The sequence below is a fragment of the Myroides sp. WP-1 genome (genome assembly GCF_014145635.1).
Classification (GTDB): Bacteria; Bacteroidota; Bacteroidia; order Flavobacteriales; family Flavobacteriaceae; genus Flavobacterium.
In genome coordinates this window covers 57,672-115,342 of the sequence record NZ_JACHTC010000010.1, presented here as the reverse complement: position 1 = coordinate 115,342, position 57,671 = coordinate 57,672, and the positions used below count along the sequence as shown (strand labels likewise).

The 57,671-nt window shown below is 36.5% G+C and carries 49 protein-coding genes (2 of these 49 cut by a window edge); 23 read left to right on the top strand and 26 right to left on the bottom strand.

Annotated features, from left to right (window positions below; translation table 11 throughout):
• The 6 genes from H4K33_RS10715 to H4K33_RS10690 all read left to right on the top strand — a co-directional run.
• Window positions 1–856: the final stretch of an LTA synthase family protein gene (locus H4K33_RS10715; RefSeq protein WP_182648754.1), read on the top strand. The gene continues 1,016 nt to the left of window position 1, outside the view; 856 of the gene's 1,872 nt are visible here — the last part of the coding sequence; the start codon falls outside the window, past its left edge; it ends in the stop codon at window positions 854–856.
• Between the two features lie 61 nt (window positions 857–917).
• The gene (locus H4K33_RS10710) at window positions 918–1,667 is read left to right on the top strand and encodes a glycosyltransferase family 2 protein (RefSeq protein ID WP_182648752.1); all 750 of its coding nucleotides are present in this window, start codon (window positions 918–920) and stop codon (window positions 1,665–1,667) included.
• Window positions 1,668–1,703: 36 nt separating this feature from the next.
• A complete protein-coding gene (locus tag H4K33_RS10705) occupies window positions 1,704–2,468 on the top strand; it encodes a glycosyltransferase family 2 protein (RefSeq protein ID WP_182648750.1) in 765 nt (254 codons plus the stop codon).
• 55 nt (window positions 2,469–2,523) lie between these two features.
• On the top strand, window positions 2,524–4,008 hold the full coding sequence (locus tag H4K33_RS10700) for a right-handed parallel beta-helix repeat-containing protein (RefSeq protein WP_182648748.1): 1,485 nt from the start codon (window positions 2,524–2,526) through the stop codon (window positions 4,006–4,008).
• 67 nt (window positions 4,009–4,075) lie between these two features.
• A complete protein-coding gene (gene purL, locus H4K33_RS10695) occupies window positions 4,076–7,744 on the top strand; it encodes a phosphoribosylformylglycinamidine synthase (RefSeq protein ID WP_182648746.1) in 3,669 nt (1,222 codons plus the stop codon).
• 161 nt (window positions 7,745–7,905) lie between these two features.
• Entirely contained in the window at window positions 7,906–8,130 is a 225-nt protein-coding gene (locus tag H4K33_RS10690) for a hypothetical protein (RefSeq protein ID WP_182648744.1), read from the top strand.
• Between the two features lie 34 nt (window positions 8,131–8,164).
• Here H4K33_RS10690 and H4K33_RS10685 read toward each other — a convergent pair whose 3' ends face one another.
• The 12 genes from H4K33_RS10685 to H4K33_RS10630 form a co-directional block, all read right to left on the bottom strand.
• On the bottom strand, window positions 8,165–8,485 hold the full coding sequence (locus H4K33_RS10685) for a rhodanese-like domain-containing protein (protein WP_182648742.1): 321 nt from the start codon (window positions 8,483–8,485) through the stop codon (window positions 8,165–8,167).
• A 75-nt stretch (window positions 8,486–8,560) separates the two neighbouring features.
• Window positions 8,561–9,577 carry a hypothetical protein gene (locus H4K33_RS10680; protein WP_182648740.1) on the bottom strand — a complete coding sequence of 339 codons (1,017 nt, stop codon included), beginning with the start codon at window positions 9,575–9,577 and terminating at the stop codon, window positions 8,561–8,563.
• Window positions 9,578–9,581: 4 nt separating this feature from the next.
• Window positions 9,582–10,217: a hypothetical protein gene (locus H4K33_RS10675; RefSeq protein WP_182648738.1), complete on the bottom strand. Its 636-nt coding sequence runs from the start codon at window positions 10,215–10,217 to the stop codon at window positions 9,582–9,584.
• Window positions 10,218–10,224: 7 nt separating this feature from the next.
• A complete protein-coding gene (locus tag H4K33_RS10670) occupies window positions 10,225–10,641 on the bottom strand; it encodes a hypothetical protein (RefSeq protein ID WP_182648736.1) in 417 nt (138 codons plus the stop codon).
• Window positions 10,642–10,873: 232 nt separating this feature from the next.
• Window positions 10,874–11,494, bottom strand: a complete 621-nt coding sequence (locus H4K33_RS10665; RefSeq protein WP_182648734.1) for a hypothetical protein — start codon at window positions 11,492–11,494, stop codon at window positions 10,874–10,876.
• 238 nt (window positions 11,495–11,732) lie between these two features.
• Entirely contained in the window at window positions 11,733–11,984 is a 252-nt protein-coding gene (locus H4K33_RS10660; RefSeq protein WP_182648732.1) for a hypothetical protein, read from the bottom strand.
• A gap of 325 nt (window positions 11,985–12,309) precedes the next feature.
• Window positions 12,310–12,864 (bottom strand): hypothetical protein, encoded by a 555-nt coding sequence (locus tag H4K33_RS10655; RefSeq protein ID WP_182648730.1) that lies wholly within the window; start codon window positions 12,862–12,864, stop codon window positions 12,310–12,312.
• Entirely contained in the window at window positions 12,861–13,574 is a 714-nt protein-coding gene (locus tag H4K33_RS10650; protein ID WP_182648728.1) for a hypothetical protein, read from the bottom strand. Before H4K33_RS10650 ends, H4K33_RS10655 begins: the two co-directional genes overlap by 4 nt.
• A gap of 1,002 nt (window positions 13,575–14,576) precedes the next feature.
• Entirely contained in the window at window positions 14,577–15,047 is a 471-nt protein-coding gene (locus H4K33_RS10645; protein WP_182648726.1) for a hypothetical protein, read from the bottom strand.
• A gap of 2 nt (window positions 15,048–15,049) precedes the next feature.
• Window positions 15,050–15,724: a hypothetical protein gene (locus H4K33_RS16565; RefSeq protein WP_370576677.1), complete on the bottom strand. Its 675-nt coding sequence runs from the start codon at window positions 15,722–15,724 to the stop codon at window positions 15,050–15,052.
• A gap of 369 nt (window positions 15,725–16,093) precedes the next feature.
• Window positions 16,094–16,810, bottom strand: coding sequence for a hypothetical protein (locus H4K33_RS10635; protein ID WP_220485314.1), 717 nt, complete (start codon window positions 16,808–16,810; stop codon window positions 16,094–16,096).
• Between the two features lie 297 nt (window positions 16,811–17,107).
• Window positions 17,108–21,526: a translocation/assembly module TamB domain-containing protein gene (locus tag H4K33_RS10630; RefSeq protein ID WP_220485313.1), complete on the bottom strand. Its 4,419-nt coding sequence runs from the start codon at window positions 21,524–21,526 to the stop codon at window positions 17,108–17,110.
• 210 nt (window positions 21,527–21,736) lie between these two features.
• On the opposite strand from H4K33_RS10630, the gene tsaD reads away from it, so the two are divergent.
• From tsaD to H4K33_RS10610, 4 genes are read left to right on the top strand one after another with little or no spacing between them, the layout of a single operon-like run.
• On the top strand, window positions 21,737–22,759 hold the full coding sequence (gene tsaD, locus H4K33_RS10625; RefSeq protein WP_182648722.1) for a tRNA (adenosine(37)-N6)-threonylcarbamoyltransferase complex transferase subunit TsaD: 1,023 nt from the start codon (window positions 21,737–21,739) through the stop codon (window positions 22,757–22,759).
• A 12-nt stretch (window positions 22,760–22,771) separates the two neighbouring features.
• Window positions 22,772–23,479, top strand: a complete 708-nt coding sequence (locus H4K33_RS10620) for a 16S rRNA (uracil(1498)-N(3))-methyltransferase (protein WP_182648720.1) — start codon at window positions 22,772–22,774, stop codon at window positions 23,477–23,479.
• A gap of 8 nt (window positions 23,480–23,487) precedes the next feature.
• Entirely contained in the window at window positions 23,488–24,579 is a 1,092-nt protein-coding gene (locus H4K33_RS10615; RefSeq protein ID WP_182648718.1) for an AI-2E family transporter, read from the top strand.
• A complete protein-coding gene (locus tag H4K33_RS10610) occupies window positions 24,580–25,758 on the top strand; it encodes a class I SAM-dependent methyltransferase (RefSeq protein WP_182648716.1) in 1,179 nt (392 codons plus the stop codon).
• 11 nt (window positions 25,759–25,769) lie between these two features.
• Here H4K33_RS10610 and H4K33_RS10605 read toward each other — a convergent pair whose 3' ends face one another.
• Window positions 25,770–26,333, bottom strand: a complete 564-nt coding sequence (locus H4K33_RS10605; protein WP_255493657.1) for a hypothetical protein — start codon at window positions 26,331–26,333, stop codon at window positions 25,770–25,772.
• A 487-nt stretch (window positions 26,334–26,820) separates the two neighbouring features.
• Here H4K33_RS10605 and H4K33_RS10600 point away from each other — a divergent pair, with 487 nt between their 5' ends.
• From H4K33_RS10600 to H4K33_RS10590, 3 genes are all read left to right on the top strand, one after another.
• A complete protein-coding gene (locus H4K33_RS10600) occupies window positions 26,821–27,414 on the top strand; it encodes a thioredoxin family protein (RefSeq protein WP_182648714.1) in 594 nt (197 codons plus the stop codon).
• Window positions 27,415–27,480: 66 nt separating this feature from the next.
• Window positions 27,481–28,116, top strand: coding sequence for a Type 1 glutamine amidotransferase-like domain-containing protein (locus H4K33_RS10595; RefSeq protein WP_182648712.1), 636 nt, complete (start codon window positions 27,481–27,483; stop codon window positions 28,114–28,116).
• 307 nt (window positions 28,117–28,423) lie between these two features.
• Complete coding sequence (locus H4K33_RS10590; RefSeq protein WP_182648710.1) at window positions 28,424–28,660, top strand: twin-arginine translocase TatA/TatE family subunit; 237 nt, start codon at window positions 28,424–28,426, stop codon at window positions 28,658–28,660.
• Between the two features lie 72 nt (window positions 28,661–28,732).
• Here the strand turns inward: H4K33_RS10590 and H4K33_RS10585 are convergent, their stop codons facing one another.
• Together H4K33_RS10585 and H4K33_RS10580 are read right to left on the bottom strand one after the other, a co-directional pair.
• Window positions 28,733–28,999 carry a nuclear transport factor 2 family protein gene (locus H4K33_RS10585; protein WP_255493655.1) on the bottom strand — a complete coding sequence of 89 codons (267 nt, stop codon included), beginning with the start codon at window positions 28,997–28,999 and terminating at the stop codon, window positions 28,733–28,735.
• Window positions 29,000–29,184: 185 nt separating this feature from the next.
• Window positions 29,185–29,718, bottom strand: coding sequence for a Crp/Fnr family transcriptional regulator (locus H4K33_RS10580; protein WP_182648708.1), 534 nt, complete (start codon window positions 29,716–29,718; stop codon window positions 29,185–29,187).
• Window positions 29,719–29,851: 133 nt separating this feature from the next.
• Between H4K33_RS10580 and H4K33_RS10575 the strand changes: the two genes are divergently transcribed.
• Entirely contained in the window at window positions 29,852–31,255 is a 1,404-nt protein-coding gene (locus H4K33_RS10575) for a PLP-dependent aminotransferase family protein (RefSeq protein ID WP_182648706.1), read from the top strand.
• Between the two features lie 85 nt (window positions 31,256–31,340).
• Window positions 31,341–31,856, top strand: coding sequence for a hypothetical protein (locus H4K33_RS10570; protein ID WP_182648704.1), 516 nt, complete (start codon window positions 31,341–31,343; stop codon window positions 31,854–31,856).
• Between the two features lie 75 nt (window positions 31,857–31,931).
• Here H4K33_RS10570 and H4K33_RS10565 read toward each other — a convergent pair whose 3' ends face one another.
• The gene (locus H4K33_RS10565) at window positions 31,932–32,483 is read right to left on the bottom strand and encodes a DNA-3-methyladenine glycosylase I (protein ID WP_182648702.1); all 552 of its coding nucleotides are present in this window, start codon (window positions 32,481–32,483) and stop codon (window positions 31,932–31,934) included.
• A gap of 189 nt (window positions 32,484–32,672) precedes the next feature.
• Between H4K33_RS10565 and H4K33_RS10560 the strand changes: the two genes are divergently transcribed.
• The 3 genes from H4K33_RS10560 to H4K33_RS10550 all read left to right on the top strand — a co-directional run bounded on the left by H4K33_RS10560 (window position 32,673) and on the right by H4K33_RS10550 (window position 37,482).
• Window positions 32,673–34,241 (top strand): NAD(P)/FAD-dependent oxidoreductase, encoded by a 1,569-nt coding sequence (locus H4K33_RS10560; RefSeq protein WP_182648700.1) that lies wholly within the window; start codon window positions 32,673–32,675, stop codon window positions 34,239–34,241.
• Between the two features lie 481 nt (window positions 34,242–34,722).
• Complete coding sequence (locus H4K33_RS10555; protein ID WP_182648698.1) at window positions 34,723–36,255, top strand: hypothetical protein; 1,533 nt, start codon at window positions 34,723–34,725, stop codon at window positions 36,253–36,255.
• A gap of 144 nt (window positions 36,256–36,399) precedes the next feature.
• A complete protein-coding gene (locus H4K33_RS10550) occupies window positions 36,400–37,482 on the top strand; it encodes a nitronate monooxygenase family protein (RefSeq protein ID WP_182648696.1) in 1,083 nt (360 codons plus the stop codon).
• A gap of 43 nt (window positions 37,483–37,525) precedes the next feature.
• Here the strand turns inward: H4K33_RS10550 and msrB are convergent, their stop codons facing one another.
• A complete protein-coding gene (gene msrB, locus H4K33_RS10545; RefSeq protein ID WP_182648694.1) occupies window positions 37,526–38,629 on the bottom strand; it encodes a peptide-methionine (R)-S-oxide reductase MsrB in 1,104 nt (367 codons plus the stop codon).
• A gap of 274 nt (window positions 38,630–38,903) precedes the next feature.
• Here msrB and H4K33_RS10540 point away from each other — a divergent pair, with 274 nt between their 5' ends.
• Window positions 38,904–39,539 carry a LysE family translocator gene (locus tag H4K33_RS10540; protein ID WP_182648692.1) on the top strand — a complete coding sequence of 212 codons (636 nt, stop codon included), beginning with the start codon at window positions 38,904–38,906 and terminating at the stop codon, window positions 39,537–39,539.
• A gap of 42 nt (window positions 39,540–39,581) precedes the next feature.
• Here H4K33_RS10540 and H4K33_RS10535 read toward each other — a convergent pair whose 3' ends face one another.
• The 8 genes from H4K33_RS10535 to H4K33_RS10500 form a co-directional block, all read right to left on the bottom strand.
• Window positions 39,582–39,974 carry a RidA family protein gene (locus H4K33_RS10535; RefSeq protein ID WP_182648690.1) on the bottom strand — a complete coding sequence of 131 codons (393 nt, stop codon included), beginning with the start codon at window positions 39,972–39,974 and terminating at the stop codon, window positions 39,582–39,584.
• A 79-nt stretch (window positions 39,975–40,053) separates the two neighbouring features.
• Complete coding sequence (locus tag H4K33_RS10530; RefSeq protein ID WP_182648688.1) at window positions 40,054–40,860, bottom strand: helix-turn-helix domain-containing protein; 807 nt, start codon at window positions 40,858–40,860, stop codon at window positions 40,054–40,056.
• A gap of 873 nt (window positions 40,861–41,733) precedes the next feature.
• A complete protein-coding gene (locus H4K33_RS10525) occupies window positions 41,734–42,972 on the bottom strand; it encodes an MFS transporter (RefSeq protein ID WP_182648686.1) in 1,239 nt (412 codons plus the stop codon).
• A 28-nt stretch (window positions 42,973–43,000) separates the two neighbouring features.
• Window positions 43,001–43,321: a rhodanese-like domain-containing protein gene (locus H4K33_RS10520; RefSeq protein ID WP_182648685.1), complete on the bottom strand. Its 321-nt coding sequence runs from the start codon at window positions 43,319–43,321 to the stop codon at window positions 43,001–43,003.
• A gap of 171 nt (window positions 43,322–43,492) precedes the next feature.
• Complete coding sequence (locus tag H4K33_RS16670; RefSeq protein ID WP_182648683.1) at window positions 43,493–44,155, bottom strand: metalloregulator ArsR/SmtB family transcription factor; 663 nt, start codon at window positions 44,153–44,155, stop codon at window positions 43,493–43,495.
• A 238-nt stretch (window positions 44,156–44,393) separates the two neighbouring features.
• The gene (locus H4K33_RS10510) at window positions 44,394–46,862 is read right to left on the bottom strand and encodes a phosphocholine-specific phospholipase C (RefSeq protein WP_182648681.1); all 2,469 of its coding nucleotides are present in this window, start codon (window positions 46,860–46,862) and stop codon (window positions 44,394–44,396) included.
• 5 nt (window positions 46,863–46,867) lie between these two features.
• The gene (locus H4K33_RS10505; RefSeq protein WP_182648679.1) at window positions 46,868–48,340 is read right to left on the bottom strand and encodes a SusD/RagB family nutrient-binding outer membrane lipoprotein; all 1,473 of its coding nucleotides are present in this window, start codon (window positions 48,338–48,340) and stop codon (window positions 46,868–46,870) included.
• 17 nt (window positions 48,341–48,357) lie between these two features.
• Complete coding sequence (locus H4K33_RS10500) at window positions 48,358–51,525, bottom strand: SusC/RagA family TonB-linked outer membrane protein (protein ID WP_182648677.1); 3,168 nt, start codon at window positions 51,523–51,525, stop codon at window positions 48,358–48,360.
• A 339-nt stretch (window positions 51,526–51,864) separates the two neighbouring features.
• Between H4K33_RS10500 and H4K33_RS10495 the strand changes: the two genes are divergently transcribed.
• The 4 genes from H4K33_RS10495 to H4K33_RS10480 all read left to right on the top strand — a co-directional run bounded on the left by H4K33_RS10495 (window position 51,865) and on the right by H4K33_RS10480 (window position 57,390).
• On the top strand, window positions 51,865–52,212 hold the full coding sequence (locus tag H4K33_RS10495) for a CidA/LrgA family protein (protein ID WP_182648675.1): 348 nt from the start codon (window positions 51,865–51,867) through the stop codon (window positions 52,210–52,212).
• Complete coding sequence (locus tag H4K33_RS10490) at window positions 52,209–52,910, top strand: LrgB family protein (protein WP_182648673.1); 702 nt, start codon at window positions 52,209–52,211, stop codon at window positions 52,908–52,910. The genes H4K33_RS10495 and H4K33_RS10490 overlap by 4 nt, the downstream gene beginning before the upstream one ends.
• A 207-nt stretch (window positions 52,911–53,117) precedes the next feature.
• A complete protein-coding gene (locus H4K33_RS10485) occupies window positions 53,118–55,397 on the top strand; it encodes an FUSC family membrane protein (RefSeq protein WP_182648671.1) in 2,280 nt (759 codons plus the stop codon).
• 217 nt (window positions 55,398–55,614) lie between these two features.
• Complete coding sequence (locus tag H4K33_RS10480; protein WP_182648669.1) at window positions 55,615–57,390, top strand: long-chain fatty acid--CoA ligase; 1,776 nt, start codon at window positions 55,615–55,617, stop codon at window positions 57,388–57,390.
• 66 nt (window positions 57,391–57,456) lie between these two features.
• On the opposite strand, the gene H4K33_RS10475 is transcribed toward H4K33_RS10480, so the two are convergent.
• On the bottom strand, window positions 57,457–57,671 hold the 3' end of the coding sequence (locus H4K33_RS10475; RefSeq protein ID WP_182648667.1) for a bifunctional 2-polyprenyl-6-hydroxyphenol methylase/3-demethylubiquinol 3-O-methyltransferase UbiG. It continues 589 nt past the right edge of the window; the window shows 215 of its 804 coding nt (coding positions 590–804); the start codon falls outside the window, past its right edge — the gene reads right to left on this strand; it ends in the stop codon at window positions 57,457–57,459.

Sequence of the window (57,671 nt, the reverse complement as noted above, 5' to 3'; positions counted from 1 at the left end):
TGACAATGGATACCACACCGCTTTCTTTCACGGTGCATTCAATGGCAGTCAAAACTTTGATCAATATGCCAATGTCGCAGGTTTTAAGGAATATTACGGTAAAAATGAATACGAAGGGCCAGAAGCTTTTGATGGTTCATGGGGAATCTTTGATGAAGAATTCCTGCAGTTTTTCGCCAAAAAACTAGATCAATTCTCAACGCCATTCTTCACAACGTTGTTTACCATTTCTTCCCACAACCCTTATACCATTCCTGAAAAACACAAAGGAAAGTTCCCTAAAGGAACGGCTGATATACACGAGTCTATTGCCTATGCAGATTATGCACTGCGCCAGTTTTTCGAAACAGCAAAGACCAAATCGTGGTACAACAATACTATTTTTATTGTCGTTGCCGATCACACCTCTTCAGAACCTCAGGAAGAACAATGGAAAACCAATGTTGGAAAATTCAGAATTCCCATTCTCTTTTTTGCACCTGGAGATCCCTCCTTGCCTGTCACTAAAAATGAACGCAACTTTCAACAAATAGACATTTTACCTAGTTTAATGGACTATTTGCAAATCAATACACAAGTTGTTTCTTTCGGTAAATCTTATCGATCTACCCAAGATTTTGCAATTAGTTACCTCAATACCATTTACAATTACGAAGAAGGAGATTATTATCTTGCCTTTGATGGGACAAAGAGTTTAGGCCTTTACAACTGGAAAAAGGATCCAGAATTAAAAGACAACATATTGACTAAAGAACCTGAAAAAGTGAAAGAAATGGAAAGATTTTTAAAAGCTTATATCCAAACATTTAATTCACGTGTAAAAAACAATCAATTAGTAGTAAAGAAGAATCTATAATTTTTAGCATCTTTACAACAGATTTTAACCGATTTAAAAGACCCTTTTAAAACAATATACCATGGCAATCAGTGGACTCGTAATTACATTTAATGAAGAAAAGAATATTGGGAAATGTATTGATGCTTTATTTCAATACTGTGATGAAGTGATCATCATTGACTCCAATAGCAAAGACAATACAGTCGAAATTGCAAAGAGCAAAGGAGCACAAGTATATCTTCAAGCTTTTTTAGGCGATGGACCCCAACGTTCACACGGTTTGCAATACTGCAAAAACGATTGGATTATGAATTTAGATGCAGATGAATTCCTTGATACAGATGCCTTGGCATTCATCAAACAAAAATCTTACGAGAATAGTCCTTATGATGGATTTAAATTTAGAGTAAAAAACTTTTTAGGAGATAAGCTCATTAATTTCTCTGGTTGGTATCCCGATTCTAAAGTTCGTTTTTTCAATAAAAAAACAGCACATCCTTCGGCAGATATTACCCATCAGTATATCGTAACAACCCATGAAAAAAGTGTTAATGTACACATCTTACATTATGGCTGGCAAAATTACAAACAAGTGATTGACAAAAAGAATCAATATTCCACTTGGGCCGCACATCAACTCTTTGAAAAGGGAAAAAAAGTATCTTCATTTAAGCCTGTTCTCAATGGTTTAGTTGCCTTTATAAGATGTTATTTTTTTAAGAAAGGAGTGTTAAATGGAATTGATGGCTTAGCTTTTGCAATAATTCAGTCGTTCTTTTCGTTCATGAAATATGTAAAGTTAATTCGATTACATAAATCTGCGAAGTAGAAAATTCTTATAAATTAAATTGCTTTACTCCTATTTATGAAAAAAACGATCACTCTTTTAATTCCTACAAAGAACGAAGAGTCTAATATTAGAGACTGCATTTTATCTGCTAAACACATTGTAGACGATATATACATCGTCGATTCGTTTAGTACAGATAGAACCGTTGATCTTGCCCAAGAGTTAGGGGCACATGTTTTATCGCGTCAGTTTGACAACTATTCAGATCAGAAGAATTGGGCTATAGAACAAGTACCGAGTGACTGGATTCTCCTGTTAGATGCAGATGAAAAGCTAACACCTGAATTGGCTGATGAAATTACCATGCTACTTAAGCAAAACACGCTGAATCAATACGATGCCTATTGGGTATACCGAAAAAACTTTTTTTTCAACCGTGAAATTAAATATTCAGGGTATCAAAAAGACAAGGTTATTCGCTTATTTAAAAAGGATTCATCTCGATACGCCAATCGCGTACACGAGTGTTTACACGTCGATGGACCTGTTGGTTATTTGGCGGCAAGATTGCATCACAATACGTATCGTGGATTTGATTTTCACCTTGCTAAACTCAGTCGATATGCTAGTCTTCAAGCCGAAGATTACGACCAAAAAACGGGAAAACTAACAGGGTTTCACTTTATTATCAAACCGGGAATGCGTTTCTTTAAGCACTATGTTATCAAACAGGGATTTAGAGATGGAATACCCGGATTAATACTCTCGTCACTCAATGCCTATGCCACTTTTTTGCGCTATGTAAAACTTTGGATGTTGAGAAACAAAATCGAAAACTAGTTAAGAAACAGACGGTTATTGTTATTTTTCTTACTTTTACATCTAAACGCATCTTATGAACACACTACGGATCTTATTTTTATTTTTTATCCTACTCAGTTTGGGTAGCTGCCGAACGGATATGGACTTTGACCCCGTGTCTCATCCCTTGCGTTTTTCTGCCGATACGGTTTACTTAGATCCTGTTTTTTCAGAAACAGCATCGAGTTCCTATTTGGTAAAAATCTACAATTCGAGTAATAAAAACATCAAAATTCCACAACTAAGTTTAGGAAAAGGCGAACAGTCTTATTTCAATTTGTTAATTGAAGGAGTGTCAGGAAAGAGGTTTACCAATGTAGAATTATTAGCAAAAGACAGCTTGTATGTATTCGTTCATACCTTGGGAAAAGCAGATCCTTTAAATAAAGATTTTATCTACAGCGATCAAATTCAAATACAGGGGCATTCCCAGCCCCAACACATTGAATTGGTTACTTTAATCAAAGATGCCTATTTTCTGCACCCTGGTAAAGTGGAGAAACAAGTTTTACACCGTGTACAGTTAGAGGATCAGACCATTATTGAAGGTTTCTATTTAGGAGATCCAGATGTTCACGCTAAAAACACGTTAAGGTTAGACAACCAAAAGCCTTATGTGGTGTATGGTTACGCAATGATTCCTGAAAACCAGACCCTCTATCTCGAGGCAGGTATCCAAATGTACTTTCATGAAAATTCGGGTATTATTGGACTTAAGGGAAGTGCTATACAAGCGGCAGGAACCTTAGAGAATCCCATTGTTTTATCACATGATCGCCTAGAAGAAGCTTATGCTTATACCGCTGGGCAATGGTCTGGTGTCCGTATGCAAAACCCAAGATCAAGTACATTGAACCACGTTGTGATTGAAAATGCAAAAATTGGTTTATACCTTGAAAATGCGAGCCATTTCACCTTGCGTAACATCCAATTATTCAATCATTCCTATACTGCATTAGAAGCGGTAAACTCAACCATTGTTGGTCAAAATATCGTGGCAGCCAATACGCAAAATGCAACTGTCGTTTTGCGCAATGGAGGTAACTATCTCTTTCAACATTGTACCTTTAGCAATGCAGGATTCCGACCAGATCAAACAGCGCTACGCATCGAAAACAACACCGGAAATCCTTTCGATCGTCTTCTTGTTCAAAATAGTCTTTTGCACAGTGCTATTGCGCAAAGCTTTGTTCTTGCTGTGGACTATCCCGTCAATATTCGCTTTGAATCTACCGCATTAAAAGATACAAGTAAGAGAAATTTAAGTGCATCCGTTTACGACTACAGCAATCAAATGTTGTACTCCAATACCATTCTCCTCGATACTCCCGCGTTGGGAACCATTGATTTTCAAGATCCGAAAAAAAATCAATTTTACTATTCGAGCCTAATGGCGCACTTAATTGACAAAGGAGATCACACAATTGCACGTGACATTCCAATAGATCTAAGCGGAAAAACGCGAACAAATGCACCCGATTTAGGGGCTTATCAGCATATTGAAACTACGAAAGAATAATTTTTTAATTGTCTTTTTTTAGTATATTTTTGCATCTTACAACAACAACTAAAATAATCTTATCGCAATGATTTATTTCTTCGAAAACCCTTCGAAAAAGTTCTACGCTGTTCAGGTGGAGAACGCTTTATCTATTGAAGATATTCAAAAACTAAATTGGCTTTTTGGCAATGCTACGCACCTCGATCAAGAAGTAATCAACAACAAATTTATTGGTCCGCGTGCAACGATGATTACACCTTGGAGCACCAATGCAGTTGAGATTACACAAAATATGGGCATTAGTGGAATTGTTCGTATTGAAGAATTTTTCGAAGCAAACCAACAAGAATTCGACCCGATGTTGTCTCAAGTATTTGAAACGTTGAATCAAGATATCTTCGCGATTCACATTCAACCTGAGCCTATCATCTACATCGAGGATATTGCGAAATACAACCAACAAGAAGGTCTTGCACTTAACGAGGAAGAAATTACTTACTTGGAAGAATTAGCTCAGAAAATAGGACGAAAACTAACAGATTCAGAGGTATTTGGTTTTTCACAAGTAAACTCAGAACACTGTCGTCACAAGATATTCAACGGAACATTTGTAATAGACGGAGAAGAAAAACCGACTTCTCTATTCAAATTGATCAAGAAAACATCAGAAACAAATCCAAATGACATTGTTTCTGCCTATAAAGATAACGTTGCGTTTGTAAAAGGACCACGTGTAACACAATTCGCCCCTTTATCAGCGGATAAACCAGACTTTTACGCGGAGAAAGAATTTGATTCTGTTATCTCATTAAAAGCAGAAACACACAACTTCCCTACTACGGTAGAGCCATTTAACGGAGCTGCAACGGGTTCGGGAGGAGAGATTCGCGACCGTTTAGCAGGAGGACAAGGATCTTTACCTCTAGCGGGAACGGCGATTTACATGACTTCTTACTCGCGTTTAGAAGAGAATCGTCCTTGGGAAAAAGCAATGGACGAAAGAGCTTGGTTATACCAAACGCCAATTGATATTTTAATCAAAGCTTCAAATGGAGCTTCTGATTTTGGAAATAAATTCGGACAACCGTTGATTACGGGATCGATCTTAACATTCGAACACGAAGAAGACGCTCGCAAGCTTGGTTTTGACAAGGTTATTATGCAAGCGGGTGGAATTGGATATGGAAAATTAGATCAAGCGAAAAAGCACAAGCCAGAACAAGGAGATCAAGTTGTGATCTTGGGTGGTGAAAACTATCGTATTGGTATGGGAGGAGCTGCGGTTTCTTCTGCAAACACGGGTGCTTTTGGATCAGGTATTGAGTTAAATGCCATCCAACGTTCAAATCCTGAGATGCAAAAACGTGCGGCTAATGCGATTCGCGGTTTAGTTGAGGCAGACCACAACCCTATTGTATCGATTCACGATCACGGAGCAGGTGGACACTTAAACTGTTTATCAGAATTAGTAGAAGAAACAGGTGGGCACATCAATTTAGATCAGCTTCCTGTTGGAGATCCAACACTTTCTGCTAAAGAAACGATCGGAAACGAATCACAAGAGAGAATGGGATTAGTTATTGGTAAAAAAGACATGGATACCTTAGAGCGCATTGCAGAAAGAGAGCGTGCACCGATGTATGCGGTTGGTGAGATTACTAATGATCACCGTTTTACGATTGAATCAGCTAAAACAGGTGCAAAACCGATGGATTTTGCTATCGAAGAAATGTTTGGAAGTTCTCCAAAAACAATCATGGCAGATCAAACGATTGCGCGTATTTATGCAGATTTAGATTATTCTGTTGAAAAAGTAAACGATTATTTAAACCAAGTATTACAACTAGAGGCAGTAGCTTCTAAAGATTGGTTAACCAATAAAGTAGACCGTTGTGTTGGAGGTCGCGTAGCGAAACAACAATGTACAGGTCCATTGCAATTGCCTTTAAACAACTTAGGGGCTATGGCATTAGATTACAAAGGAAAAGAAGGAATTGCAACTACAGTAGGACACGCTCCTGTTGTAGCACTAGTTAATCCGACTGCAGGAAGTAGAAATGCAATTGCAGAAGCTTTGTCTAATATCGTATGGGCGCCATTAAAAGACCAAATGAAAGGGATTTCCTTATCGGCAAACTGGATGTGGGCATGTAACAACCCAGGAGAAGATGCTCGTTTATACGAAGCGGTACAAGCATGTTCTGATTTCGCTATCGAATTGGGAATCAACATTCCAACTGGAAAAGATTCACTTTCTATGAAGCAAAAATACCCGAATGACGAGGTAATTGCTCCAGGAACAGTAATCATTTCTGCAGCGGCAAACTGTACAGATATTACAAAAATTGTTGAACCTACTTTAAAGAAAAGTGCAGGTTCTATCTACTATATTCGCTTATCACAAGATAGCTTCAAATTAGGTGGTTCATCCTTTGCTCAGATTTTAAATAAAGTTGGACAAGACGTTCCTACAATTCAAGATGCAGCTTACTTCAAAAAGGCATTTAATGCAGTACAAGCATTGGTAGAAAACAATCAAATTGCTGCAGGTCATGATATTGGAAGTGGAGGTTTAATCACTACGCTTTTAGAGATGACATTTGCTGATGTAAACTTAGGAGCGCGTTATGATTTAACGGCTTTAAATGAAAAAGACACGGTAAAAGTTCTTTTCAATGAAAACATTGGTTTAGTGATTCAAGCGCAAAACGACGATACTTTTGAAAAGGCATTAAGCGCTGCAGGTGTTGAAGCTACTAAGATTGGTACTGTTCTTACAGAAGAAACAGTATCTTTCCAAAACGGAAGCGATCACTTTAGCTACAGTGTTCCAGCGATTCGCGATACATGGTACAAAACCTCGTATTTATTGGATCAGAAACAAACAAAAAACAACAAAGCGACCGATCGCTTTAACAATTATAAAAAGCAACCGCTACAATTTGCATTCCCTGCACAATTTGACGGAAAAAAACCAGCTATTGATGCGTCTAAACCACGTCCAAAAGCAGCGATTATCCGCGAAAAGGGAAGTAACTCAGAAAGAGAAGTTGCCAACGCCATGTTCTTAGCTGGATTTGACGTAAAAGATGTTCACATGACCGATTTAATTTCTGGTAGAGAAACATTAGAAGACATCCAATTCATTGGTGCTGTTGGAGGTTTCTCAAACTCAGACGTTTTAGGATCGGCAAAAGGATGGGCAGGTGCCTTCATGTACAATGAAAAAGCAAACACTGCGTTGAAGAATTTCTTTGCACGTAAAGACACGTTATCTGTTGGTATTTGTAATGGTTGTCAGTTGTTTATGGAATTGGAGTTGATCAATCCGGAACATGCTGTTCACGGAAAGATGTTGCACAATGATTCTCAAAAACACGAGAGTAATTTTACTTCAGTTACAATCCAAGAGAACAACTCTATTATGTTATCTACTTTAGCTGGTAGTACACTAGGGGTTTGGATTTCACATGGTGAGGGTAAATTCAACTTACCAGAAGAAGAAAATAACTACAATATTGTGGCGAAATACGCGTATGACAGCTATCCAGCAAATCCAAATGGATCGGATTACAATACAGCAATGATGTGTGACAATACAGGACGCCACTTGGTAATGATGCCACACATTGAGCGTTCTTTATTCCAATGGCACTGGGCAAATTACCCAGAAGGACGCAAAGACGAAGTTTCTCCGTGGATGGAAGCTTTTGTTAATGCCCGTCAATGGATTGAAGCAAATAATACAAAATAACAACATATAAAAGCCCTCTTCACAGAGGGCTTTTTTTATATCTGTTAACAGTAATTAGCATGAAATAGCATCTTTTAATCAAAAAAAAGGTGTAGTTTTATAGAAAAGGCTTGAAAATCAAGTCTTCGTTCAACCCTAAACGTGCAAAAAATTGTAGTATTATGAAATTAAGACCTATTCGTACGGAAGAAGATTACCACATGGCTATGATCAAAGTACAACTATTAGAAGGTAGTCCTCAAAATAAAGATACTGTAGATGAACTAGAGGTATTACAAATTCTAATTGAAAAATACGAGCGAGATAATGCTCCTATGGGCATGCCCGATCCAATAGACAGTATCAAGATTTACAATCAATATTTCTCAGACGAAAATGAAGAATAAAAAAAACCAACAGCAAAACTGTTGGTTTTTTCTATTATTTTTCTAACCGGCGAATGAGAGTGCGAACTCCTCCTCCATTATAGACTTTTTGAAAGCCCAACTGTTCTAATACTCTTTTGGCTTGCTGGCTTCGCATACCACTTCTGCAAAAAACAAGTAAAGGCGTTTCTTTTCTATATCGATCACTTTTAGCAACTAATTGATCTAAGGGAATATTAACGGCTTTATTTACACTACCGCTCAAGTATTCTGCTTGTGTACGCACATCAATCAATATTGCTCCTTCTTCAATCAATGTTGTTAACGCAGGTTTTGACTCAGAAGAACCTATTATTTTTTTTAACCACTGAAACATTATGTTCTATTTTAAGCCGAAGATATTTCGATTTATGCATTGCTACAGTAACTTAAGTTACATCCCTGTTATTTTTCAACTTTTAATTTCGAAAAAGGAACCTACCTCTTCATAAAAATCATGTGTCAACGCTACATCGCGAACAAAACTGACAAAGTCCATCTTAAAATCATATCGCGTAAAAGACGTCTGAAGCAAGCATGGACGTAAAACCTCAGCAAAACTCTTTTGCTGATCTATCGTTCCACAATCGTAAATACCTTTTAACAACACGGTATCCACGGCTATAGTGGGTCTACTTTCTGCAAATACTCGATCCATCAATTGCTTTATTTGCGTGCGGTAAATCGCCTGATTTTGGGTATTGTTCAATGTCAAAGCAAACCAAGTACTATAGCTTTGATAAAAATCGCCAAATTTTTTGCTGTGATGCGATATGCGTTTATCAAAAGCCTGTATATCCGATACAATTTTTGAAAAAAGACCGTAGGCAATGGGTTTATCTATATTTACCGTAATAAAATCATTCACGGGTTCAAATGCAATAGCTAAGGTATCGAGTATCTTCTTAATTTTTACCCCTTCTAAGGTTTTTCGTTTTCCTGCAACAGCTTTAAACGTTTGCTGCATAATATCTTCTACATATTCAACCGTATACTCTCTTTTTTCTTTCGAAAAGGTTAGAACAAATTGTTGTTCTAAGGATTTGTTTTTCTTAAACACCTCAGCCAACCATTGGGTTAACACCTCTTTGCTTTGCTCTTGCAATAAAACTGTACTCGCCGTTTGCTTTGCCTTTGGTCTTGTTTTTTTCACCAATTGGGTAGTCGCTACTTTGAGTCCTTTTTGCGTTATTTGCATTAATACTGCTCCCTGATGCACACACAGCATAGCTGTATCACCACAGTCACAGCTCATTTGTTTCACCTGCTGTTCCTCTACATGAATATGCACATCATAGGTGTGTTCCCCTTCATCAACAAAAGCGACAAAATGTCCTTGCTCTTCCTCATCTAATTCTCTAACTTCTACCGTTTTTATCAACGCTTTTTCTTTGGCTGTTAGCTTCTTCAAGAGCTGTTGTATATTCATTTCTTTACTGTTTATCTAAAGCTGTTGTTACTAATTCAATCAGCTCTTCACGGGTCATAAATTGTTTAAAATACGCTTCTAAAGATCCTTCATTGGTAATTTCTCCAAAAAACACTTCGTGATCCGTACCAAAAACCGTTGGGTTATCTATTTGAGGATCATCTAAGCTAATATATAGTTGATCGGGAAATCCGTAGCTATAAAAGAGCTGCACAAAATCACCGTCGCGGGTACCTGTTACTTTTTCAATTTCACTTAGATCTACTACTGTATCATCGTCAAAAAAGCCTTCATACCACTCCTCATAATCAGCTGTTCCCACAGTAAAAGGAGTAAATAACACGGGTTGCCAAAACGTTTGCCCATACCCCTCTTCTGTATTTCGATAATAATGTGCGACAATTTTTTGATATAGTTCTTCTCTATTGGTTTCTACCAAAAGCTGATGTTCAGCTATAAACTCACTCAATCCGCCAATGGGTTCTGTTTGTTCTGCTGTAGCCCAAGGGGTATCTACAGGTCTTTTATACAATACTGTATTAAAAGTTATAGACAACAGATCTTCTGCTATATTATTTCCTTTGACTTGGCTGATATCACCGCCTAATTGACTTATTCGCTCTAGAATTTCTTTTTTCATGCTTCATTTATTTGCTTAACGCAGAAGATAGTGCTTGAACAACTAGTTGTAATTGTCTTGCTAAATCAGCCGTATCTTGATAAACAATCTGATAATCACTTAAACCCGCTAAAGTAGTGGAATGTTCTGCACTTTGTTTACGCAAATATACAACGGGTTTCTTTAAGGCTTTTGCATATCCCGCTTCTATTCCTATTCCAATGCCTTTGTCTGTCGTTTCTGCTAATAAAAAAACACTATTTTCGATATCCTGCATGGCTTGTTGCATCATTTCTCTTTCTTGCTTTATGGAAAAAGTATAGTGCTCCACAAATAACCAAGGTTGGTATTGCTGTGCTAATAAAATGCTTTTTATTGTTTGCAACTCTTGTTCTAAGACTTTTCGCAAAGCGAAACTGCATGAGATATAGACTTGATGGTTCATTGTTTTGGTTTCTTGTAAAGTTGAGGATTTTTGGAGTACACTTCGTTTTTTATACTGTTTTTTTCTTCTTTTCGTTTAGTTCTACTATAGGATTCACGATGAACCGTTTATGGTTTATGGTTTTCATTCTCTTTATATTGAGTAATCTTCCGTTAACCGTGAACAGTAAACTGCTAACTAAAAACAAACCCCAACGATACGTTTGGAAGGTTGAGTGGGTATTTATTTAAAATTAATAAAATTTATTCTTCCTTATTCTAAAACATCTTTGATCAACATCCTTAGGTTCTTTAAAATCAAAATATCCACTATCAAATTTTATCTTTATTTCATTATATCCTTTACTAATTGGTATGGAAGTAGTGGAAGCATCTTCGTATTTAGCATTATAATATAGCCCCTTTTTCTCATACTTAAACAGTAATCGAATACTATCGCTTAATTTCTTTTCATAAGTAAATTCATTTATCCCTTTTTGATCTAAACTACCTAAAAACACATCTTTTTGATTTTCCTTGATAAAAACACATATATTACTATAAACATCTTCATCAATATTTACTATGATTTTTAATTCATCTTTTTTTTGTGGGTGATTAATGATTGAATAGGGTAAACTAAGCCTTTCAATAAAATTACTTATACATAGATATCCTTTATCATTTAAAAAATAATTTCCCTTAACGGTTCCATTACTAACGAAATGAGAATAATCCTGAAGCACAAAAGTTGAATCTTTATTCAATAACAATAATCTATTGCTATTTCTCTCATAATATCTATTATACATCAATTCTTTTTTTGGAGTACAACCATAAAGCAATACAACCATTATTAAGCATATCTTTTTCATTAGTCTAAGTTTTTATAAGGGTAATTCTTTTGCCATTGTCGTTGGTTAAAGTCGAAGCTTTTTTATTAGTGTAACGGTGGTGGGGTGTTTTATTTGGTTTACGGTGGACGGTTTACAGCTTACCGTTTACAGTTTTAATTCTCTTTCTATTGAGTAATCTTCCGTTAACTGTTAACAGATAACTATCAACTAAAAACAAACCCCAACGATCTGATTGGAAGGTTGGGGTGGTGTTTTATTATTTGAATTTCCTTATCAATATACCTATTCTATTAAATAACATAGTTAATATAATTGCGCCAATTAGTATAAATAACCACCAATAAGGGAGAACCCAAAATATATAATATTTTAAAGTATTTAATATATCCTTATACCAAACACCTTCATAGTATTTAACTTTAAAAGCATCATCAGTAATCCCCATTACAAAGGTAAAGATGAGCATAACAAAAATTCCTATGAAAAAATAACAAATCATTTTTTTCATTACTTAGCATTTTTATGTGGGTTTTCATTGCTTTTTTGTAGTCTTAGGCTGTACTTTATGTTTTGAAACACTTCTACCATTGTCGTTGGATATGTCAGGGCCGAGCGTTAAGAAAATGTCTGGTAGACATTTTTAGCGATGGAGCCAGGTGGCGTGGTGGCCAAATAGTGTAACGGTGGTGGGGTGTTTATTTGGTTTACGGTGGACGGTTTACTGTTTACCGTTTTTAATTCTCTTTCTATTAAATAATCTTCCGTTAACTGTTAACAGTAAACTGTCAACTAAAAAACCCCAACGATCCGATTTGGAAGGTTGGGGTTAGTGTTTATTTATCTAAAAATACTGCTACTTTAGTAATTGTTTTTATTTGATTGATATCCAACTCTAAAGAATTTGAATAAACACAATCTTTGAAATCGCTGACATATTTAACATCTAATTCTCCGAAAATTTTATACTTTTTTAAAATAACATGCGTTCCATCGTTCAAAATCATTCTATTTTCTTCAATAACATTACTATAAATTGGTTCTTTACTATATTTAGTATACCACACAATATCATATCCCAAACACTTTGCATAATTCTTATAATCAACATCATCAAAAAAAAGTGGTAAATAAAACATTTGATAATAAAAAGACTCTACTAAACTTTTTAAATTTCCTTTATCTAACAATAATAAATCAAATTTCTCTCCTACTCCTCCCATGATAACTCGATGGGAATCCTTAGGAAATAATGTAATTGTTACATAATAAGGTCCATTATACCTTTCTAAATCTAAAATAACAGTACTATCCTTTGTATTATCAGTTCGGATGTAAGTATTACAACTTATAAAAAACAGTACAAATAAAACACATATTTTTCTCATCATTCTCTATTTTTTTCTACAGCTGGTAAAAATGATCCATTACCTAATTTATTTGCTTCTTTTTGAGATATTTTTCCAGGAGGATATGCCATCAATCCTCCTTTTTCACCCGTTTTCACATTATCATCTAATCCTAATGTATGTCCAAATTCATGTATTTGATTTGTACGATTATCAGAAGTTGTATTCATTATTATATTCGTTTTATTTGAAGTTGCTCCTCCTGCGTGAGAAAAAGTACCATCATCATTCATTTCAATACTAAAAATAGTTGGATCTGTCCTTTGGTTTCCTCTTTCAATACTGTTACCTATATTATGCCCTTCATACATATCTCCATGCGCTGTGATTCTTGATTCTGATGCACTTCCTCCTTCTTTAAAACTTAAATCAAACACAATATTATAACCTTCATACTCTCCTTCACTTACAGATAAGTTTTGTTTATTTAACCATTCATTAGTTCTTGTTTCAATTCTTGTAATATCTTTTTGAGAATAACCACTGACAGTTCCTGTTCTAGTAGTTCTATTTTCCGTTTGTAGATAATAATTTGCCTTTATAGTTATAGTTCTATTTTCCCTATCAATCACGCGCACACCATCTCTCCCATCAGGGTCAATATAATTAATAGGATTATTAAACGTATATACATAAGGGGTATAATTAGGGCATCTATCTGCATGTGGATCCACACTCAAAAATATACTCATCGTCGGATCGTAATAACGCGCACCGTAATAGTAATAACCCGTTTACCTCCTCGTTATTATTTTTTTTGGCCTCGGTGAATCTCCTTCGTCGATTTGTGGATCCAATTCTGCACTACGTGCGGTTCGTTCAACTAAAGCTACTCGCTTTAGTCTCCGAGATCATTAAACTTATACACATTGTCATAGTTACTATTGTTGTGTTCTACCATCAGCTCTCCTCACCAAGTGCACCGAATACCAAAACAGATAAAATCATTAATGAGGTAAACGGTAGGTAACCATAGTAATGCGTTGGTACTCCATTGATGTCTGTAAGGTAAGAAGAACTTCCTAAACAAAGTTCATCGAATACCAAAACAAATATAATCGTTAATGAGATAAATGGTCGCTATGGTATCCTTGCTCTTTATTTTACCTATGCAGTCAAAATAAATACATACAATCTTTTTTTTTCATTTGGCTGTTTTTGTACTTTTCAATTGTAGTCTTTGTCTTCAATGTAAAAAAGTAATCTTTGTAAAACTACATTGTTTATCCTCACTGTCGTAGCCTTCGACTCACTTCGTTCCTCTTTACTACTCCACTAACGATAAACTACTTTTAAATACATTGCTACAACCATTTGTTTTTATAGCAATGGAAACTTACTGCAAAATACTTTTTAAATCAATTGTACGCCTTTAAATTGCAGTCTACGTTGTAATTCTTTGCTATTTATATAAACCATTGCCCAAAACCCAACTACACTTTTTACTACTCCACTGTTGCTTTTTTGTAGGCTATGGCTGTACTTTACCTTTTTGAAACACTTCTACCATTGTCGTTGAATAGTCGATGCCTTTTTTAATAGTGTAACGGTGGTAGGGTGTTTCTTTTTTTCCACTAAACAATCCCCCCCTAAATAACAAAACCCCAACGATCCGATTGGAAGGTTGGGGTTAGTGTTTTATTGTATAAAGAAATAAACGTGCTTTTTAAATCAAATATTCTTTATATATATACTCAATACTTCGCATTACATTCCATTTTAGACACTATTTTTGGACGCATTTTTTTTCCATACTCACCATACCATGCTGCACCAATTACAGGATCAATGCCTATAAAAGTATATCCATAATCATAGTATACAAAATTCTTATAAAATCCTGTTTCATAGAGAACACTTCCTTTATATTCATTAATAAAGATATACTTTCCATTAACTATAGTGTAACTATCTAACAATGCAAAAGCATTATTAACATCTTTATATCTTTTCGTCAATATAAATTTCCCTTTGTCATAAAAATTAATTACATAGTAGTAATCAAACTCTGTAGAACATTGATTTAAACTATCTGTCAAATAATCGTTAATCAAAGGGATAAATATAGAGTCTTTGTCTACAACATATTTTAATTCTTTTTCTTTTAATTGTCCATACGAAATCATTGGAATCAAAAACAAAATGAAATAAACAATATTCCTCATAATTAATGTGTTAACGTTTCTCTTTCTGAACCATACGTACAGTTCCTACAATCAATTCTAAATTCAGTATTTTGGTTTTTATATATTTCAAAAAACCTATTTTTAGCGACTTTATCCGCATCTGATGGCCCTCTCTTAAAAAAATGGGTATGCGTATGTGCATTAAGCTTTGTTGTTTTATCCTTTTGAAAATCATTTCCAAATGAAATACTCCACGATACTTCTGCTGAATACTCCTTAGATGTACCAACGGTATAATATTTTGTTGAGGAATTTTCTAATTCACTAATAGAATATTCAACATCATTTGTTTTAGGATTAGACATAAAATCATAAAATTCAACCGCAGATTTTTTATCGTCAAATTTGTATATGTTATATGTATAGTCATCTCCGTTTTGAGTAGCAATCTTTTTATTCAAATTTTCCTCTTTTATTACACCTTTATTAACTTTTATTGATTCTCCATTAGTATTAGTTACTGTATCAAAATTATCATTTGTTTTTTTAACTAAGTTCAAATCCCCATTTGGTTCAACTTTGTAATCATCATCTCTAATCTCCGCACTCATCCCCGTAGGATCAATCAAATTAACAGGGTTATTGTGTACATAATGGTACGGTGTCCAACCTGGAAAATCTTCCGCTAACGGATCCACACTCAAAAATATACTCATCGTCGGATCGTAATAACGCGCACCGTAATAGTAGTAACCTGTTTACCTCCTCGTTATTATTTTTTTAGGCCTCGGTGAATCTCCTTCGTCGATTTGTGGATCCAATTCTGCACTACGTGCGGTTCGTTTAACTAAAGCTACTCGCTTTAGTCTCCGAAATCATTAAACTTATACACATTATCATAATTACTGTTGTTGTGTTCTACCATTAGCTCTCCTCACGAAGTGCACCGAATACCAGAACAGATAAAATCATTAATGAGGTAAACGGTAGGTAACCATAGTAATGCGTTGGTATTCCATTGATGTCTGTAAGGTAAGAAGAACTTCCTAAACAAAGTTCATCGAATACCCAAACAAATATAATCGTTAATGAGATAAATGGTCGCTATGGTACCACCAAATTCTACCTGAAACAAATGGAGGATCAGGAATAGTTGGGTAAACAGGTACCACTGGATCAATTTCTGGTGTTGGTTCACCAGTTGGTGGTTCTGGTAATACAACAGGAGGTATTGGGCGAGGCGGTAGCTGAATAATGTATTTCATCAATTCACAATAGTTTATTGTTTGTCCCGTTGCTGAGCCCTCTCCTACTTCTAGAGGGAATTTTGCAAAAACATAACTACACGCTACACCATATTGCTCTATACACTCTTCATAAGCCGCAACAAACTCTTCATAACATTCTTCCTGAACTCCTATCTCCATGCAATCACTGCTACCTTCCATATAAGCAACAGCTTTACAAAGTGTCATCCCTGGACTATTAGCAATATCTTCAAGGAGCTTCTCTAAACAGTCATAACGACGGTGTTCTTTAAAAAATTCTACCCAACTATCAAAAGCATCTTGACAACTATCTTTTTCTTTTTTACAATCTGTTCGTTCTAGGATAAACAAAATAAAGCAATCGCTATATCCTTGTTTCCTCAAATTGTCAATTAGCTTCAAACATTTATCTATCCCATCCTCTTTTAATTTGTCTATTACCTTTGTTAAGTCAAACTTGCATTTATCTATATCAAAACATTTTTCTTGTTCTATTTTTTCTACTATTTCACAAGGTTTCTTCCCTGATCTCATCAGCTCTTCTAGTATTTTCGAGCAATCAGTATTTTTTTCTTTATAAAATTTATCTTTTAAATAATACAGAAACTCCGTACACATCTCGTTCATTGATGGATCTTGTGCAAAACTTAAAATAACAAATTATTCAAAACATTTAACATAAAAAATAAAATAACACAACTTATAGGCACAAAAAAACGCGAGACTAAAAAGTCTCGCGTTTTTTATAATTATCGATTATATGTTATCAGTTGAACATCCTAAATAGGATTGGTCGTTTTTTTAAAGGAAAATCTTCACAACAAACCAAACCTATCGCTCTGGCCCAACAGGTGCAGTACCAGTTTTGCGTCTTGTTTCATAAAAGCGAATAAACTCCTGACTATAATCAGAGTCTGGAAGATCTTCTGCTCTATTGTTGGCCGATTCTTTTTCTTCTTTCTTCTTGGCGCGTTTTTCCGCTTGATTCAAGAATTTAGAAAGCAACTCTTTGAACGTATCAAAATCGACCTCATAAGACAATCCTATACCTTGGGTATAGCCAATGCCTTCTCCAATATAGTTAATGTCATTCTCTCTATTAAAGAAACGTGCATTGAGTGTTCCTTCTTCATTGATGCGCAATAAAACCTCAACATCTCCAACAATTACAGACTGTTCCACTCCTCCAACAGGAACCCCAAGTTTTCCATTAACCGAAATGCGATCATTTACCTTAGTTGTAAACGTTACTCCTAAACGACCTTCTGTTTGTGTATACGGATTTCGTTCTCCTTGAGCGTAGTTAAGCCCTACTTTAAATTTATCATCTGCATCAGAAAATAAATCGTCGAAAATACTACTTGCACGTTCAAACAAACTTCCGGCTAAAGCTGACGAAGAGTTGTCTGAAGAGAAGAAAGATCCTGTTGCCAACAATGCCATGGCTTGACGTTCACGTGTATCTCTATCACTCAGTTTATAATCCAATTCAGATTTAACTACCGAACTTACAGTAGGGAAGTTAATGTCAAAATCTACCTCCGGATTACTCAAACTTCCGTTTAAAACGATCGCCACATCCGTTGGCACTTTTCTATTGATAATGGAGTTGTCTATAATCACACTTGGATTCGCCTCTGTATGATAAATTGCTTGTAAATCGAGAATTGCATTCATTGGGTTACCGTCCCATCGAATGGTACCGTATTTTTTAACAACAAACTTTTTGTCGATTAATCCTCCATATTTAAAGTTGTATTCTCCCTCATACGCTTGAAAATCTCCCCACATATTAAATTTCCCCAGCGTATTAATTTCCATCGTAATAAATCCTGCTCCTTTTCCGCGCATGGCATGACCTGATTCGCGGTCGAGAATAATCTCGATTTCTGCTTCTGGTGTTACGTAGAACTCAAAATCTAATTCAATACCACTATTGCGGTATTTATACGGATCGTAATCTCCTCCTGTTAAGCGCAATTTCTTTTCCTGTGGAGACAAGAAGTGAATAAAGTTATTTTCACCCGTACTTTGCGCCTCTTTCAATGGGATCTTTATGGAAGTTCCCTTATTAGAGGTTGCATTAATATTGATGGCTAACATTTCAATAGGTCCGACAATATCTGCTTTTCCGTTGATATAAGCCGTTCCATAGTACAAACTTCCTTCTTCATATTGCGTATCGAGCGCCAAGAGGTTGTTAGAAGAAAGAGATAAATTCATCACCCAATCTTTAAAGATCTTATGTGAGACATTTCCATCTACAACACCTCTAGTTTTATACTTGGTATCCGTTAAGCCTGCTTTGCGCAGAATAAACTGTTTGGTCGTAATATCCAACGGTGTTTCCTGATCGAAAGCATAACTCACTCCCGTGAACTTCGACTTAAATTTGGCATCATTCAAGTACAAGCGTCCATTGACGTCTGGTGTTTTTGGTGTCCCTAAAAACGAAATTTTCCCAAAAGCAGTTCCCGTCATATCACTGGCCACACTACTCAAGAAAGGCGCAATGGTTTGCAGAGGAAAATCAGTTAACCCCGATTCTAAATTAAAGTGCGTCTGTTTATTGATTACATCAATATCTCCATTGAGGTAGAAACGCTCTTTCTCTTCATCATCAATCATGCTCGAATGAACCGTGAACTTCTCTAGATTCTTATCTCCGTCGACTTTGAAAAACATATCCCCTAGATACACTTTATTGATTAACAAAGAGTCAATGACAATATTAGCCTGTGGATGATACACTTCTTTTTGTTGATAGAACTTAACATCACCATCAATTTTTCCGCCAAAAGACAGATTTTCAATATCAGGCGTAATCTTGTTCAAATCTACATTGCCAAAAGATAGATTCAATTGCTTATAGGTTGAATCTCGCATAACTCCACTTAAATTAACCATTTGCTTATTGTGAGAAATAGCGAGAGAATCAATCGTAAAATCCATTAGTTTCTTGTTGAATACCAACTTATTCGCCTTGTCGTTAAATTCGTTGATACTCCATTGAAAGTCTTTAAAAAATACATCTGATTTTTTGAATCCCACCACAGAAAGTTTTTCCTCGTTGATGGTGTGATACAAGTTCAACTCAAATTTATCTTTTAAGTGCTTGCCGCCTTTGAATTCTGAACGTACAAACAACGTATCGTTATGCGTTAAGTTCAGCAAATTAAAATCAGCAATATCATAAAAATTCGTGTGTACACTATCAATAGAAACATAGGTATTGTAAATGGGATTGGAATTATTGACGTTCAACAAGATATTGAAGAATTCCACTCCACTTACGGCAATACTAGGAGAGTCAAAATTAAGTTTAAACAAATTTTCATCACTGTCAATTTCTCCATCGACATGTGTTCTTTCATTTAGCGTTAATTGGGGTAGGAATACTTCGATAAGGCGGTTGTGTACGGTAATATCAAAATCAACATATTGACCTTTTTTTGTTTTATAAGGTGAATAGTTGGTATACAAGCTCCCTAGTGCATTAGTAAACAATAGTTTAGATTCTCCAAACAAAAACTTCCCTTTGATATATCCTTCAATTGCCTCTTTGGAATTAAGCTTTAAAAAACGTTCTCCATCAGGTGTAAAAGTCGATTCAATCGAAAATTCTTCAAACACATAGTGATCTTTACTGTTGTCGTAAACTGCTTTGTTCACTTTGAAAATCCCCTCTAAATCTTCGATATTATTTCCTTTTGCTTTAAACTCAAAATCTCCAGAAAATTTAGATAACGTATCATTAACAAAGCCAAGTGCGTATAAGTCAGCATAATCCACTTGCGCCACAAAGTCGTAATTCTTTTCTTGCGTACTCAAGTCAATTGTTCCATTAAAATCGAGTTTTGCATTGGGATCTGCACTGTGCACAAGACCGTGATAATACGGCATTTTCATCAATCCATCCACCGCTATTTGCGTATATTTATACTTGCCAAATACAAAAGAAAACACATCTCCTTTTACAGAGGTATTCAACGATTTTTGATTGAATCCATGCCCATCAACATACAAGTCAAAAGACGTTAATCCAAACTGTTTATTATTGATAAAATGACCTAAATCAAAGTGATCTAGCTTAATATTACCTTTGTAAGTTGCATGATCTGGATTATCCAACTGTTGAATGGCAATTTTGGCATTTCCTTTTCCGATGGAAGTAATCAATTCAATATCCGTATCTAGGGTTCGTTTAGTCAGCTCTATGGTTCCAACAAGATTAACCAATCCTAATTCATTTAACTCTTCTGGCAAAAATTTACCTAATAGATCTGGCATGAGTGCCGTTAGGTTAAAACGCGTAGTTTGCAAACGCGCTAAGTTGGCACTCATCCAAAAGGGTTTGTGCTCGTCAAAGACATTGCGAAAGGCAAAGTCTCCGATAATTTGAGAGTTGTTCTCGTCAATTAAATTTGCACCTTGAAGCTGAAAATCGTTCATAACTCCTTTCATATACCCTTTGAAGTACACCTCTTTATTCGAAGCAAATTCATGTGCAAAAACGTTGATATCAGATGAATTTAATCTGGCGTTTCTGATTTGAAAATCCCACTTTACCTTATCGACAAAATACTTCATATCACCAGGTTCAAACGCAAGCAAGAGATCTCCTTCAATAGAAGATTGATCCGTTACAAGCAGTAAGTCCTTTAGTCCTATGGTTGTTTTCGTGTGAGAAAAATCTGCCTGTAGCTTTTGAACATTCATGCCCCAGTGATCCATAAAACTAACTTCTTTAATCAACCCGTATATTTCAGGTCCTTTAATCAAGAAATTGTCTACCTGACCTTTTAGTTTTCTAAAATCGACAGCAACCTTACCTTTTGTATTATCATCGGAAATAATCAATTGAGAATCTTTAATAAAGATACGCGAGGCTTTCAGTCTAAACTTTCCCTCTCCTGGTTGACCATCATCAAAGATTTCGATCAACTGATCCAAATTGGTAAGTTCTTCGTTTTCGTATTTGTGAATATTGAGATATAGTCCATTGATGCGCGTTGTTCCCAAATACACTTTTCCTTCTTTTAGTGCATTAAAGTCCGCTAAACGCGTCTGTAAATGATCAATACCGATAAGAATATTGTGATGATTGTCTCTTGCTTCAACTCCTTTGAGGTGAATAATACCGAAAATATCAATCGCTAAACGATCGATATAAAAATCTGTACCCAACTTTTTGTTTATTTTCTCTGTTGCAACTTGGGCCAAAAAACTTTGCACAACAGGTAACATCATTGATCCTATGGCTAGAATCAACAAGCAAAACACCGCCAAAAACAGGCGAAAAACTATTTTTTTAAATTTTTTGATAACTATTAATGTTTTAAATTTGCCCTTGGTAATCTTTTCTTTTTAAGACTGAGGTACAAGCAACAAATTTAATTAAATTTTGGTAGCGATTGACCAAAAAAGGAAGATATAAATTAGCTTTAAATTAAATTATTCATGTCGACAAAACCCACTTATATATTAGCGATTGAAAGTTCTTGTGACGATACAGCTGCGGCTGTTTTGCTTGACAATCAAGTGTTGTCCAATGTAGTAGCTCGCCAAGAAATACACGAGGAATATGGAGGTGTTGTTCCAGAACTTGCTTCGAGAGCACATCAACAGAATATCGTACCTGTGGTTGATATTGCCTTAAAAAAAGCGGGAATTACCAAAGAACAATTACACGCTATTGCCTTTACACAAGGACCAGGCTTAATGGGTTCACTCCTAGTTGGTGGATCCTTTGCCAAATCATTAGCCTTAGCTTTAGACATTCCGCTAATTGCGGTGAACCATATGCACGCTCATATTCTTTGTCATTTCATTAAAGAAAACGATTATGAGCAACCTACTTTTCCTTTTTTGGCGTTGACCATTTCAGGTGGACACACCCAGATTGTACAAGTTAATAGTTTTTTTGATTTACGCGTATTGGGAGAAACTACGGATGATGCTGTAGGTGAGGCTTTTGATAAATCAGCCAAAATATTGGGCTTTCCTTATCCAGGAGGTCCCCTTATTGACAAGTACGCAAAAGAAGGCAATCCAAAAGCTTATCCGTTTACCAAGCCGAAAGTAGAAGGTTTAAACTTCAGTTTCAGCGGTTTAAAAACACAGTTCTTGTACTTTATACAAAAGCAAGTAAAGGAGAATCCTAATTTCATAGCAGAACACAAAGCAGATATTTGTGCGTCTATTCAGCATACCATTATTAAAATATTAATGGATAAGCTAAAATTAGCTGTTGAAACAACAGGAATTACCCAAATCGCTATTGGTGGTGGTGTATCTGCTAATTCAGGTATCCGTCAAACCTTACAAGAAGCGGAAAAAAAATACAAATGGAAAACCTATATTCCCAAGTTTGAATACACCACAGATAATGCAGCCATGATTGGGATTGTGGGATACTACCGCTATCGCGAATCTCTTTTTGCAGATTCTTCTGTTGTTTCCCAAGCGAGAATTGAATTTTAATCCCAAAAATCTATGCAGTTATTTTATTCGCCTTCTATTGATAAAACACAATCAACGTTCACTTTTGACAAAGAGGAAAGCAAACACATCATCCGCGTACTGCGCAAAAAAGAGGGTGATATTCTCTTTGTAACCAACGGGCAAGGCACCTTATTTGAAACTAGGATTTCACTGGCTTCTGATCGCAGCTGTTTAACTGAAATCACCCAGTATACCGATAGAGAACAAACACCTTTTCGCTTGCATTTGGCCGTTGCTCCTACCAAAATGAATGAGCGTTATGAGTGGTTTTTAGAAAAAGCAACTGAAATAGGTATTCACGAAATCACACCTATTATTTGTGATCATTCTGAACGCAAAGTAGTCAAGACAGAGCGTTTTGAAAAAATCATTCAATCAGCCATGAAGCAATCTCTTCAAATGTATCTGCCTCAACTGAATGCGCCCATTACGTTAAAAGAGTTTTTAAAACAAGACCACCAAGGCGCCCTGTATATTGCACATTGTGAAGATGATAAAGAAAAGGAATTACTAAAAAACAGCATTCAACCCCAAGAAAATTACCTTTTACTTGTGGGTCCTGAGGGAGATTTTTCTCCTGCCGAAATAAAAATAGCTTTAGAAAAAGGTTTTAAACCTGTATCTTTAGGACATACGAGACTGCGAACAGAAACCGCTGCTCTCGTTGCGTGTCACAGTTTTGTATTCGCTAACGAATAAATTATTGCATGTTGAAAGCTAAAGAAATCTCCAAAGGCATCGTTCGAGCGGTCCTTATTTTAAGTGGAATTGCACTCAGTATAGGATTGCTATACCAAATTCGAACTTTATTTATTTATATCGCACTCGCTTTTGTCTTAGCGCTAATTGGCAAGCCTTTAGTAGATTTCTTATATCGAAAGTGCAAATTGAAAAAAATAGTTGCCATCAGTATCACCATGCTTTTGTTTATCGCTATTTTCATTGGCTTTTCCTTTATGTTTGTGCCTTTGTTTATTACACAAGCACAGAACTTATCTGTTCTCAATACGGCACATCTACAAGAGGACTTTAATGGATTAATCCAGAAAATTGACCTCTACCTTGATGCAAAAGGTCTTAGCTTAGATAAGATTGTCGAAGAATCTCACCTGAAATCACAGTTTAACCTGGATTTTGTACCTAATCTTCTCAATACAATTATCAGTATGCTGAGCGATATTGGTATTGGATTATTTTCCGTGCTATTCATTGCTTTTTTCTTCTTAAAAGATCAAGTTGTCTTAGAATATCAATTCAAAAAATTATTTTCTAAAAAACACGAAAACAAGGTTTTGAATTCTATTAACAAAATCAACAACCTATTATCGCGTTACTTCTTAGGGCTTTGTATTCAAATATTCATTATTTATGTACTTTGTCTCACCGTGCTCTTGATATTTGGTGTAAAAGGAGCCGCAACCATTGCCTTTTTGTGTGCTATTCTCAATATCATTCCCTATATTGGCCCGCTTATTGGCAATATATTAGCTGTGGTTTTTACCATGTTAACCTATATAGGCGATGATTTTATTGAAGTAACACTTCCTAATGCAATCTCCGTGATGGTTGGTTTCTTACTGGTACAACTCATTGACAATGTAGTCAATCAACCGCTCATTTTCTCCAACAGTGTAAAGTCTCATCCTTTAGAAATATTTGTGGTGATCTTAGCTAGTGGTATGTTTAGTGGTATTTTTGGAATGATTGCTGCTGTTCCGCTGTACACCTGTTTAAAAGTTGTTGGCAAAGAGTTTTTCCCGAACGTCAGATTTATTCAAGTACTCACCAAAAAATTATAAGTGGATATTCAACTCCTATTACAACCCGAAGTTCAAGCGTACATCAACGAACACCTCAACGATACAATTGCGGATTTGGCCTTTAAAAAAAGCCCTTTCCCGAACTTGTCTATGCCCGATTTACTCGCACAAATAGAGAGTAAACAAAAGGCAAAAAGCAAGTTGTCTAAATGGTACACAACACCTAATCTTGTATTTCCCACAAAGTTGAGTATCGAACAAACCTCATCCGAAGAATGTGCGGCATATAAAGCTTCTCTTGTGGAAGGGGATTCTCTTATTGACTTAACTGGAGGATTTGGAATTGATTGTTACTATTTTGCTCAGCGCATTAAACAAGTTACACATTGTGAAATACAACCCGAACTCAGTGCAATTGTACAACACAATTACACCCAATTGCAACAGGCCAATATTACCTGTATTGCAGGTGACAGCTTACTTTATTTAGCAACAAGTGAAAAGCAATTTGATTACATTTATTTAGATCCCGCTCGTAGAAATCAAAGTAAGGAAAAAGTATTCTTTTTGCGCGATTGCACCCCAAATATTGTAGAGCACCTGGATCTTTTATTGAGACACACCCATACGGTTTTAGTAAAAACAGCCCCTCTATTAGATATTCAGGCAGGGCTAAGTGAACTCAAATTTGTCAAAGCCATACACATTGTTGCGTTGCAAAATGAAGTGAAAGAATTGTTGTGGATCATTGAAAAAGGATATGAAGGAGAAATAGTTTTACAGGCAGTTAACCTAACCAAAACGCAACAACACATTACTACTTTGCTCTTGTCCGACGAAAGAGCTGCTACTTATTCCGAACCGCAAACGTATTTGTATGAACCCAATAGTGCGTTGTTAAAAACAGGTAAATTTAATGCGATAAGTGTTCATTTTAACGTAGATAAGTTACATCAACACAGTCAACTATACACGAGTAGTGAATTGGTTAACTTCTCAGGCAGACGCTTTAAAATAAAGTACAATCTACCTTATAATAAAGCTACAGCCAAAGAATATTTACAACAACAAAAAGCGAATATAACCGTACGTAATTTTCCTCTAAAGGTGGATGAACTACGTAAAAAATGGAAAATAAAAGAGGGAGGTGAAACGTATATCTTCTTCACCACGACCTATTCCAATCAAAAGGTGTTTTTAATTTGTGAACCTGTCTAGGACTGGTTTACTTATTTCCCATCGTGAACCCAACACAATTGAGAAATGCTATTCCAAGTTACCGCAACGGTTGTATTTGGGGTAAGGGATAGTCCGGGTTGATTAGCTACTAACAAGTAGCGCTTGTCTTGGTGAAATACTTCAACTAAAGCGCGCTGTTGTGCATCATCTTCAACCATTTTTCCTGCGTGATCAACAGCCACCACTCGACCTACTGTCTGTCGTTTTCCCTTTTGCACGCGCTTGCGATCAAACCATGGATAAAGCACGTGATAAGCCCATACTAAAGGGGTTAATCCCAATACCATATTGCAAAAGAAAAAAGCCAATTGACGACTGGTCCAATCAAAACGCTCAAAATTCCACAGAATTGCGCCTACAAGAGTTAGCGACACCAACACCCCTGCAAAAGACAAAGTATCGATTAAACAATGTCCCTGTGGGCGCGGAAAAGCTTTAGGGGTTTGCAATGTGGTGATACCTAGGCGTTTTTTTCCCAGCGATCTCACTTGTGCATATTCGATCGTATCTTGTATGCCCAACGCTACTGCATGTCTACATTTTTGTTTCATCATCCGACAAAATAGTTCAATTAAAACTGTTTTTTTAAGTCAATAAAAAAAGCTACAATTACAACATACAATTGACCATAAATAGTAACAAATTGGGATCAATAAATAGAAAAAACTTTAGATTGAGAAATTACCTATCGCTTGGAACTTTGCTTTCTCAAAAATCGCTTAAAAAAATAGAATTAGTCCTTTGCTATTGTAAATTGTAACTTTTATTCATTGCCTTAGTTTTTCTTTTTCACGAGTCAAATATACAAACCATAAAGAACACAACTCACAACAAATCAAACTCTTAACCATTTCATAATTCTTTCTTCACTTCCTAAACACTCCCTTTACATTGCAGCAATATTACGGTTAAAACAGTCGTACTTATTGCTCTATTACAACTAATATCGAGATACACATCTACTAAAAAAAAGCTAAGACATACTGAAATATGCTCCTAATTTCATTACTTTGTATCCATAAAACAAAAGAAGATTCAACAATGAAAAGAAATACATTCTTTGCTGTAACACTCCTTAGTGCACTTACTTTTATGAGCTGCAAAAAAGATGTTGATACAACAACTCAACCCCTTCCTACAGCAACAGAAAATAGTGTAACTACGCCTGAGCCTAAAACAGAAGTAGACACAGTTGCCTTGAAAAAACAAATCGAACAAGAAAAAGAAACCTTAAGTAAACCCTATAACGAAGAGGAAGATGCTCAAGCGAAGTTAAATGAGTTAATTGCCCAAGCCAAACAACAAGGCAAATACGTTTTCGTACAGGCTGGTGGTAACTGGTGTATTTGGTGCTTGAGATTTAATGATTTTGTTCAACAAACTCCTGAGTTAAAAAAACTTGTGGATCAGAACTTTGTTTATTACCACTTAAATTACTCACAAAAGAACAAAAACAAAGCAGTATTCAACAAATACACACCGGATGCACGCGGAATTGGATATCCCTTTTTCTTTGTACTTGATGGAGAAGGAAAAGTAACCAATATCATTGCTTCTGGCGAACTTGAAGAAGGTAAAGGATATAGTCTTACAAAAGTAAAACAAATGTTTCTCGACCAAGCCCCTAAAAAATAAATTGAAGCTGACTTAATCGTCAGCTTTTTTTATTTCTTATTTTAGCCGTATTAATATGACAATCTCATGAATTTCTATCTTTCTTCTTATCTGTTTGGCGATGATTATCTTCAATTAAAAGAGCTTTTACCTCCAGGTGCACGTATTGGTCATATTACCAATGCCAAAGACTGGGCTGATGCAGATGAAAATAGAAAACAACGCGATTTACAGGCAGAAATGGACTTTTTAGAGCAATTGGGTTTTGTCAACGAACACCTTGATTTAAAAGCATATTTTGGCAAAACAGAAGCCCTAAAACACAAATTAGCTACCCTTGATGGTATTTGGGTTTGTGGCGGAAATACCTTTATCTTACGTCAAGCGATGAGACTAAGTGGTTTCGATCAACTTTTTGAGGAATTGCGTCAACGAGAGGATTTTTTATGGGCGGGTTATAGTGCTGGTGCTTGTATTTTAAGCGACTCTCTAAAATACATTCAGCACGTAGATGACCCTACTCAATTGCCTTATGCTCAAATTAGCACCCCTATATTTGAAGGATTGGGCTTTTTTAATTACGGTATTCTCCCCCATTATGATTCCAATCACTTTGAATCGGCAGCTATCGAGGTTGAAATACAAACCTGTATTCGAAACAAATGGCTATTCAAAGCAATTCGAGATGGTGAAGTGCTTCTTGGTAAAGGATCAAGTGATTGAGGATGATTCTCATCCTTTTCTTCTCCTTTTATCCTCTTTCCTTCTATGTTAGTTCGCATTTACTTTTAAACTGATTTTTATGCGTTATTTCCATATTGTTACTATTTTAATCAGAACAACCTCAACACGTAAGCCTTTTTTATCAAAACTGCTTTATTTATAATAAATATCGCTTTATTTTTTAAATTTAATTCAGCACATAGCTTAAATAATTCCCATAATCGAATAATAAATTTATGTTAAATACAATTACTTCAATTTTATCCTGATTTACATTTGTTTTCCTCAACCACTAATATATTCAACCATGTTGATGACTACATTACCATTAGGAGGGGTAGCCCCATCTGAATTAATAGTTGTTGTTGCAATAGCTTTATTGTTATTCGGCGGTAAAAAAATACCAGAATTAATGAAGGGACTTGGAACAGGAATTAGGGAATTTAAAGAAGCTACGCGTGAAACCAATGCGAATACCGCAGCTCCTAGACAAAAAATGACGGATACTACTACTGAAGTAACAGAAGAGGTATCTACAAAGTAAAAAAAGGTTGGATGTATTCCAACCTTTTTTTGTATCGGGATTGACCTCCCTCTGAAGATCATACAAAAGTTCTTACACAACCGCTCCCAACTGCTTTCCTTGTTCTAAACCTTCTACCAACAACGTGAGCTCTTCACAACGAATAATTTTCCCTGCTTCAATCGTAAACTCAGCCATTACTTTGTGTTTATAGCAAGTCCCGTCCTTAAACACGGATGAAACCAAATGTTTTGTAAATACCGTATTTCCTCGACATGCCGTATTGAGTATGGTGATTTCAACAGATTCGATGAGTTCTTTTAGCTTGTGTATGTGCTGTTTGAATCCCGCGAAATCCAAATGGGTCTAATCGACAATTTGTATGTAATGCGGACTAAAGTAATGATGGATATCGCATTCACTATACGTTTTTCCTTCAATAATTACATGTAACATTTCCTCTACTACCTTTTCCATGTTCTACTCTTTAAAATTATACTACAAAGATGGGGGATTGAAAAAGGAGGAACGATAACAATTGTTAATTAACGTCTGTTGCGAATTCTACTAAGTGAAACAGGTGTTATCCCCAGATAAGAAGCAACATAATGTTGGGGAATCCGCTGAATTATCTCTGGTGCTTGTTGCATCAATTGCTTGTAGCGTTTTTCGGGATTTTCTTTGATGCGATCAATGGTCATTTTTTGATAGATTAATACACGTTCAATCATATAAGCCGTAAAAGCTTCTAAAAGCAAAACATTAGCCTGCATCAATTCTTTTAACTGTGCCTTGTCTAGAGCTAGTAAATGAGTGTTTTCTAAAGCTTCTACGGTATATTGACTCGGTTTATCATACCAAAAACTCTCTATACTACAAAAAAAGCCATCCTCAAATACAAATTGAAATGTTACTTCCTTTCCTTCGTGTAAAGTCCATCCACGCAAAGCTCCTTTTTCAACAAAATAAAAGTGTTTTGAATAATGTCCTTCTTCAATTAGATTGTGTTTAGCTGGAATAGCAATAGGAGTAAAATACTCCCGTAACAAATTGTATAACGTTTGATCAGCGGTGAACATAGTAAATAACTTAGAAATTATCGTATCAAATGGAAAGGTACAAAAAAAGGAGAAATGACGAAAAGCCTTTTTCTGTACTGAAAAAAACAACAAAAACAAATACCTTTGTTCTGTACAGCAAATCCCGCAAGTAGTGAAAAAGTATAGATACGAAATATTTACGGTTAAAATAGAAGAAGACATTCGCCAAGGAAGAGTGAAAGCAGGCGATGCATTGCCTTCCGTTCGTCAGATCAAGGCTGCTTTTAATTTGAGTACTAGTTCAGTTCAAAGTGGATATGATTATCTCGTTTTTAAAGGGTTGGTCAAAAGTATTCCGCGTTCAGGTTATGTTGTTGCTTCGCACATTCAGATGACAACCACTGTTGCTCCAGACTTACCTCAAATACCAAGGGACGCTGTTTTCAGCTCAAAATTAGCCCTGACCTCTACCCGATTGGCTCATTCCGAACAGCCTTCTTTTCACATTGCTGCACCTGCGTTGACTTTTATTCCTCAACAACTCGTATTAAAAACAATGCAAGAAGTTATTCGCGAAAAAGGATCTTCCCTCCTTCATTACTATCCCAATGCCGGTTCGTCGGAATTACGCACCTTAATTCAACAGCGCGCCACGATACAAGGCACTGCAATACAAGAAGGAGAATTGCTATTGACAGATGGTGCTCTACAAGCGCTGTACATTGCACTTGCGGCTGTTACCTCCCCCAACGATATTGTTGCGGTTGAAAGTCCTTGTATATTTTCTGTTCTTGAAGTCATCGCTAGTTTGCGTTTACGCGCATTGGAAATTCCCGTGCATCCTCTTCTCGGTTTTGATACCCTATACTTGGACAAAATGTGTCAACAACACGCGATTAAAGCTGTAGTTCTCACACCAAATTTTCACAATCCAACAGGAGTTCTTCTCTCGGATGAAAAAAAAGAAGAACTCTATACCCTCGCGGTGAAATACCAAATTCCACTGCTTGAAAATGATATCTATGGCGATCTGCACTTTCAAGGTGAACGCCCAATCAACATTAAAAAATTTGATAAAAAAGGAATGGTTTTGACCTTTTCCTCTTATTCTAAAACTATTGCCCCTGGATTGCGTTTAGGATGGTTGGCTGCTGGACCGTATTTTGCACAAGCGGAACGCATCAAATTTGCATTGGGAAGATCTGTATCGCCAATCAATCAAGAAGTGGTTATCAAATTACTTCGTCAGCCTAGCTATGAGAAGCACCTGCGCCAATTCCGACAAAATCTCGAGCGTCAAGCGATGCAATTTTACCGCATTTTTCAAACGCATTTTCCTTCCGATTATACACAACAACCACCCAAAGGAGGTTATAGTATGTGGGGACAAATCCCCTCTTCTATAGATCCTGAAGTATTTTACAACCACTGTCAAGCGCTAGGTCTTGGCTTTACGCCTGGAGAAACGTTTTCGTATGGCGATGTCTACAAGCGCAATTTCAGAGCCATTTTTGCACAACGCCTAAGTGCCACTGATTTAGCTTTGCTCAAAAAGCTAGGTGAAGCATTGAAATAACTGATGTACCGATCATTTTTACTTATACTGTATCGAAAAAGATGACTGCCATTGAACTATCTTTGTGAATAAACTCAATTTTATCATGAGCATCATATCTAAATTCACTATAGCAACAGAAGAAGGATTGCGCACGCTTTTTCAATTAAGAGAAGCTCAAATTCGAGCATTGTATACCTCAGTTCTCGATGAAGAATCCCTCAATACTTATCTCGCTCAACAATTGGATCACAAAGAAACAATACTAGAGCTCAACGATTTAAGTACACAAATGTTGACTGTTTATCATGATGACATCCCAGCAGGTTATGTCATGATTAAACAAGTAGATCAACCTGTTCTACTAGCAGATAAAAAAGTAATTAATCTTGCGTCGTTATACCTTCTACCAACCTATGATCAAAACGAAGTTCGCCAGTCACTTTGGACTAAGATCGTATCACTTACTCGGCAGTATGACGCCATTTGGTTAGAGGTTACCTCGCAAGATCCAATCATTCCTCACTTAATTGCGTGGGGATTTGAAAAGCAAGAAGAAAAGACCACAGGCCCTTTTGGGCAAGCTTCTTCTCTATTTATTCGCTGGAAAGAAGAGGTCTAAGTAGCAAAAGGGAGATAGTTAACTATCTCCCTTTTGTGTACGATATCTAATGAAGTTCAAACAGAGCTATTATACTTATACTTCTATAGACCATAACGGTTTGTTTTTCAGCACTTCTTGATGAATTGGACAAGCCTCTGTATGTGCACCTTTTAAATATCCGATACTCATCAAAAACTCATTGACAATTTCTCCTCCCGTAAAGCGAAAGTGTTTTTTAAACAATTTCACCCACTCTTCTTTTGTTTTTGGATGCTGCTGTTTGAGCCAATTTTCAAATGAACCAAACTCCTGCTGAAACACTAAAATAACTTTAGCATTTTCAATCGCTGCATTGATTTTTAATCGATTGCGAATAATACCCGCATCTTGCATTAAACGCTCTCGATCCATTTCTGTATAAGCCGCCACAGTGGCAATATCAAAATCGTCGTAAGCTTTGCGAAAAGCCTCTTCTTTTTTGAGTATTGTTTCCCAACTCAACCCCGCCTGATTAATCTCCATAATTAAACGACCAAACAACTCATTGTCATCGTGAATGGGAAAACCATAGTGATGATCGTGGTATTTTTTATGGAGGATCTTTCGATCGCCGGTCAATAATTCAACATGTTCACAGTAAGACATCCTTTTTCTTTTTAAATTTCGCTTGTTAGCGCAGCATTAAACTTATACAAGACAAAGATAACGCATCTACCTGACAACTGTTTGTCAAGAAGGTGAATCTTCATTTTTTAATTCCATTTTATTTCAAAAATTATTTTTTGATTTTTTAGTGTATTTTTGCGCTTTAATTTCTATTTGCTTTATAAAAAAATGCCACAAGAATTATTGCTCCAAGTGCTTCCTGAAGTTGCGGCTTCAGCGGATTTATTAACGGCTCATGTTGCGCAACATATCAAAACTTCAGTTTCTGATATTCAACACATTACCATCTTAAAAAGATCGATTGATGCCAGACAACGCATCGTCAAAATCAATTTAAAAGTACAAGTGTTTTTTACAGGTGAAGAAGTGATGCATCGCCAAATTGATTTTCCTGCCTACAAAAACGTAAAAGACGCCAAACGCGTGATTGTGGTTGGCGCTGGACCTGCGGGTTATTTTGCGGCATTACAACTCATCGAACTCGGTGTAAAACCCATCGTGATTGAAAGAGGAAAAGACGTACGTGGACGTCGAAGAGATCTAAAGGCTATTAATATCGAGCACATTGTCAACCCCGATTCTAACTACTGCTTTGGAGAAGGTGGTGCAGGGACTTATTCTGACGGTAAACTATATACTCGTTCCAAAAAACGCGGGGATATCAATCGCATTTTAGAACTACTCGTTGCCTTTGGTGCTTCTCAAGATATCTTAGTCGAAGCTCATCCGCATATTGGTACAAATAAATTGCCTAAAATCATGCAGGATATGCGCCATAAAATTGAAGAATTTGGCGGGGAAGTACTTTTTGAAAAACGCGTTGTTGACTTTGTTTTAGAGGGCAATGAAATGCGTGGAGTTGTACTCGAAAATGGCGATACTATCGAAGCGAATAAAGTAATTTTGGCTACAGGACACTCGGCGCGTGATATTTACGAATTACTCGATCGAAAAAATATACTCATTGAAGCGAAACCTTTTGCATTAGGTGTTCGAGCAGAACACCCGCAATCACTCATTGATCAAATACAATACTCGTGTGACTATAGAGGTGAGTTTCTTCCTCCTGCGCCCTACTCTATTGTAAAACAAGTAAATGGTAGAGGAATGTATTCGTTTTGTATGTGTCCTGGAGGAGTAATTGCTCCTTGTGCTACGGCACCGGGTGAAGTAGTTACAAACGGTTGGTCACCTTCCAAACGCGATCAAGCAACAGCAAACTCTGGTATCGTTGTTGAACTGCGATTAGAAGATTTTAAACCCTTTGAAAAATTTGGTGCGTTAGCTGGAATGGAATTTCAAAAATCTATTGAGCAAAGAGCTTTCCTCCTAGCAGGAGAAACACAGCGAGTACCCGCTCAACGCATGGTAGACTTCTCGCAAAAGAAAGTTTCTTCCTCAATTCCTAAAACTTCTTATTTGCCTGGTACAACTTCTTTAGAATTAGGAGAAGTGTTTCCTGACTTTTTAACGCAAATTATGCGCGAAGGATTTCAAGAATTTGGCAAATCTATGAAGGGATACTTTACCAATGAAGCAATCCTTCACGCACCAGAAAGTAGAACCTCTTCTCCTGTGAGAATACCACGTGATGATCGTTCTTTAGAACATCCTCAAATTAAGGGCCTATACCCTTGTGGTGAAGGAGCTGGCTATGCCGGTGGTATTATCTCAGCTGCTATAGATGGTGAAAAATGTGCAATTCTATGCGTTGAATCGTTAACCGTTAACGGTTAACGGAAAAATGATCAATAATAGACAAACCATTCCTTTGTAGGGATGGTTTTTTTTTGTTTGGTGTTCGTTGTTTGGTGTTCGTTCTTTGGTGTTCGTTGTTTGGTGTTTGGTGTTTGTAAACCGCAAACCAACTTATTTCCCCAAGTAGTGAAAATTTATGATTTTCATTTTTCTCCTAATAAATTTACAGCTCTCATTAAATAAATGGAGTGATTATACTTAATAAATATTTTTTTACCCACATAATTAATAAACTATAACATTAGATATATTCACATATTGAGAAATAGCCTTATTATTTTTTGTTAATTTATTTAGTTGTTATGAAATTATTAGAAATTAAATCTACCTTGCACACTGAGTTGGTTATACTTTTCAAATTAATACAAGCATTAATTACATTATTCAAAAGCAAACTCTAACTCAACAAACAAAATAAATTAGATGTTACTGCAAACATCTTAGACTAATTCAATTTACTATGAAAAAACTATCGTTTTTAGTAAGCTTTATTTTGCTTACAAATCTAGCGATGACATCATGTAGCAGTGATGACAACAAATCGGACAACGCCACGCCTGTTACGGTAGATCAGTCGACAGGGACTTACCTTGGTACTGTGGATAACAAAGGAGATTTCAACATTGTTTTAAAAACAAACAAGGGTGATTTTCACTTGAATTTTATTTCTAACGCAATTGCGGATGCGGATCTTCTTGAGGCTGGATTAAGACCTGAAACGTATCTTGTATCTGATGGATCAGTACTTTACACTATTACAACGAAAAGTGTTTTAAAACAAGGTGAAACACAAGCTAAAATCGTGGGTGGTTCGCTTGCTGTATCTAAAGCAGAGCAAACGTATACTTTTAAAGGGACTTTAAAAGATGAGCAAGGTGTTGAATATGACATTAACTACACACAAGCTATTGATATCGAACCTATTTATGATGTAACCTACGAAGTTCAAAACGGTTGGTACTGGGGAGATAATGTATTTGACCATCCAAATGTAGCGGAATACATGACGTATTTCACTCAAGGCGAAGCGAATAAATACGGAGAACTAGAAGGAGACGGATACCATATTTCACTTTCTTTCTTTGATCAAATGGCTCCTAAAGCATGGGAAGCTAAAGTTCCTAACAAAACATTCAAGGCTTCTACTGCATATGAAGTAGGTGCATTTAGAGTGGGTTCTAAAGAAGCGATTGAAAATGGAGAAGATGATTATTCATTTGCTAGCTTCCAACACAATGACAAAGCAGCTGGAATTGAAGAAGAATTGTATATCCTAGATGGTTCAATCAAAGTGATGGAACACAAACAAGGACAAGAGATTCGCTTCAATATCTTACTAGAGAATGGCAAAAGACATTTAGGTAAATATACGGGAACAGTAAAACAAGGGGATCAGTATACAATTTCTACTTTAAGAGCGGATCAAGAAGTACAGGAACTAACACAAGGATTCTTAGAGTACAAAGGTAAATCGCCGATTACTGCAAAAGAAAACAACCGTTGGAATCTTTATTTATACAGCGAGACTTTAACTCCATATCCAGGTCAATACTTCGGAGTTGATGGTTCAGGAGAATGGATGCGTGTAACACTTTACACAGATGTTAACGCAACAACAGACATTCCTGTAGGTGAATTCCCAATTGGGGAAGAAATGGCAGGAAACGCTGGTGAAGGTGGTGGTTCTGAACCAGGATTAGACTGGGGAACTTGGTTCTTTAAGCAAACTATAGACAGCGAAGGAGAATCAGTAACAACAGGTTTCGCTCCTACGCGCACTGGAACAGTAAAAGTTGAAAAGAATGGTGATGTTTACACGATTACAGTAAACGCAATCGACGACAGAGAAAACAAAATTACTGCTTCTTATACTGGAAACTTACAATTCGTTAACAACGCAAGTAGAGCTACTTCTGCTCAACAAACAAAAGTTGCGAAAAAATCGTACGGTAAAGGACAAAAATTTGATGCTGCTAAAAACAGTAGAAAATAGTTTTTAAAAAAATGATTGACCAAGCCCAATTGCACATGCAATTGGGCTTTTTTATTTTTCAACCTTTTTGAAATACTGCTATTTATCATCTTATTCTTTTTTTTAAACTTGTACTTTTGAGTATTAACCAAAAAACGAATGAAGATGCCTACGGATACTTTTACTTGGAAAAACAAGATTACTGCACGGCTAGAAACGAAATACCCCATTATTCAAGCGCCAATGTTTGGCGTCGCTACGCCTCAAATGGTTGCAGCAGCGGGCGAAATTGGTGTTTTAGGTACTTTACCTTTGGGAGATTTACCTGCTGAAAAATGCACCGAGTTGATTCGAGCAACCAAGCAACTAACGCATCACCCTTTTGCTGTAAATGTCTTTCTTAATCCTTTGCCAAAACGCACGAAAGAATTAGAACTACAGTATACTCGTACAAAACAATATATCGAAAGTTTAGCGAAACAACATGGTTTAACAGTTAATCTGGCAGATTATGAGCAAGTCGTATATACAGATTATCGAGATCAAGTAGAGGCAATTATCACTGAAGGTTGTAAAATTGTCAGTTTTACTTTTGGTATTTTTGATGATGCTACAATTGCCAAGATGAAAAATCACGGTATTGTTCTTATCGGAACGTGTACTTCTGTTGCAGAAGCTCGAGTATTAGAACAGAAAGGCATCGATCTTATTTGTGTTCAAGGAATTGAAGCGGGTGGTCATCAAGGTACTTTCTTAACGGATACACTGCCTAAAATTGGCGGATTATCTTTATTAGCCCAAGTAAAAGACGCCGTACAGACTCCGCTTATTTACGCTGGTGGACTCTATAACGCTTCAACTATTTTAGCGGCTAAAACATTGGGTGCACAAGGGTTTGCCCTTGGTAGTTTACTCATGGGATCTGAAGAAAGTAATCTAGCGGAATTTGAAAAAGAAGCTTTGAGACAGGCAAAAGAAGAGGACCTGACCTTAACGAAGAGCTTCTCAGGTCGTTATGCAAGGGGACTAAGCAATACATTCACCCAACAACTTGATCATTCGGATTACATTCTCCCTTATCCGTTCCAAAACAAACTAACTATTGGATTAAGAATTGCAGCTAAAATAAAAAAAGACCCTCAATTTTCTAGCTTGTGGACGGGTCAGTCTCGTGGGCCTTATAGTGGTGCATCTATTAAAATTATACTCACACAACTTATTCGAGAGGTTGAAGCACTTCAACAATGAATCCGTGTGTTAGTTCTACATCTATATTCAAAAAAGGACGAAATTACTTTCGTCCTTTTCTTTTATCTTCAAGCAAGGGCAAATATTGTTCGTACCCCTCAGCTTTCATTTCCTCTTTTGGAATAAAACGCAAAGACGCTCCATTAATGCAATAACGCAATCCTCCTGTTTCGGCTGGTCCGTCGTTAAACACATGTCCTAAATGAGCATCCCCTGTTGTACTTCTTACTTCTGTTCGTTGCATGCCGTGTGTATTGTCTTCTTTTTCCTCAATCAACTTGGTGTCAATCGGTTTAGAAAAACTTGGCCACCCACAGCCTGCATCGTATTTATCAGTCGAAATAAATAAAGGCTCCCCTGTGGTAATATCCACATAGATTCCCTCGCGAAATTCCTTCCATAACTCATTGCTATAGGCTCGTTCTGTACCGTTGTTTTGCGTTACCTCATATTGTATCGCGCTAAGTTTTTGTTTTAATGTTTCTTTCTCTTGGCGTTGATAAGTCTTTTTCTTTTTAGGATTAGCCTTTCTTGCTACTTCAAATAAGTCTGCACCAATGTGACAATAGCCTCCTGGATTTTTATCTAAATAATTTTGATGGTAGTGTTCTGCATCGTAAAAATTGCGCAAAGGCTCTACCTCAACGACTATTTCTTTGGTGTACTGTTTAGCTAATTCATTAATTTTCTGAGTAATAAGAAATTTATCTGCTTGATCTTCATAGTAAATCCCCGAACGATATTGTGTTCCAACATCATTTCCTTGGCGATTTAACGTGGTTGGATCAATCGTCTGAAGGAATAAATCAAGTAACAACTCAAAATCAACCTCTTTGGGATCATAGGTCACCTTTACAGCTTCTGCAAAGCCCGTCGTTCCAGTAGTAACCTGTTTATAGGTTGGTTTTTCCGTATTGCCATTGGCATACCCTACTTCTGTACCCACTACACCTCTCACCTGTTGAAAAAAGTGTTCCGTTCCCCAAAAACATCCACCTGCAAAATAGATGACCTTAGTATCCTTGTTTTTTCTTTCTTCCATAACTTCTCCTTCTTTTACACTTGTTGTATGTTGATGAAAGCAAGTACTATTTGCTAATACAAATCCGCTAAACACCAATAAGAGTATTACAATTGCTTTTTTCATGTTGTTGTCTTTTTTCTCCAATTTATTCCTCTGCTGATCGTTGTAAATTAGTCAAAAAAGATACTGCCAATAGTTCAAAAACTAAAACTTTAAAAAGCTGTTTTTAATTGGGGTAGCATCTACTTGTACAACGTGTAATTATACTCTTTTTTTTTGATTAAAATTTGGTGTATTTCGAAAGAATAAAATAACTTTCCACAGAAAAAAGAAGAGTACTCACAACTTAAAAGTAAACAAAAAAACTTTATTTTTTCACTCATTCAAAAACAAACGTATGATTCCTTTACACGAACTACTTTTATTTGCCTTAGCTGCTTTAATCTTAGCCATTACTCCTGGCCCAAACATGGTGTATCTTATTTCTAGAACACTTTCTCAAGGACAAAGAGCGGGATTACTTTCTTTACTTGGAGTAATTTGCGGTTTTTTATTTCATATTATACTAGTATCCTTTGGATTAACAGCACTATTGTTTACCGTTCCCTATGCTTATGCTGTATTAAAATGGACAGGGGCCTTGTACTTGGTTTACCTCGCCTTTCAAGCATTAAAGCCCAATAGCAAAGGACTATTTGAAGTGGAAGAAAGTTTGAAAAAAGATTCCCCTTCTAAATTATTTAGCATTGGTTTTTTGACGAATGTATTGAACCCTAAAGTAGCTGTGTTTTACCTATCGCTCTTCCCTCAATTCATCAAACCGGCTTACGGTGCTATTTTTACGCAAAGTTTAACCTTGGGTATTACGCAACTAAGCTTGAGTTTTATAGTCAATTTTTCCATTGTATTATTTGCTGCCAAACTAGCAACCTTCTTTCAAAAACAACCTTTATGGGTCAAAATACAAAAGTGGTTTATGGGAAGTGTGTTGCTCTTTTTAGCTGCAAAAATGGCGTTATCTAAAGCAAAATAGCATAAAAAAAGAGCTTTAAATTAATTTTAAAGCTCTTTACTATTACCTCGCAGCCCAGATTTCAATTTCAATGGCAATTTCAGGTAATCCCAAAGCGGAAATATAGGCAATCGTCATTGAGGGATATTGTTTACCAAAGACCCCTTCCCATACGCGATCAAAATGATCCCAATCAATTTCTTTTGTTGACCAAATGTTTACTTTAATCACGTCATCTGCTGTTAGCCCTTGACTTGCTAATAAACCTTGGATATTGTCAAAAGTTAGATTGACTTGTTCGTTAAAGTCAGCTGGAATTACACCTACAGCGTCTATGCCTATTTGACCTGAAAAGGTATACAAACTAGCTTCTTTTGGAATGATAGTTACATGTGAATATTTCCCTACGGGATGAGGCACCGAAGTGGGATTCATTCGAACGATTTTGTTTTGCATTTTCTTGTGTTTTAAAATGATTATGCAAATCTACAATGCCTCATATTCCTAGAATTGGATAAAACCGACAGTATTAAAATTACTTTTTCTCTTCTTGTTTCCACTCTGGAAAATTAGATAATTTCTCCTCTGAATATTTCAAGAACTGAGTAGGATTATTGCCTGTAAAGGTTTTAAATTCTCGAATAAAATGAGATTGATCGAAGTAATTCTGCTGATAGGATAGATTGGTTAAGGAATCAAAACGCGTATTTTTAAGCAATTCTAAACTCGTTTGAAAACGCATAATACGAGAGAAAAGTTTAGGCGACATCCCTACATGCTGCATGATTAAGCGTTCTAACGTTCGTTCAGATATATTCATTTGCGTTTGAACCTCTACCAAAGATTGTCCGCTTTGCAATAAAGTAGAGGCAAACTTCGCTTTTTGATTATCATAACGCAAGGATTGAACTTGCTGGAAAACAAAATCTGAAAGTAATCCTATCTTCTCTTCTGTTGTTGACGCCTGTTGCAATTGATCAAGTAGCGAAGTAGAAACCAAGTCATCCAATGCTATATTCTGATTGGCTAGTTCTGAAGCATCTAACTTAAATATTGCTTTTAGAGCCGTGGGTTCGAGATAAGCTCCAATGATTCGAAAAGGTCCATCTACCAGTTGATTCGTATAAGTAGTAAAGGCTCCATATACATAGAGTTGAGGAGTATTTTGCTGTTGCTCATCACGAAATAAATGGGGTGTATCCTGGTAAATTAGAGCGGGAATCCCATCTGGTAGGATTTTAAACTGTTTACTACCCACCTGTTCTTCTCCGCTTTCCAATACCCAAAAGTAGCGAATATACGCCTGTAAAGCTGGAATGGGAAGAATCTCTTGGTAACGCATAACAGTGGCTTTTATCTATCAAAGATAGGGATTTAAATGTTTATAGGGTGAGGTGGTGAGGTGGTGAGGTGGTGAGCACAGACATCCTCTTTCCTCTTTCCTCTTTCCTCTTTCCTCTTTCCTCTTTCCTCTTTCCTCTTTCCTCTTTCCTCTTTCCTCTTTCCTCTTTCCTCTTTCCTCTTTATCTCACCTATTCTATATTGGTTTTTGTGTTCGATGAATATATCTCACCGAGTTTATATTTGTTTTGGTGTTCGATGAATCTACACTACGTTTCGATTTTCACTGCGTTTCGATTTCCTCTTTCCTCTTTATCTCACCTATTCTATATTGGTTTTTGTGTTCGATGAATATATCTCACCGAGTTTATATTTGTTTTGGTGTTCGATGAATCTACACTGCGTTTCGATTTTCACTGCGTTTCGATTTCCTCTTTCCTCTTTATCTCACCTATTCTATATTGGTTTTTGTGTTCGATGAATATATCTCACCTAGTTTATATTTGTTTTGGTATTCGATGAATCTACACTGCGTTTCGATTTTCACTGCGTTTCGATTTCCTCTTTCTTCTTTCCTCTTTATCTCATCTATTCTATATTGGTTTTTGTGTTCGATGAATATATCTCACCTAGTTTATATTTGTTTTGGTGTTCGATGAATCTACACTACGTTTCGATTTTCACTGCGTTTCGATTTCCTCTTTCCTCTTTCCTCTTTATCTCACCTATTCTATATTGGTTTTTGTGTTCGATGAATATATCTCACCTAGTTTATATTTGTTTTGGTGTTCGATGAATCTACACTGCGTTTCGATTTCCTCTTTCCTCTTTCCTCTTTCCTCTTTCCTTTAGTACCCCATCACGCCTAACTACCTCAAATTTTTCTTTCTTTCATGCGGATCCACACGACAATTCCAGAAATAAGTGTCAAGATTCCTGCAATATGCACCGCCCACATCAATCCGAAATAAGAACCTACAATACCTGCCATCAACGCCCCGATAGCATATCCCATATCTCTCCAAAAACGGTATACCCCTAAAGAAGATGCACGCCAATTCGGATGAGCTACATCACTTACTGCGGCAAGAAGGGCGGGATAAACCATGGCTGTTCCGACACCCAATAAGATTGAACCAAGTAAACCTGCGCTTAAAGGATCAAAGTAATTCAATCCGATAACAACATGCCCCAGTACTTGTACAAACATGCCCCAAACGATTAAGGGTTTTCTCCCCCATCGATCCGTTAGAGGACCTGTTACAATCTGTCCTAATCCCCAAACAACGGGATAAATTGCTTTAATCCATCCTACACCTTCCAACCCAACTCCCATAGACATAAACAATAGCGGAAATACCCCCCAAGACATCCCATCATTGAGGTTGTTAATCAGTCCGGCTTGAGAGATGGAAAACAAATTCTTATTTTTAAACGTTGTTTCTTTGAATACCCACCAAAGATTGGGTTTAACAATTTTATTCTGTGTCATTGATTCCTGTTGTTTTGCTTCTAATCGAGCAAATTGACGGGTATCTCTAACAATAAATACGGAGAGCAATAAACCGATAATAGTATAAGCAATTCCCAAGTAAAAAGGAGCGGGACGCAAGCCATAATGAGACGCGATATACCCCGTTGCTAGAGCCGTTAACCCTACGGCACCATAACCCGCAGCTTCATTTAATCCCATGGCCAAACCGCGACTCTTACTCCCTACCAGATCAATTTTCATGTTTACGGTCATCGACCAAGCTAATCCTTGACTAATTCCCAATAAAATATTAGCAAACAAAATCCAATTCCATGAAGAACCAAAAGCCAATAAAAAAGGGACGGGTAAACCAATCAACCAGCCTAAAACTAATACCTTTTTACGCGTATATCGATCTGCTAGTACACCCGAAATGAGATTAGTAAATGCCTTTACTACCCCAAAAGCAATAATAAAAGAAAAAACGACTACATCTGATTGAATGTGAAACTCTTCAGTTCCCACTAATGGAACAACCGTGCGTTCTAAACCTACCATCCCCCCCACCATCATATTCACCAACACCAAAAGAGTAAACTGCTTCCAGTTTTCTCGCAATCCCAATTTTATATTTTCCATGATACTCTTACGTATTTTTTTATTCTCTTTATTGCTGTTCTTCGCTCCAAGCATTCATTCCTCCCTGTAAAGACATCGCATTAAATCCCTTCGTACGCAATAATGCTGCCGCAGTTAAACTTAACTTCCCTCCTGCACAAACAGTAACAAGTAGAACTGTAGGGTCAAAATTTACCTCGTTAAAAACAGTTGGATCACCTGCTACCAACTTGTCGTAAACATCCAAATGTAGACTTCCTTCGATATAGTCTACTTCTCTTTGGTGCAAAGGTCTAATGTCCAAAATAAGAACACTTTTATGTGTAGCTAGCCATCCTCGCAACACTTCACTTGTTATTTCTTCTTTCATTGTTATTACTTGTTTATTGCTTGAAACAAAGATATACAAAAAACACAACTATTCAATAATTCAATTGAATAGTTGTGTTTAAAAATAAAAACATTAATAAATCAATTAGTTACAAAAAAAATGAGCAAATCAGATGATTGATTTGCTCATTTACTTTTATTTTACAACTATTTACTTTCCTGTTGGCAATCCTTTTATTTCCCATTCTGGATAACCTTCTTCTAAGCGAAGGACTTTAAACCCATTGTTGTGTAACAAGGCAACCGCTTCGTCCGCATAAACACAGAATGGACCTCGACAATATACTACAATAGTCTTTTTCTTAGCGAATTTTTTTAAAGCGTCTTTCAATTGGTGAATCGGCATGGATATGGCATGTTGAATATGCCCTCGCTCAAACTCCTGTTCTGGTCTCACATCCAATAATACAATCTCCTCTTCTGCTAACATAGTTGTTAACTGTTCGGCGTGAATTGTTGGTAAAGCTTCGTGTTGTTCTTGTCGAAAGTCATCGACTACTTTTCCTACCTCAGCATTAAACTCTATACCTAAAGTTCGCAGAGAAAGCCACGTTTGATATACGCTACTACTAGCTAAAGCATATAAAACAAAATTTCCCTGTTTTGTAACTTGAACTAACTTGGCGTTCTTCAAATTTTGAAGATGCTGAGATGTATTGGCCATAGATTGACTTATAGAGCCAGCAATTTGCTCAACGGTAAAAGGACCTTGCCCCAAGAGATCAATAATCTCTAATCGCACAGGATTTGCCATTGCTTTAGCTACTTTAGCTAATTCTGTATATACTTTGTCTTTAAATGCTCTTTTATCCACGTGGTAGTCTCTTGTTTATACACGATACTCTACAAAGATAAACAAAGTTGTTTGGTGTTTGGTGTGCGATGCTTGTCGTTTGTTGTAAAGTTTCTTCGTTTATAGGGGCTATCTTCTTGTTTCGGTAAAATTTACCGTCAACAAACAACAATCGACAAACAAAAAAACCAATCCCTACAAAGGATTGGCTTTCTTTACTTATAATCTTCTGTCAACCGTCAACTGTCAACCCTTTAAACTAGCTCCACTTCGAAAAACTAGCCATATAAGGATCTGTAATACTACTTGTACCATTTTCAATATGACCTGCATACTGATACAAAAATTGAGTATAATCTGCTAAAGAAATAACGACATCATACCATCCTTTGTACTTTGCATACTCAAGTGTTAGCGTATGTGTCGTTTGAGGTTGTACTTTAATCTTTTGATTCGCTTTGCTATAAACCACATCCTGTACGTAAAAGTATTGAGCTTGATTGGATTTATTTTTTAAAACTATAGTTACAGTCTGATCGTCCTTAACCGTAAAATCAATACCTACTTGAGGATCATTTACATTTCCTCTAAAATTGCGATAAAATCCATTAAAGCTATGTACACTAAAATTATAGATTCCTTGATCTAAGTGTTCACTTGCCCATTCATAGTGTAAAGTTTCTTTTTCATCCACACTAAAATTCCAATTCTTCCCTGTTAGTCCCTGAATGTTTTGATGTGCATACACTTGAATAGGGGCTAAATAGTCCTTGTTTTTTAGTTTATTAGACTGAATATTCATCTGCATATGTACGCCTTGATTATCAAGTGATGCATTAACATTGATATTATAGGGTAATCCACAAGCTTTTTTGGTTCCACTTTCTTGTTTTGGAAAGCGTTGTAGTTCATTCCAAACAGGATGTTGTTGCAGTTCTTGTTGGGTATAGGACACAAAACCATGCGGTAAATTTTTATCTCTTGCATTGAGGATACGCGCTACGTATTTATTGCGATCTACAAAATCGAGGTCTACTTTTTTCAGCTCATTTGCTGGTTGAAAAACGGAAGTCATATTACTACACGTTCCTCTTCTCCATAGGGAGATATTTTCTTCGATGACCTTTTTCCCTGTTTTCTTCTCAATAAAGTATTCTAAGAACTGTAAAGTTGAAGTCAAGTCACATACTTCCGAGTTCACCCATCCCCCTCTAGTCCAAGGAGAAGCTACAACCATAGGCACTCGATATCCCAATCCGATCGGGCTTGACAAAGCACTTTTACTATCTCTTGCTTTATCTTGAGCTAGGGTAACCCATTCGTCTTGAGTGTCAATTTTACTAGAAATTTTGCCTTGTTTTTCATCTGTACTCAACGGAGGTACAAAAGGAGCAACATGATCAAAATACCCATCATTTTCATCATAAGTCAAGATAAAAATAGTCTTTTTCCACACCTCTGGGTTTTTAGTCAAAATATCCAAGACCTCAGAAACATACCAAGCCCCAAACCAAGGCGCACCAGGGTGATCGGAGAAATTACAAGGAGCCACTAACCAACTAACCATGGGTAGTTTATCTTCTGAGACATCTTTTCTAAATTGATAAAGAATATCCCCTTTGGGAACTTCTACTTTCTTTGTTTCTCCATTTTCCTGATATTCAATTTCTTCTAATTGGTGATAGTCTGGGTCAGCTGTATTGGTAGCAAAAGCTTTATGGTGAATTTGCTGCTCAAAATCAGAGAGTTTTGCAAAAGATTCGGCACCGTATTGCACCAAATACTCCTCTAAAAGTAGGCGTTCAGCCTGTGCTTTTTGCAAAGCTTCTCCCGTTAGTGTTTCTTCCTCTATTTTTTGATTAAGGCGCTTCAGTTCCAATGCTTTGAATTGAATATGCGCTTTGTGAAAACGCACATTATACTGTTTGTAAAACTCTAAGTTGTTATCCGTAAAATTGGCCAACCATGATTCTTCCATATCCGTAAAACCAACAGGCAAACTCAATTCATTTTGATAGACGCGCCAAGAAATATTATTTTCCTCCAATCGTTCAGGATATGTTTTCCAACTTACATCCTTGTAGTTGATTTGTCCGTTATTGACATGCGCAATAGAATTGGGATCACGTGGATTTTCGCGGATAGCACCTGCCCAAAAATACGATCGATTGGCACTTGTTCCTGTTAAGGATGAACAAAAATGCTGATCACATACCGTAAAAGCATCGGCAAAAGCGTAGTAAAAAGGAATATCCTCACGTGTAAAATACCCCATCGTTAAGGGCATATGCGCATACTCTTTATTGCCGGGTTTCTTAGCGATTAACCATTGATCCATCTTCCCGTCATTTCTCGCCTCTACCATATCTTTCCAACTGTGAGGTAAGCTGCCCATCCACGTTATTTTGGTATTTTCAATATCCAATCGAAATGGACCATAAACAGTCTGATCACGATCTGTTTGAAACCAAACTGGCGCTTGATTCGGTTGGCGAATTACACGGGGATCATTAAATCCGCGTACTCCACTTAGTGTGCCGTAACAATGGTCAAAAGATCGGTTTTCTTGCATTAAAAACACAATATGCTCTGCATCGAGGAAAGTGGTTCCTGGATCAGCTTCAATACTCAATGCACGTTGTATAGAGGATGGCATTGCATTTAAAACAGTCATCCCCCCCATAAAAAGGGATGACGTTTTGATAAAATCTCTTCTTGTTGTACTCATATCTCTTATTTTAACCACCAACTAACGCCTCTAATATTGTCTGAACCGCTAAACTGACGATCTAATGCTTTTTGTAAATTCGCTTGATTTCGGTTGTATTCAGAACTCGGATATTGCCATCTCGTTGGAGCAGTAATCCCTTGTTGTAGTTTCAATGCGGGGAACCCTGTTCTCAAATAATCAAAGTAAATACTCATTCCAGCTTGGTGAAACATAATCAAGTACTTTTGCGTTAGGATTTGATTTAACTGTACCATCAGGTCCTGTCCTTTATAGCGAACTTCTTCTTGTTGGATGTATTGATCATATTGTTCTGCTGTAAAATAATGCCCTAACCCTTTGGCATATTGTGCGTAGTAATCAAAATTTCCCTTAATTCCCTTGAGATAAAACTCTTCTGCACTTCCTGCAATCCATCCTCTAGCTGCTGCTTCAGCTAAAATAAATTGAAGCTCTGCATAACTCAAAATCACATTGGTTTCTGTTGTCGGATCTTGGTAGTATCGATTTCTTACCTTGGAGATATTTTTACTTTGAACTAATTTTTCGTTCTCTGCATATGGCACAGTAGGATCTCCACCGTTATAACCTGCAAAATCATCTTCAGCCAGCCCTTGTTCTAATGCAGATGCAGTGCGCTGTGCAAAGACAAATAACCTTGGGTCTTTTCGTTCTTTCAATAGGTTAATAAATGTGGAAGACATATACATACTCGAACCATACGAACTCGAATTGAACTGAGGATAACGACTCCCTGCTTGGTCAAAGAATGTAATTTGTCCATTATCCGCATTATCTTGTAGTAAAATTCCTTTTTGATAAATTGAATTAAAGCGTTGAGCAATATCGATAGTTCCTACTTTTTGTTTTTTTGACAACGTAAGTAAAACTTTTAGTTTATACGATTCAATTAATTTTTCCCAACGACTCAAATTGCCATTATACACAATATCTCCTTGAAGGGATACTTCTTTTTTCAATACTTCTGATGCTTTATCTAGCTCTTCCAAAATACCAACAAATACCATTTCTTGTTCGTCATACTTTGGAAATGGGATTTTGTCTTCTCCTTTTAGAGCTTCTGAAAAAGGAATATCACCAAAGGTCAGTGTCAATTCATAAAAAAAATGAGCTTTTAAAAAGTGTCCAACAGCCAAATACTCTTCTTTTCCTGTGCGCACTGCCTCATCCATCATTTTTTGCGTTTGCAACAAATCTTTATAGCGATCAAATCCCTTACTGCCCCATTTGAGATACTGATACGTACTTTCTCCATCTGTTTGTATAATCATACGGGCTGCATACTCTTTATCAATATTTTGAAGTGAAAAAGCGGTTTTTTCAACTTTGGTCAACAATAAATAAGGATCAGTTTCCTTAATTTTATTGGGATCTTCATTTAATTTATCGAGATCATGGCATCCTACTACTGTGATCGCCAAGGTAATTGCATATAGGGTTCTAAGATATTTTCTCATGACTTTAGTTCTTGGTATTAAAATTTAACTTGTACGGCTAATCCGATCCAACGTGTTGAAGGGTCTTGGATATCGTTTTTATTTGCTGTATCGTAATCCGGATCCGAGTATAGTCCTTTTGATTTTTTCCACATGAAGAGGTTGTACCCTGTTAAAGAAGCGGACAATTGACTAATACGCTCTGACTTTACCATTGGTGTGAAATCATAAGACAAGCTTAATGTTCTCAATTTGAAATACGTACGATCGAATACGTTAGCAAATAATTTACTTTCTTTTTCAGTTACTCTTGCGCGATATGGATAGTTTTGTGCCCAACTCTGCCAGTTCACTGCTCCTGTATGCGTTTTGAAAACGCGGGTATCCGAAATCACATTACCTTGAACATCCGTTACTAATTCACCCGAAACAAGATTCACCCCATTCGGTACAAATACCGCATTTCCTGTTTTGTACTCTTCGTCTCTATATTGCACCGATTCAGGATGCTTTCCTCCCCACCACATTTTTTCTACTACTTCAGAGCGCATTACACCGCCCCAAATACCATCAATACCGATATTCAATCCCCAGTTTTTGTATTTGAAACTATTATTCCATCCCAAAGTCCATTTCGGATCTTTATGACCTAAATACGTTGCTTGTTTATTAGCTGTAGGCATCCCTGTTTTTTCATCTAGAATTACTTGTCCATCTGGCGATTTCATCCATTCCGTTCCATAGTAAGCGTCCACGCGATCATTCAGACGCAAGTCACCAAACTTCTCAGCACCTTCGTGAATTTTTGTTATGCGTCTTGTTCTAGTACTCCAGTTAATAGCTGAATTCCATTGAAAATTATCGTTTTTCACTACCGCTCCCGACAATGAAACCTCCCAACCATTTGTTGTATATTCATTTCCGTTAACTTTCATATTGTTAAATCCAGAAGCTTCTGAAACGGGATAGTCGATGATAAAGTTTGAATCTAATACGCGATAATAGGTTACATCTAAATTTAAGCGTTTCTTATAAAAAGCACTTGACAAACCAACCTCATACGTTTTTGATTTCTCAGGTAATAAATAAGGGTTTAAAATTGCATTGGGATATTCTACCATTTGATTTCCATTAAAAGCAGGAGTCACTGGCGAATAAGTTGACTGCAACTGATAAGGAGTCAAATCGCTGGATACGTTAGCCCAAGAAGTATACATTTTTAGGTAATCGATTTGTTCTGGCAGATCCACTAAGTTGGAGACAACCACACTGAGGGAAGCCGAAGGATAGAAATAAGAACGCTGACTTTTCGCCAGTGCTGAAGACCAGTCATTACGCCCAGCAAAGCTCAAAAAGAAAGCATTATACAAATCAAATTCTATGGTACCATACACACTATTTACAGCCTTTTTTTCTAAATAGTTTGTTGCAGTTACAGGACCTTTTGAATTTCCAAGGTTATGTACCCCTGGAACAGTTAATCCATCAGCCGCTGCAAATGAATTCGCAATGCGATAGTAACGAGAAGCAGCTCCTGCGTTCACATTAATATCAAAATTGTCAGAAATGCTCTTGTTGTACATCGCCAAGAAATCATAATCAATATCCAAACGTTCATTTTGCTCTAAACTATATCCACCTTCTCTTGAGGTACTGTAGTTAAAATATGACTTCGGACTTTGCAATTCTGTATTGTTGTTAGTAGAAATCATCGATGCTCTCCCTTGTAACATCAAATCTTCTGTTGCTTGATAACTCAAGCTCAATTGTGCGTTTGTAACATCTTTATTCCAAATGCGTTTAAAATATTCCGAACCAAACCAAGGATTATTATACCAAGCATAATTGTAACTTGCTTGTTTATATCCTTCCATTCCTGGCGTCCATAAATTGTTCTTTAAATCACGTCCATTCACGTCATCACCCATCCAAATCAAGATAGTATACATGTGTCCACTTGGATTATAGTCGTAATTTGGGACATTGGGTGCATGCACGCGACTATAAGCTAGCTTTGAGTTTAGCGTCAATTTATCAGTAAGATGCGTGGTTGATTTAAAATTCAAACTTCCTCTATACATACTTGTATTTGGCACGCGATCTTTGTTATAAGAAAAGTCTCCACCTAAGCGATACGATCCTTTTTCTGATTTACTCGTAACAGCAAAATTTGTTCGAGAGATAATTCCGGTTTCTAAAAATTCTTTTAAGTTATCGTGGTACTCCCAAGCAATAGGTACTCTCTCATAACGCGATTTATCATCGTATTGCGTTCCCTCTACGTTTCCGTACCAAGGAATCACGCTTCCTGTTTCTTTATCGCGAATAGGGCTATTCCATTGTGCTATTTTTACTCCAGGTTCAAATTTAGGTCCCCAAATCATATCCCCATCGCTAATTCCTCCATCTTTTCCATCCCAAAATTCATATTTACCGTTTGATCCACTTCCATATTCATTTTGTGTTTTCGGAAATAAAGTGTACCCTGCGCTAATCATGGTGTTTTGAGAAACCTCAACAGAAACGCCCTCTTTCTGAGCATTTTTAGTCGTAATCATAATTGCTCCATTACGTCCTAATGAACCGTATAATACCGAAGCACTTGTACCTTTTAACACGTTAATATTGGCAATATCCTCTGGAGAAACGTCGTAAAAATCTGTCGTAACGGGAATTCCATCAATTACAATCAACGGATCTTTACCTCTCAAAGAAAACTTGGGCGATTGGAGCATCCCTGGAGGGTTAGACACTTGCAATCCTGCTACCTGACCGCTCAACAAGCTTCCCATATTAGGAGTAGCTACTTCTTGTACTTTTTTTACATCTATATTTTGTGTTGCATATCCAATTTTTTTCTCTGCTTTGGAAATACCTAATGCCGTAATCACTACCTCATCTAAAGACGCTTGTTCAGGAACTAAAACAAAAGTAAAGTCGGTTGTTTTTTGAACTGCTTTCTCACTGTTTCTATATCCAATAAATGAAACAACTATCCAATCTTTCTCTTCTACAGTTAAGGAGAATTTTCCATTTAAATCAGTTGTTGTACCCACTGTTGTTCCTTTAATCACAACAGACGCGCCTGGTAATTCTAGTCCCGTTTCATCTTGTACTACCCCTGTAACGTTTCGCTTTTGTTGCGCATACGTTAGCGTTACACAAAATAGGAATACGGTATTCCAAAATAGTAATTGCTGTCTCATGGTTTTCTTTTAATTTAGTTGAGACAAATATTGTGTTTTCGCCTTGTATGCGTATTACGTAAAAAACAAGAATCCCCGTTTTTACTTTAACTAAGTATTAAGAATTACCCTAAATCGAAACAATAATATAACATCTATACACAACTCACTATACATCAACACCATAAACAACAATAATTTCATTCTACACGTTTTAATTTACAGAAATACCCCTCAAATCATTGAAGACATTCTTCTTTTTTTCAATAAATTTTAACGAGGATAACTGCGAAATTATCAGGTATTTGTCACTTTGCTCCGAATCCCTTTTAGTAATTTTGCACAAAAATCACATCCAAAATGAACGTAGTCAAACAAGTTGCAGTCATCTTTGGCTGCCTTGCCTTTGGTGAATTAATCATTTACCTCACAGACATCAAGCTTCCTTCAAGTATTATCGGTCTTATCACCCTGTGGACACTCTTGCAAACCCAAACCGTAAAAGTAGATGCCATTCAAGATATCTCGGGTTTTCTCATGCGCAACATGGGAATCTTTTTTGTTCCACCTTGTGTAGCCATGCTCAATTATTTTGATCTCCTTCAGGCCTCCTTTGTTCCTCTCATCGTAGCCACTCTACTCAGTACAGTTCTCGTTGTATGTATCACGGGATTCACACATCAACTTTTAAGAAAAAGAAAAAAATGAGTTTTTTATCCAATCCAACCTTTCTACTCTTTTTAGTCGTAGCGTTCTATGCACTCGGTCTTTCATTAACTGAAAAGTACAAATGGCTTGTTTTCAATCCTATTATTTTGTCAACCGCCATTCTCATTACCTACTTAGTGGTGCTCGATATTCCTTATGCGAGTTTCAGTCAAGCAGGACAGTATATTGATTTTTTCCTCAAACCTTCAATTGTAGCATTGGCAATTCCGTTGTACCTTAATTGGCCTGTTATTAAGAAACAATTATTTCCGATAGTCATCAGTCAATTAGCGGGTTGTATGACGGGGATTATCTCTGTTGTGTTGTTGGCGCATTGGACAGGTGCAGAACAAGAGATCATTTACTCTTTAGTTCCAAAATCAGTGAGTACTCCCATTGCCCTTGAAATCTCAAAAACAGTACATGGTATTCCCTCCATTACAGCCGCTGCTGTAATGATTGCAGGAATTTTTGGTAGCATGATTGGTTTTCAGGTCTTAAAAATAACGCGTATCAGCAACCCGATGTCACAAGGTATTGCATTGGGTACTTCTTCTCATGCTATGGGAACCATGAAAGCAATGGAAATCAGCAATAAATACGGGGCTTTTGCGAGTGTGGGTATGATTTTTAATGGCATTTTAACAGCCATACTAGCCCCTCTCATTTTGTCTCTTTTGATGCCTTTGCTCACATAAGTTGCTTTAGTTTTAAATTATTATTAAATTCAAAGCTGTAAACCATCTACAATAAAGCTTTTTGAGTAACTTTATAGAAAATAATACTAGTAAAAAAAAGAATGTACATCAAATTGACTTGTAAGAAGCTATTTTACAGATAGTATACCGCTTAAAACAAAAAATTGCAGATTAAAAAAAGAAAACTAAACCTAAGCCACTAAATATATGCTTCAAAAAGCAAGAAAATATACCGACAATACACATTTAGCAGATTCGTTAAAAATCACCATTTCGGCCGTAATTCCCTTTTTAATTTTTATGCCCACCCAGCAATTTGACTGGGCTTTTGCTATGGCTGTTGGTGCTTTACTTACTGCGCCTGTCGATATTCCGAGTAACCTCAAGGACAAAATCAACGGTATCTTAGTCGGTGCCTTAATGGTTCCCTTTGTAACCTTACTTCTATCCTTGACACAAGGACATTGGTATTTCTATCCCGTTTTCATCTTCATCCTCTTTAGTTTAGGGATGATCTCTGTATACGGGCATCGTGCTAACATGCTTTCATTTAGTGGATTATTAGCAGCGAGTTTGGGATTAGCTCATAGCTATACAGGTAAGGATTTGTGGATACACGGTTTATTACTTTTGTTAGGTGGTTTGCTCTATCTCGTTGTATCACTCGTCTTTTACTTTGTTAGACCAAGACGTTATGGGGTGTTACAAACCTCTGAATGTATGGACTTAACAGCAGAATATCTAAAGTATCGCGCTCAATTATGGACCAAAGGTACTAATGCAGATAAAATTGTTGAAGAACAACTCAATATTCAAATTAAACTCAATGAAGTACACGAAAATCTCCGTGAGTTTTTAGTCCTTAACAAAGCCAATACAGGAAACTCCTCAAACAACAGACGTCTACTTGTAGCCTTTTCAACTTTAGTAGAAATCTTGGAAATTGCTGTCTCTACTTCATTCGATCACAAAGAATTACACGCTTTACTCGACGAAGACGACCCGACAATTATTCGCGATTATCAAGCCTTAGCCGAAGATTTATCTGCTGCCATTAAAGACATTGGTGACTCCCTCAACATGGGATTAAACTACAAACCTAAATACGACTTTGATCGAAAGCTTCTCGCGCTACAAGATAAATTGACCGCCTTTATTGACAACAGTAAATCACCCAATAAAGTAGAAGCTGTACTTTCCTTTTCGAATGTATTACACTACGCACAAAGCCAAATCGATAAGATTCATATTTTAGAGCGCATCTTAACGGAAAAAACATTTAGTGATAATGTAGAAGATCGCTTCAAAGAGTTAGAGAAGTTCTTAACTCCTGTACACTATCGTTGGGAGACATTAATCGTCAACTTAAACTTTACGTCGACTATATTTAGACATGCTACGCGTTTAACTCTCACCATTTTAATCGGATTGATTATTAGTAATTTCTTCAATTTACTCAATGGATATTGGATCTTACTAACGATTGTCGTGATTATGAGACCTGGATATGGTTTAACTAAAACGCGTTCTTTTGAACGTGTAATCGGTACGGTACTAGGGGGGTTAATTGCCTTTGGTTTATTGTTTATCCTTCAAGATAACCACACTCTCATTGCTTACTTAACTATTCTAATGATGGTTTTAGGCTATTGGTTTTCCCATACAGATTACAAAATTGGGGTTACTTTTATCACCATGTATGTGGTTCTAATTTACGCAATCCTTACGCCTAACTTCATGGACTTATTGATTTATCGCGTCATTGATACCTTAATTGGAGCCTTGTTAGCCCTTGGAGCAAACTATATTCTATGGCCTTCTTGGGAGTTTTTAAATGTCAACGTACACTTGTCGAAATCCATTCAGGCCAATCAAAAATATGTCAAAGAGATTAAAGAGATTTACAACCAAAAGAACGATCCAACCTTATCATATAAATTAGCGCGTAAATACGCTTTTATCGAAATCGGAAACTTAATGGCTTCCTTTCAGCGCATGATTCAAGAACCAAAATCCAAACAGCGTTTGCGTTCTGAAATTTACGAATTAGCAGTATTAAATCACACCTTCTTATCTACTGCAGCATCTATTGGAGTATATGTACAATCGCGTCATACAACTAAAGCTTCTGAATCATTTAATTTGGTGATGGATTATATTGACAAAAATTTACAGCTAACACACAATTTACTCAATAATACGCCTAGTGAAGAAGATCTAATCACAGCGGAAGATCAAGAGAGCTATCGTGTAAGTATGAGCTATTTGCAAAACGTTAGAGAATACGAATTGAAAAAATCGTATACAGATGATATGCAAATCAAAAACTTAATGGAAGAATCTGCTATGGTTATTCAACAGTTGACTTGGTTGGCACATTTATCAGAAAAAATTCTAAAAATAAGTAAAGTTATTCGAGACAAACGAGAGGAAATGCAGCAAAAAAAGCTCGTTTTAAACCCTACCGTTTTATTTAAAAAAGGATAATTTTATTTTTTTACTAGTTTCATAAAAAAGTGACGTTTTTTGTTTTCAACATCTTGTTTTAAGCAAATAAACATCACTTTTGCTATGAATAACAGAGCTAACACACCCTTACTTCAGCAGAATAACTTCTGTTTTTTTAAAAGTTAACAACTTTACTGTAACTTGTCATAAATTACCCTTTTTTTTCGTATTTTGCAGTAACTAATAAATAATGAAGATGATGAATCCAACAAGACTTTTTGATATACCTTATTTCCAACATGAACATTTTCCATTGGAAGATGCGCTGGTAACCAAAGTTAACGGTGTTTGGGAAAAGACGTCATCCGCAGACTACCTAAAAAAAGCAAACGCTATATCGCGTGCGCTTTTGAAATTAGGAGTACAACCCAATGAAAAAATCGCTGTAATTTCTAGTAATAACCAAACCAAATGGAATTTATTGGATATTGGTATTTTACAGATTGGCGCACAAAATATTCCGATTTACCCTACTATTTCACCTGAAGACTATCAGTTCATCTTGAGTCATTCTGAAGCAAGTTATTGCGTGGTATCTGACCAAGAGATCTACGATAAGTTAATGTCCGTTATTGATCAATTACCTTTGATCAAAGCAGTTTATTCTTTTGATGTGATTACAGGATGTAAAAACTTAGATGAATTGTTTGAATTAGGTGCAGATGAGTCTAATCAGGAACAGGTAGAACAACGCAAAGCAGCTGTAACGCCAGATGATTTAGCTACTTTGATCTATACATCAGGAACAACAGGCAAACCCAAAGGAGTTATGCTTTCACACAACAATATTCTATCCAATGTATTGGGGAGTAGTGAACGTGTTCCTTTCACAAGAGAACAACATTTCAAAGCACTGAGTTTCTTACCCTTATGCCACGTTTTTGAGCGTATGTTAATCTATCTCTATCAATACAGCGGCGTACGTATTTACTATGCCGAATCCATTGATAAGATGGGAGAAAATATGAAAGAAGTAAAACCCAATGTCATGACTGTTGTACCTCGTCTTTTAGAGAAAGTGTACGACAAGATTTTTGCTACAGGTTCTGCTTTAACCGGACTAAAAAAGAGCATTTTCTTTTGGGCATTAGAATTAGGTTTTAAGTATCAACCTTACAACAGAGGTTTTTTCTACAACTTCCAATTGGGTATCGCTCGCAAATTGGTGTTTAAGAAATGGCAAGAAGCATTAGGTGGTGAAATGAAGATCATCGTTTCAGGAAGTGCTGCGCTACAACCTCGTCTATCGCGAGTGTTTAATGCGGCGGGAATTCCCGTAATGGAAGGATACGGATTAACTGAAACTTCACCTGTAATTGCAGTAAACGATGAACGCAACAAATCCATGAAAATTGGTACGGTTGGTAAACCATTGAGTAATGTTGTAGTTAAAATTGCAGAAGACGGTGAAATTCTATGTAAAGGACCTAACGTTATGTTGGGCTACTACAAAGATGAAGAACGCACTAAAGAAGAGCTAAAAGAGGGTTATTTCCATACTGGTGATATTGGAACGATTGACGAAGAAGGCTTCTTAAAGATTACCGATCGTAAAAAAGAGATGTTCAAAACATCTGGTGGAAAATATGTTGCTCCTCAAATCATTGAAAACACGCTAAAACAATCGCGTTTTATTGAGCAAATTATGGTAATTGGTGAAGGAGAAAAAATGCCTGCTGCCTTAATTCAGCCTAACTTTGAATTTGTAAGAGAATGGGCCAAGCGCAAAAATATTGCTTTAGGCAACACCAATGAAGAGCTAATCAAAAATGAACAAGTACGCCAGCGTATCGAGAAAGAAGTAGAATACGTAAATCGCAAATTTGGCAAATGGGAACAAGTGAAAAAATTTGAGTTGACACCTGATGTGTGGAGTATTGACAATGGGCAACTAACCCCTACTTTAAAATTAAAACGAAGAGTTATCTTGGAAATTTACAAAGACTTATACGATAAGATTTATAGAGAATAAAAAAATCCGCCAATTGGCGGATTTTTTATTTCTATACCTCAAGGGAAAACCATCAAACATCAATCGTTAACCATTCATCTTAGCCACAATCGCATATACCATTGGTATTTTGTTATCCAAATGTTTAATACGGTGCTTATTCGGTTCAAATTCAACCGTATGATTAAAACACGCATAAGGAGAATAATCGTATTCTTCCAAACGCTGAATCGTCAGGTCATTTTGCAACAAGCTGGTTACTACTTCACTCATACTGTGATTCCAACAAACGTATGATTGAG

Coding starts and splice junctions, on each gene's coding strand:
- H4K33_RS10620 (WP_182648720.1), top strand. CDS start 22,772: ATGCAGTTATTTTATTCGCCTTCTATTGATAAAACACAATCAACGTTC.
- tsaD (WP_182648722.1), top strand. CDS start 21,737: ATGTCGACAAAACCCACTTATATATTAGCGATTGAAAGTTCTTGTGAC.
- H4K33_RS10530 (WP_182648688.1), bottom strand. CDS start 40,860: ATGCGTTACCAAGAGATTCTTCCCATTCCAGCTTTACAGGCGTATATT.
- H4K33_RS10650 (WP_182648728.1), bottom strand. CDS start 13,574: ATGAGTATATTTTTGAGTGTGGATCCACATGCAGATAGATGCCCTAAT.
- purL (WP_182648746.1), top strand. CDS start 4,076: ATGATTTATTTCTTCGAAAACCCTTCGAAAAAGTTCTACGCTGTTCAG.
- H4K33_RS10690 (WP_182648744.1), top strand. CDS start 7,906: ATGAAATTAAGACCTATTCGTACGGAAGAAGATTACCACATGGCTATG.
- msrB (WP_182648694.1), bottom strand. CDS start 38,629: ATGAAAAAAGCAATTGTAATACTCTTATTGGTGTTTAGCGGATTTGTA.
- H4K33_RS10685 (WP_182648742.1), bottom strand. CDS start 8,485: ATGTTTCAGTGGTTAAAAAAAATAATAGGTTCTTCTGAGTCAAAACCT.
- H4K33_RS10555 (WP_182648698.1), top strand. CDS start 34,723: ATGAAAAAACTATCGTTTTTAGTAAGCTTTATTTTGCTTACAAATCTA.
- H4K33_RS10490 (WP_182648673.1), top strand. CDS start 52,209: ATGAGTTTTTTATCCAATCCAACCTTTCTACTCTTTTTAGTCGTAGCG.
- H4K33_RS10700 (WP_182648748.1), top strand. CDS start 2,524: ATGAACACACTACGGATCTTATTTTTATTTTTTATCCTACTCAGTTTG.
- H4K33_RS10495 (WP_182648675.1), top strand. CDS start 51,865: ATGAACGTAGTCAAACAAGTTGCAGTCATCTTTGGCTGCCTTGCCTTT.
- H4K33_RS10540 (WP_182648692.1), top strand. CDS start 38,904: ATGATTCCTTTACACGAACTACTTTTATTTGCCTTAGCTGCTTTAATC.
- H4K33_RS10510 (WP_182648681.1), bottom strand. CDS start 46,862: ATGAGTACAACAAGAAGAGATTTTATCAAAACGTCATCCCTTTTTATG.
- H4K33_RS10660 (WP_182648732.1), bottom strand. CDS start 11,984: ATGAAAAAAATGATTTGTTATTTTTTCATAGGAATTTTTGTTATGCTC.
- H4K33_RS10550 (WP_182648696.1), top strand. CDS start 36,400: ATGCCTACGGATACTTTTACTTGGAAAAACAAGATTACTGCACGGCTA.
- H4K33_RS10480 (WP_182648669.1), top strand. CDS start 55,615: ATGATGAATCCAACAAGACTTTTTGATATACCTTATTTCCAACATGAA.
- H4K33_RS10565 (WP_182648702.1), bottom strand. CDS start 32,483: ATGTCTTACTGTGAACATGTTGAATTATTGACCGGCGATCGAAAGATC.
- H4K33_RS10680 (WP_182648740.1), bottom strand. CDS start 9,577: ATGAATATACAACAGCTCTTGAAGAAGCTAACAGCCAAAGAAAAAGCG.
- H4K33_RS10520 (WP_182648685.1), bottom strand. CDS start 43,321: ATGAAAGAAGAAATAACAAGTGAAGTGTTGCGAGGATGGCTAGCTACA.
- H4K33_RS10580 (WP_182648708.1), bottom strand. CDS start 29,718: ATGTTCACCGCTGATCAAACGTTATACAATTTGTTACGGGAGTATTTT.
- H4K33_RS10595 (WP_182648712.1), top strand. CDS start 27,481: ATGAATTTCTATCTTTCTTCTTATCTGTTTGGCGATGATTATCTTCAA.
- H4K33_RS10705 (WP_182648750.1), top strand. CDS start 1,704: ATGAAAAAAACGATCACTCTTTTAATTCCTACAAAGAACGAAGAGTCT.
- H4K33_RS10600 (WP_182648714.1), top strand. CDS start 26,821: ATGAAAAGAAATACATTCTTTGCTGTAACACTCCTTAGTGCACTTACT.
- H4K33_RS10605 (WP_255493657.1), bottom strand. CDS start 26,333: ATGATGAAACAAAAATGTAGACATGCAGTAGCGTTGGGCATACAAGAT.
- H4K33_RS10505 (WP_182648679.1), bottom strand. CDS start 48,340: ATGAGAAAATATCTTAGAACCCTATATGCAATTACCTTGGCGATCACA.
- H4K33_RS10710 (WP_182648752.1), top strand. CDS start 918: ATGGCAATCAGTGGACTCGTAATTACATTTAATGAAGAAAAGAATATT.
- H4K33_RS10560 (WP_182648700.1), top strand. CDS start 32,673: ATGCCACAAGAATTATTGCTCCAAGTGCTTCCTGAAGTTGCGGCTTCA.
- H4K33_RS10500 (WP_182648677.1), bottom strand. CDS start 51,525: ATGAGACAGCAATTACTATTTTGGAATACCGTATTCCTATTTTGTGTA.
- H4K33_RS10630 (WP_220485313.1), bottom strand. CDS start 21,526: ATGATGTTACCTGTTGTGCAAAGTTTTTTGGCCCAAGTTGCAACAGAG.
- H4K33_RS10535 (WP_182648690.1), bottom strand. CDS start 39,974: ATGCAAAACAAAATCGTTCGAATGAATCCCACTTCGGTGCCTCATCCC.
- H4K33_RS10665 (WP_182648734.1), bottom strand. CDS start 11,494: ATGAAAAAGATATGCTTAATAATGGTTGTATTGCTTTATGGTTGTACT.
- H4K33_RS10635 (WP_220485314.1), bottom strand. CDS start 16,810: ATGAGATCAGGGAAGAAACCTTGTGAAATAGTAGAAAAAATAGAACAA.
- H4K33_RS16565 (WP_370576677.1), bottom strand. CDS start 15,724: ATGAGTATATTTTTGAGTGTGGATCCGTTAGCGGAAGATTTTCCAGGT.
- H4K33_RS10570 (WP_182648704.1), top strand. CDS start 31,341: ATGAGCATCATATCTAAATTCACTATAGCAACAGAAGAAGGATTGCGC.
- H4K33_RS10655 (WP_182648730.1), bottom strand. CDS start 12,864: ATGATGAGAAAAATATGTGTTTTATTTGTACTGTTTTTTATAAGTTGT.
- H4K33_RS10485 (WP_182648671.1), top strand. CDS start 53,118: ATGCTTCAAAAAGCAAGAAAATATACCGACAATACACATTTAGCAGAT.
- H4K33_RS10675 (WP_182648738.1), bottom strand. CDS start 10,217: ATGAAAAAAGAAATTCTAGAGCGAATAAGTCAATTAGGCGGTGATATC.
- H4K33_RS10615 (WP_182648718.1), top strand. CDS start 23,488: ATGTTGAAAGCTAAAGAAATCTCCAAAGGCATCGTTCGAGCGGTCCTT.
- H4K33_RS10645 (WP_182648726.1), bottom strand. CDS start 15,047: ATGAGGAATATTGTTTATTTCATTTTGTTTTTGATTCCAATGATTTCG.
- H4K33_RS10525 (WP_182648686.1), bottom strand. CDS start 42,972: ATGGAAAATATAAAATTGGGATTGCGAGAAAACTGGAAGCAGTTTACT.
- H4K33_RS10670 (WP_182648736.1), bottom strand. CDS start 10,641: ATGAACCATCAAGTCTATATCTCATGCAGTTTCGCTTTGCGAAAAGTC.
- H4K33_RS10590 (WP_182648710.1), top strand. CDS start 28,424: ATGTTGATGACTACATTACCATTAGGAGGGGTAGCCCCATCTGAATTA.